This is a genomic window from Propioniciclava sp. LT432 (assembly GCF_059515965.1).
Genome location: NZ_JCAKNE010000022.1, coordinates 1 through 55,558 on the forward strand (window position 1 = coordinate 1; position 55,558 = coordinate 55,558).

Annotated in this window: 55 protein-coding genes and 1 tRNA gene (1 of these 56 cut by a window edge); 23 read left to right on the plus strand and 33 right to left on the minus strand. The window is 70.1% G+C overall.

What is annotated here, in order from left to right:
* Positions 1–87: 87 nt before the first annotated feature.
* From AC5YDV_RS13150 to AC5YDV_RS13170, 5 genes are all read right to left on the minus strand, one after another.
* Entirely contained in the window at positions 88–1,113 is a 1,026-nt protein-coding gene (locus AC5YDV_RS13150; RefSeq protein ID WP_496192504.1) for a CU044_5270 family protein, read from the minus strand.
* A gap of 8 nt (positions 1,114–1,121) precedes the next feature.
* Positions 1,122–1,676: an RNA polymerase sigma factor gene (locus AC5YDV_RS13155; RefSeq protein ID WP_496183860.1), complete on the minus strand. Its 555-nt coding sequence runs from the start codon at positions 1,674–1,676 to the stop codon at positions 1,122–1,124.
* A gap of 118 nt (positions 1,677–1,794) precedes the next feature.
* On the minus strand, positions 1,795–3,066 hold the full coding sequence (locus AC5YDV_RS13160; RefSeq protein ID WP_496183859.1) for an ATP-binding protein: 1,272 nt from the start codon (positions 3,064–3,066) through the stop codon (positions 1,795–1,797).
* A gap of 428 nt (positions 3,067–3,494) precedes the next feature.
* A complete protein-coding gene (locus AC5YDV_RS13165; protein WP_496183858.1) occupies positions 3,495–4,034 on the minus strand; it encodes a flavodoxin domain-containing protein in 540 nt (179 codons plus the stop codon).
* A 13-nt stretch (positions 4,035–4,047) separates the two neighbouring features.
* Complete coding sequence (locus AC5YDV_RS13170) at positions 4,048–4,620, minus strand: hypothetical protein (RefSeq protein ID WP_496183857.1); 573 nt, start codon at positions 4,618–4,620, stop codon at positions 4,048–4,050.
* A gap of 251 nt (positions 4,621–4,871) precedes the next feature.
* Between AC5YDV_RS13170 and AC5YDV_RS13175 the strand changes: the two genes are divergently transcribed.
* Both AC5YDV_RS13175 and AC5YDV_RS13180 read left to right on the plus strand, forming a co-directional pair.
* A complete protein-coding gene (locus tag AC5YDV_RS13175; protein ID WP_496183856.1) occupies positions 4,872–5,963 on the plus strand; it encodes a C40 family peptidase in 1,092 nt (363 codons plus the stop codon).
* A 67-nt stretch (positions 5,964–6,030) separates the two neighbouring features.
* A complete protein-coding gene (locus AC5YDV_RS13180; RefSeq protein WP_496183855.1) occupies positions 6,031–7,137 on the plus strand; it encodes an LCP family protein in 1,107 nt (368 codons plus the stop codon).
* 3 nt (positions 7,138–7,140) lie between these two features.
* Here AC5YDV_RS13180 and AC5YDV_RS13185 read toward each other — a convergent pair whose 3' ends face one another.
* From AC5YDV_RS13185 to AC5YDV_RS13195, 3 genes are all read right to left on the minus strand, one after another.
* The gene (locus tag AC5YDV_RS13185) at positions 7,141–8,571 is read right to left on the minus strand and encodes a tyrosine phenol-lyase (RefSeq protein ID WP_496183854.1); all 1,431 of its coding nucleotides are present in this window, start codon (positions 8,569–8,571) and stop codon (positions 7,141–7,143) included.
* A gap of 70 nt (positions 8,572–8,641) precedes the next feature.
* Positions 8,642–9,655: an LCP family protein gene (locus tag AC5YDV_RS13190; RefSeq protein ID WP_496183853.1), complete on the minus strand. Its 1,014-nt coding sequence runs from the start codon at positions 9,653–9,655 to the stop codon at positions 8,642–8,644.
* On the minus strand, positions 9,652–9,801 hold the full coding sequence (locus AC5YDV_RS13195; protein ID WP_496183852.1) for a hypothetical protein: 150 nt from the start codon (positions 9,799–9,801) through the stop codon (positions 9,652–9,654). Before AC5YDV_RS13195 ends, AC5YDV_RS13190 begins: the two co-directional genes overlap by 4 nt.
* Before the next feature lie 34 nt (positions 9,802–9,835).
* On the opposite strand from AC5YDV_RS13195, the gene AC5YDV_RS13200 reads away from it, so the two are divergent.
* Positions 9,836–11,059, plus strand: coding sequence for a sensor histidine kinase (locus AC5YDV_RS13200; protein ID WP_496183851.1), 1,224 nt, complete (start codon positions 9,836–9,838; stop codon positions 11,057–11,059).
* A 3-nt stretch (positions 11,060–11,062) separates the two neighbouring features.
* Complete coding sequence (locus tag AC5YDV_RS13205; RefSeq protein WP_496183850.1) at positions 11,063–11,719, plus strand: response regulator; 657 nt, start codon at positions 11,063–11,065, stop codon at positions 11,717–11,719.
* A 1-nt stretch (position 11,720) separates the two neighbouring features.
* Here AC5YDV_RS13205 and AC5YDV_RS13210 read toward each other — a convergent pair whose 3' ends face one another.
* Together AC5YDV_RS13210 and AC5YDV_RS13215 are read right to left on the minus strand one after the other, a co-directional pair.
* Positions 11,721–12,383, minus strand: coding sequence for an RNA polymerase sigma factor (locus AC5YDV_RS13210; protein ID WP_496192505.1), 663 nt, complete (start codon positions 12,381–12,383; stop codon positions 11,721–11,723).
* A 242-nt stretch (positions 12,384–12,625) separates the two neighbouring features.
* Entirely contained in the window at positions 12,626–13,045 is a 420-nt protein-coding gene (locus AC5YDV_RS13215; protein ID WP_496183848.1) for a hypothetical protein, read from the minus strand.
* Between the two features lie 61 nt (positions 13,046–13,106).
* Here AC5YDV_RS13215 and AC5YDV_RS13220 point away from each other — a divergent pair, with 61 nt between their 5' ends.
* Complete coding sequence (locus tag AC5YDV_RS13220; protein ID WP_496183847.1) at positions 13,107–14,597, plus strand: FGGY family carbohydrate kinase; 1,491 nt, start codon at positions 13,107–13,109, stop codon at positions 14,595–14,597.
* Positions 14,598–14,627: 30 nt separating this feature from the next.
* Here AC5YDV_RS13220 and AC5YDV_RS13225 read toward each other — a convergent pair whose 3' ends face one another.
* The 3 genes from AC5YDV_RS13225 to AC5YDV_RS13235 all read right to left on the minus strand — a co-directional run bounded on the left by AC5YDV_RS13225 (position 14,628) and on the right by AC5YDV_RS13235 (position 17,448).
* Complete coding sequence (locus tag AC5YDV_RS13225) at positions 14,628–15,596, minus strand: peptidoglycan-binding protein (RefSeq protein WP_496183846.1); 969 nt, start codon at positions 15,594–15,596, stop codon at positions 14,628–14,630.
* Positions 15,597–15,691: 95 nt separating this feature from the next.
* Complete coding sequence (locus AC5YDV_RS13230; RefSeq protein WP_496183845.1) at positions 15,692–16,294, minus strand: CE1759 family FMN reductase; 603 nt, start codon at positions 16,292–16,294, stop codon at positions 15,692–15,694.
* An 11-nt stretch (positions 16,295–16,305) separates the two neighbouring features.
* Entirely contained in the window at positions 16,306–17,448 is a 1,143-nt protein-coding gene (locus tag AC5YDV_RS13235) for an LLM class flavin-dependent oxidoreductase (RefSeq protein ID WP_496183844.1), read from the minus strand.
* Positions 17,449–17,683: 235 nt separating this feature from the next.
* On the opposite strand from AC5YDV_RS13235, the gene AC5YDV_RS13240 reads away from it, so the two are divergent.
* From AC5YDV_RS13240 to AC5YDV_RS13250, 3 genes are read left to right on the plus strand one after another with little or no spacing between them, the layout of a single operon-like run.
* Entirely contained in the window at positions 17,684–18,436 is a 753-nt protein-coding gene (locus AC5YDV_RS13240) for an SIR2 family NAD-dependent protein deacylase (RefSeq protein ID WP_496183843.1), read from the plus strand.
* A complete protein-coding gene (locus AC5YDV_RS13245) occupies positions 18,429–19,241 on the plus strand; it encodes an Fpg/Nei family DNA glycosylase (protein WP_496183842.1) in 813 nt (270 codons plus the stop codon). Before AC5YDV_RS13240 ends, AC5YDV_RS13245 begins: the two co-directional genes overlap by 8 nt.
* Positions 19,242–19,275: 34 nt before the next feature.
* Complete coding sequence (locus AC5YDV_RS13250) at positions 19,276–19,893, plus strand: carboxymuconolactone decarboxylase family protein (protein ID WP_496183841.1); 618 nt, start codon at positions 19,276–19,278, stop codon at positions 19,891–19,893.
* A gap of 27 nt (positions 19,894–19,920) precedes the next feature.
* Here AC5YDV_RS13250 and AC5YDV_RS13255 read toward each other — a convergent pair whose 3' ends face one another.
* Positions 19,921–20,487: a TetR/AcrR family transcriptional regulator gene (locus AC5YDV_RS13255; protein WP_496183840.1), complete on the minus strand. Its 567-nt coding sequence runs from the start codon at positions 20,485–20,487 to the stop codon at positions 19,921–19,923.
* Positions 20,488–20,562: 75 nt separating this feature from the next.
* On the opposite strand from AC5YDV_RS13255, the gene AC5YDV_RS13260 reads away from it, so the two are divergent.
* On the plus strand, positions 20,563–24,891 hold the full coding sequence (locus tag AC5YDV_RS13260) for an acyl-CoA dehydratase activase-related protein (protein WP_496183864.1): 4,329 nt from the start codon (positions 20,563–20,565) through the stop codon (positions 24,889–24,891).
* Between the two features lie 278 nt (positions 24,892–25,169).
* On the opposite strand, the gene AC5YDV_RS13265 is transcribed toward AC5YDV_RS13260, so the two are convergent.
* From AC5YDV_RS13265 to AC5YDV_RS13280, 4 genes are read right to left on the minus strand one after another with little or no spacing between them, the layout of a single operon-like run.
* Positions 25,170–26,060: a DUF4862 family protein gene (locus tag AC5YDV_RS13265; RefSeq protein WP_496183839.1), complete on the minus strand. Its 891-nt coding sequence runs from the start codon at positions 26,058–26,060 to the stop codon at positions 25,170–25,172.
* On the minus strand, positions 26,057–27,289 hold the full coding sequence (gene nagA, locus AC5YDV_RS13270) for an N-acetylglucosamine-6-phosphate deacetylase (protein WP_496183838.1): 1,233 nt from the start codon (positions 27,287–27,289) through the stop codon (positions 26,057–26,059). The genes AC5YDV_RS13265 and nagA overlap by 4 nt, the downstream gene beginning before the upstream one ends.
* On the minus strand, positions 27,289–28,083 hold the full coding sequence (gene nagB / locus AC5YDV_RS13275; RefSeq protein WP_496183837.1) for a glucosamine-6-phosphate deaminase: 795 nt from the start codon (positions 28,081–28,083) through the stop codon (positions 27,289–27,291). Before nagB ends, nagA begins: the two co-directional genes overlap by 1 nt.
* Before the next feature lie 31 nt (positions 28,084–28,114).
* Positions 28,115–28,819 carry a FadR/GntR family transcriptional regulator gene (locus AC5YDV_RS13280; protein ID WP_496183836.1) on the minus strand — a complete coding sequence of 235 codons (705 nt, stop codon included), beginning with the start codon at positions 28,817–28,819 and terminating at the stop codon, positions 28,115–28,117.
* Positions 28,820–28,897: 78 nt separating this feature from the next.
* Here AC5YDV_RS13280 and AC5YDV_RS13285 point away from each other — a divergent pair, with 78 nt between their 5' ends.
* The 8 genes from AC5YDV_RS13285 to AC5YDV_RS13320 all read left to right on the plus strand — a co-directional run bounded on the left by AC5YDV_RS13285 (position 28,898) and on the right by AC5YDV_RS13320 (position 38,336).
* Positions 28,898–30,517 carry an ABC transporter substrate-binding protein gene (locus AC5YDV_RS13285; protein WP_496183835.1) on the plus strand — a complete coding sequence of 540 codons (1,620 nt, stop codon included), beginning with the start codon at positions 28,898–28,900 and terminating at the stop codon, positions 30,515–30,517.
* Between the two features lie 56 nt (positions 30,518–30,573).
* Positions 30,574–31,539 carry an ABC transporter permease gene (locus AC5YDV_RS13290; protein WP_496183834.1) on the plus strand — a complete coding sequence of 322 codons (966 nt, stop codon included), beginning with the start codon at positions 30,574–30,576 and terminating at the stop codon, positions 31,537–31,539.
* On the plus strand, positions 31,539–33,605 hold the full coding sequence (locus AC5YDV_RS13295) for a dipeptide/oligopeptide/nickel ABC transporter permease/ATP-binding protein (protein WP_496183833.1): 2,067 nt from the start codon (positions 31,539–31,541) through the stop codon (positions 33,603–33,605). Before AC5YDV_RS13290 ends, AC5YDV_RS13295 begins: the two co-directional genes overlap by 1 nt.
* Complete coding sequence (locus AC5YDV_RS13300; RefSeq protein ID WP_496183832.1) at positions 33,602–34,552, plus strand: ATP-binding cassette domain-containing protein; 951 nt, start codon at positions 33,602–33,604, stop codon at positions 34,550–34,552. Before AC5YDV_RS13295 ends, AC5YDV_RS13300 begins: the two co-directional genes overlap by 4 nt.
* Before the next feature lie 8 nt (positions 34,553–34,560).
* Positions 34,561–35,478: a dihydrodipicolinate synthase family protein gene (locus tag AC5YDV_RS13305; protein WP_496183831.1), complete on the plus strand. Its 918-nt coding sequence runs from the start codon at positions 34,561–34,563 to the stop codon at positions 35,476–35,478.
* The gene (locus AC5YDV_RS13310) at positions 35,475–36,428 is read left to right on the plus strand and encodes an ROK family protein (protein WP_496183830.1); all 954 of its coding nucleotides are present in this window, start codon (positions 35,475–35,477) and stop codon (positions 36,426–36,428) included. The genes AC5YDV_RS13305 and AC5YDV_RS13310 overlap by 4 nt, the downstream gene beginning before the upstream one ends.
* Position 36,429: 1 nt before the next feature.
* Complete coding sequence (locus AC5YDV_RS13315; RefSeq protein ID WP_496183829.1) at positions 36,430–37,140, plus strand: N-acetylmannosamine-6-phosphate 2-epimerase; 711 nt, start codon at positions 36,430–36,432, stop codon at positions 37,138–37,140.
* Positions 37,141–37,247: 107 nt separating this feature from the next.
* Complete coding sequence (locus AC5YDV_RS13320; RefSeq protein ID WP_496183863.1) at positions 37,248–38,336, plus strand: sialidase family protein; 1,089 nt, start codon at positions 37,248–37,250, stop codon at positions 38,334–38,336.
* A 37-nt stretch (positions 38,337–38,373) separates the two neighbouring features.
* Here the strand turns inward: AC5YDV_RS13320 and AC5YDV_RS13325 are convergent, their stop codons facing one another.
* Genes AC5YDV_RS13325 through AC5YDV_RS13335 form a run of 3 tightly spaced genes read right to left on the minus strand, consistent with a single transcriptional unit; the run spans position 38,374 to position 40,672 of the window.
* Positions 38,374–39,045 (minus strand): hypothetical protein, encoded by a 672-nt coding sequence (locus AC5YDV_RS13325; protein ID WP_496183828.1) that lies wholly within the window; start codon positions 39,043–39,045, stop codon positions 38,374–38,376.
* A complete protein-coding gene (locus AC5YDV_RS13330) occupies positions 39,024–39,944 on the minus strand; it encodes a hypothetical protein (RefSeq protein WP_496183827.1) in 921 nt (306 codons plus the stop codon). The genes AC5YDV_RS13325 and AC5YDV_RS13330 overlap by 22 nt, the downstream gene beginning before the upstream one ends.
* On the minus strand, positions 39,941–40,672 hold the full coding sequence (locus tag AC5YDV_RS13335; RefSeq protein WP_496183826.1) for an ABC transporter ATP-binding protein: 732 nt from the start codon (positions 40,670–40,672) through the stop codon (positions 39,941–39,943). Before AC5YDV_RS13335 ends, AC5YDV_RS13330 begins: the two co-directional genes overlap by 4 nt.
* Before the next feature lie 140 nt (positions 40,673–40,812).
* Here AC5YDV_RS13335 and AC5YDV_RS13340 point away from each other — a divergent pair, with 140 nt between their 5' ends.
* The gene (locus tag AC5YDV_RS13340; protein ID WP_496183825.1) at positions 40,813–41,697 is read left to right on the plus strand and encodes a mechanosensitive ion channel family protein; all 885 of its coding nucleotides are present in this window, start codon (positions 40,813–40,815) and stop codon (positions 41,695–41,697) included.
* A gap of 18 nt (positions 41,698–41,715) precedes the next feature.
* Here AC5YDV_RS13340 and AC5YDV_RS13345 read toward each other — a convergent pair whose 3' ends face one another.
* Complete coding sequence (locus AC5YDV_RS13345) at positions 41,716–42,426, minus strand: hypothetical protein (protein ID WP_496183824.1); 711 nt, start codon at positions 42,424–42,426, stop codon at positions 41,716–41,718.
* A 254-nt stretch (positions 42,427–42,680) separates the two neighbouring features.
* On the opposite strand from AC5YDV_RS13345, the gene AC5YDV_RS13350 reads away from it, so the two are divergent.
* A complete protein-coding gene (locus AC5YDV_RS13350; RefSeq protein ID WP_496183823.1) occupies positions 42,681–42,899 on the plus strand; it encodes an SHOCT domain-containing protein in 219 nt (72 codons plus the stop codon).
* Positions 42,896–43,837 carry a radical SAM protein gene (locus AC5YDV_RS13355; RefSeq protein ID WP_496183822.1) on the plus strand — a complete coding sequence of 314 codons (942 nt, stop codon included), beginning with the start codon at positions 42,896–42,898 and terminating at the stop codon, positions 43,835–43,837. Before AC5YDV_RS13350 ends, AC5YDV_RS13355 begins: the two co-directional genes overlap by 4 nt.
* Position 43,838: 1 nt before the next feature.
* On the opposite strand, the gene AC5YDV_RS13360 is transcribed toward AC5YDV_RS13355, so the two are convergent.
* From AC5YDV_RS13360 to AC5YDV_RS13375, 4 genes are read right to left on the minus strand one after another with little or no spacing between them, the layout of a single operon-like run.
* Positions 43,839–45,074 carry a radical SAM protein gene (locus AC5YDV_RS13360; RefSeq protein ID WP_496183821.1) on the minus strand — a complete coding sequence of 412 codons (1,236 nt, stop codon included), beginning with the start codon at positions 45,072–45,074 and terminating at the stop codon, positions 43,839–43,841.
* 35 nt (positions 45,075–45,109) lie between these two features.
* Complete coding sequence (locus AC5YDV_RS13365; protein WP_496183820.1) at positions 45,110–45,871, minus strand: ABC transporter ATP-binding protein; 762 nt, start codon at positions 45,869–45,871, stop codon at positions 45,110–45,112.
* Positions 45,868–46,698 (minus strand): ABC transporter permease, encoded by an 831-nt coding sequence (locus AC5YDV_RS13370; RefSeq protein ID WP_496183819.1) that lies wholly within the window; start codon positions 46,696–46,698, stop codon positions 45,868–45,870. The genes AC5YDV_RS13365 and AC5YDV_RS13370 overlap by 4 nt, the downstream gene beginning before the upstream one ends.
* Entirely contained in the window at positions 46,698–47,681 is a 984-nt protein-coding gene (locus tag AC5YDV_RS13375; protein ID WP_496192506.1) for an ABC transporter substrate-binding protein, read from the minus strand. Before AC5YDV_RS13375 ends, AC5YDV_RS13370 begins: the two co-directional genes overlap by 1 nt.
* Before the next feature lie 181 nt (positions 47,682–47,862).
* Here AC5YDV_RS13375 and AC5YDV_RS13380 point away from each other — a divergent pair, with 181 nt between their 5' ends.
* Complete coding sequence (locus AC5YDV_RS13380; RefSeq protein WP_496183817.1) at positions 47,863–48,294, plus strand: tautomerase family protein; 432 nt, start codon at positions 47,863–47,865, stop codon at positions 48,292–48,294.
* Positions 48,295–48,303: 9 nt separating this feature from the next.
* On the opposite strand, the gene AC5YDV_RS13385 is transcribed toward AC5YDV_RS13380, so the two are convergent.
* Positions 48,304–49,041, minus strand: a complete 738-nt coding sequence (locus AC5YDV_RS13385) for a hypothetical protein (protein WP_496183816.1) — start codon at positions 49,039–49,041, stop codon at positions 48,304–48,306.
* A 73-nt stretch (positions 49,042–49,114) separates the two neighbouring features.
* On the opposite strand from AC5YDV_RS13385, the gene AC5YDV_RS13390 reads away from it, so the two are divergent.
* Both AC5YDV_RS13390 and AC5YDV_RS13395 read left to right on the plus strand, forming a co-directional pair.
* A tRNA-Arg gene (locus AC5YDV_RS13390) sits at positions 49,115–49,189 on the plus strand.
* A 67-nt stretch (positions 49,190–49,256) separates the two neighbouring features.
* Positions 49,257–49,652, plus strand: a complete 396-nt coding sequence (locus AC5YDV_RS13395) for an HdeA/HdeB family chaperone (RefSeq protein ID WP_496183815.1) — start codon at positions 49,257–49,259, stop codon at positions 49,650–49,652.
* A 32-nt stretch (positions 49,653–49,684) separates the two neighbouring features.
* On the opposite strand, the gene AC5YDV_RS13400 is transcribed toward AC5YDV_RS13395, so the two are convergent.
* From AC5YDV_RS13400 to AC5YDV_RS13425, 6 genes are all read right to left on the minus strand, one after another.
* Positions 49,685–50,563 carry a lytic transglycosylase domain-containing protein gene (locus tag AC5YDV_RS13400; RefSeq protein WP_496192507.1) on the minus strand — a complete coding sequence of 293 codons (879 nt, stop codon included), beginning with the start codon at positions 50,561–50,563 and terminating at the stop codon, positions 49,685–49,687.
* A 164-nt stretch (positions 50,564–50,727) separates the two neighbouring features.
* Entirely contained in the window at positions 50,728–51,714 is a 987-nt protein-coding gene (locus AC5YDV_RS13405; protein ID WP_496183813.1) for a sortase, read from the minus strand.
* A complete protein-coding gene (locus tag AC5YDV_RS13410; protein ID WP_496183812.1) occupies positions 51,711–52,322 on the minus strand; it encodes a hypothetical protein in 612 nt (203 codons plus the stop codon). The genes AC5YDV_RS13405 and AC5YDV_RS13410 overlap by 4 nt, the downstream gene beginning before the upstream one ends.
* A gap of 110 nt (positions 52,323–52,432) precedes the next feature.
* Positions 52,433–53,506, minus strand: coding sequence for a COG1361 family protein (locus AC5YDV_RS13415; protein ID WP_496192508.1), 1,074 nt, complete (start codon positions 53,504–53,506; stop codon positions 52,433–52,435).
* Between the two features lie 147 nt (positions 53,507–53,653).
* A complete protein-coding gene (locus AC5YDV_RS13420; RefSeq protein ID WP_496183810.1) occupies positions 53,654–55,480 on the minus strand; it encodes an Ig-like domain-containing protein in 1,827 nt (608 codons plus the stop codon).
* 27 nt (positions 55,481–55,507) lie between these two features.
* On the minus strand, positions 55,508–55,558 hold the 3' portion of the coding sequence (locus AC5YDV_RS13425) for a hypothetical protein (RefSeq protein ID WP_496183809.1). Its footprint extends 1,059 nt past the window's final position; only the last 51 of its 1,110 coding nucleotides appear in the window; the start codon falls outside the window, past its right edge; it ends in the stop codon at positions 55,508–55,510.

The window sequence follows — 55,558 nt, forward strand, 5'->3', positions numbered from 1 at the left end:
GCGGCAGAACCGGATGTGCGTCACTTCGTCGCTGGTGCGCTGAACTGGAACGAGCCGCCCCCTGCCGGGGCGGCTCGTGTGCTGGTCTCAGCAGGTGACTGTGTTGTTGGTGATGGTGCAGTGCTCCCGGTCCGCCTGGTCCTGGATGGGCTGGGGAATGCTGTCGACGAGCCGCCGTTTGATGGTCTGTTCGGTGCTGATGGTGGGTCCGACGACGGGGATGAAGGTGGTTTCGGTGATTTCGCCGAGGACCTGGCCGGTGTCGGGGTCGATGACGAGGGATTGGTGGCCGCCGAAGGCGTCGTGGCGGCCGATCCCGACGCCGGTGTGTCCGGTCGACAAGGTGACGGAGTCGTCGGTCAGGGTGGTGCCGGGGATGGTGCGGAGCACCTCGTAGAGGGCGGAGCGGAGATCGGCGGGCACCAGCCCGGAGTTCAGGACGTCTGCCACGGCGGTGAAGGCCTGGTCGTCGGGGTTGTTGCCGTGGCCTTGGTTGTCGGCGTAGAGCCTGTCACGCAGGGCCTGGGTGTCGCGGGGCAGTGAGGCGAGCCAGGTGGGTGAGGGCTGGTTCCAGCTGGCGGGGATCTGCTCCGGGGTGAGGTTCGTGGTCCACACGGCCGTCTTGGTGTACGGGGTGGTGCGGTCTGCGGGGGTGCCGAGGAGTTGGTGTTCCACGGTGGTGGGTTCGCGGATGAACCAGCTGGGACGTTTCCCGTCGACGGCGACGTAGTCGGTGTTGGTGGTGCGGGTCAGCCACACGCGGGTGTCGAGGCCGGCGTATTCGGTGACCAGGCTGGTCCCGCTGGAAGTGAGTTCCCAGTACTGGCCCGGCCGGCTGACGGGATCGGTGGCCCTGATCGCAGCTTGGGCCAGCAGTTCGGACGCGTGCGCGGTCGCTGCGCCGACCGCCACGGACTGGTAGCCGAGCCCGCCGACGACCAGGGCGGCGGACGCGGCCACCAAGACCCGGATGATCCTCTGCCCACTGTGTCTGGGGGTGGGGATTGCGGTGATGGCGTCGTGCAGGATCCGGTCACGTTCGGTGGCGGTGAACGCGGGCGTGTGGGCGGCGGGGTCGTGCTGACGAAGTTGATCTTCAAATTGTGTGGTCATGGCGTGTCCTAGCGGGTGGCGGAGCAGGGTTCGGTGGCAGGCGCGCGCCGCAACGGAGCGGCGGTGGTGCTGGCCTGGTAGAGCTGTTGCGCTCGTTGACGGGCCCGGAGGAGGCGAGTGCGGGCGGCTCCTGGGGTGATGTCGAGCACGAGGGCGATCTCGGCGGGGGTGAGTTGTTCCCAGACGGTGAGGCGGAGGACTTCGGCGTCGGTGTCGTCGAGGCGGTCGAGCAGGTCATCGACGAGGCTGCGCGCCTGTTCTTCAGCCGAGGGTGCCGCCGCTGGTGGCAAGGTCGTCTCGAGGGCGTGCTGCAGGGAGGCCCGACGCGCTTCGCTGCGATAGTGGTGAAGGATGACGTTCCGGGCGGTCTGGTACAGCCACGGCAGCGCGGGGTCGGGGACGTACTCGCGTCGCCGCCACGCGGTGGCGAAGACGTCGGCGACGATGTCGTCGGCGTTGCTGGCGGCCACTCTGCGCACGGCGAACGCTCGCAACTGGGTGGCGTGGCGGTCGAACAGGAGTTCCAGCCAGTCGCGCTCCCGAGCGGGCCGTTGATGTCTCATACCCAGTAGTTCCCGCCCGACGTCGAAACGTCACACGGCGGCGCGCTGGCGCACCGAGATCCCGCCGCTACGCCCACCTGCCGGGGTGCGGGCAGGCTGTCCGGTACGACCTGGGTGTTCACGGGGCGAGGAGTCCGAGGGGGACGACGCCGATCCCGTCGGGACGCCGATAGGCGTTCGGGCCGGTGTTGACGACGATGGCGTCCAACAGCTGGTCGCCCATGCGGTCGGCCAGCCAGTGGAGGTGTTTGGTGTCGGCATCGGTGACGGTGTTGGCCAGCTTGACCTCAACAGCCACAGCGCGGCCGTCGTCGCGGACGACCACCAGGTCAACCTCGTGGTCGCCGTTACGGGTCCGTAGGTGACCAATGGTGGCCTCGGCCGCCTGAGCGGGAACCCGGACGCACAGGGTCACCAATGATTCGAACAGGTGCCCCAGGATGCTGCCCGTTTGGGGTCCCACCGCCGTCCCGGCGCCATCCAACAGGGCTTCCCGGGTCAGGCCGAGAAGGCGGGCGGCGAGCGCCGGGTCGGCCAGATGGTGCTTCGGGGTCTGACCCAGCCGGGTCAACAGACTCCCCGAGGGCGCCCACGCCGGCACCGGATCCAGCAGCCACAAGCCGGTCAGCACGTCCCGGTAGGCGATCGACGTGGACCGGGCCGGCTTGTCGCCCTGACCCGGCGTGGCGGCGTCCAGGATTTGCGCGTAACTGGCCGTGGTCGACGTGGCCGCGGCGTAGGCCCGCAACCACTTCAGCATCGCCTCGGGTTTGCGCACTGCCAGCCCTTGTTCGGGCACGTCCCGATCGACCGCGTTGTGCAGGTAGGAGTCGAGCTGGAACCTTCGCGACCGCCCCGCCAGGGGTCGGATCGCGGGGAACCCCGAGGCGACGATCTCCTCCACGTAGTCACTCAAGGTCAAGGGACACGACCCGGTCAGCGACCCACGGCGTCCCGACAGCAGGTCGCGCAGGCTCACCGTCGGCTCGGACACGCCACGTTCGGACAGGGTCATGGGACGCATCCGCAACCGGCCGATCCGGCCGGCCCCGGAATGGGCGGTGGCCCCCGGCGCGGGGGTGGCGCTGCCGGCCAACAAGAACTGCCCGCCCGCCGGGTTGGCATCCACGGCACGCCTGACCACATCCCACACTTCGGGGACCTTCTGCCACTCATCGATCAACAGAGGACGCCCACGCCCCAACACCTGCTCCGGTTCGGCGGCGATCGACTCCCGGACGGCCTTGGAATCCAACCGCACCACCCCGGCGACCCGCTGCCCGGCGGTCGTGGTCTTCCCGACCCCCTTGACGCCGTCGATCGCGATCGCTGGAACCTGGCCGAATAGCTCATCCAACTCGTCGTCCAGGATGCGGCGTGCATACTCCATGAAGCAACCATACAAGAAGCAGGATTCGAATCAGTCATCTAGCAGGGCTGGAATCAGACACATCGCAGGAACGCGCACCGGCATATGCGCGTTCTCATGCACATCCCTCGACGACCGCTACTGGGCAGTTGAGTGATGACACGCCCATCCCCGTGAGGTTGCTACTCTCGAGGTTGGCGTCCGCCACTGGCTCACTCCAGGTGGACGTACGCAACTGGCCCATTGGGAGTGCGCTGACTCTGGTCAGCTTCGAGTCTGGAATGGACGCCTGTCGGCCGAGCAGTGGATTTCCGGTCAAGGTCCATCGCCGGCGGCGGTATCGATTGGCGCGGAAGTCGAGCTGCGACCGGGTCGCTCACACCCAGATCCACGTCGACCCCCACGCCAATGACAGCACCAGGCCGCAGTGACCCGAAAGGCCGCGGCCATCACTCGGTCGGGCCGGCGAGTTCCAGTGCGATCTGTGTGGCCCAGGCGTCAATGTCGTCCCAGTCGCGGAAGTCGCCCTCGGGCAACAGGTCGCGCGAGGCCGGCATGGCGCGCGTGAGCCGTTCGCCGAGCCCGACCGGCTTCTGGGCCGGATCGAAGGCGCCGAAGAACACTCGTTCCCCGCGTGGCGACAGCTCTCGGGTCAACTCATCGAACTCCTGGGGCCGGGCGTCGGCCCGCACGTCCTTGCCCTCGTCGTCCACGTCCGCCGTGCCGAGCGGGCCGCTGCTGAACAGCCACACCGGCCGCTGGGCGAGCGCCGCTTGGTGCCGGCGGGCGAACTGGAGAGCGGGCTTGAGCCAGTGGAACATGTACGCGGCCCCACCGAGCACAACCGCGTCGTAGCCCTCGACGGGACCCGCCTCCTCGACCGACACGGCGTCCGCCGTGTGGCCGTGCGCTGCGAGAGTGGCGGCGATCCGCTCGGCGATCCCCGCCGTGGAGCCGTGCCGGGTGGCGTACGCCACGAGTACCTTCATGATCTCTGTCCTTTCACTGTGGTGACGTCGTCGCCGTCCGGCACGCGTCTCGCGCCCGAGCGGCGATCGTGGCCAGAATCGACAGGGCCACGGCTGCCACGAAGACCGGAAGTATCCAGGCGTCGCTGACGCCCACGGTGACGTCGAGGAGCGGCATCCCCGGCACCAGGGCCAGCCAACCGCCCATCGCGGCGGCGAGCAGCCACCCGGACGCCCCGCCGAGTCCGCGCCACCACCCGCTGGTTCGATCCGCCGGACGCCGCCGCACCCATCCCGCCGGAATGCTCAGGGCCACGCCGATCAGGGGTGGCCCGAAACCGCCCCCCACGAGGAACAGGACACCCGACAACACCAGCAAGTCCCGCCGGGGGTGCGCGCCCCGGTCGATGTACCAGGACCGCACCGCGAAGCCGGCGGCCACCACGAGCGTGAGGACGCCCGCGGCCACCGGGTGAGGGAGCAGCGTGAATGCCGGCTCACCGTTCTCGATGCGGAAGAGGCGGCTGTCCGGCCACGACTGGATCATGGGCCCAGCCAGCGCGCGATCGCCCTGCAGGACTTCTCCCAAGCCGTGTTCAGCGCCCATCGCGGCCACCATGAGGCCGAGCACCTGCACCAGCCGCCGGGTGGCCGGCTGGGGGGAAGCCTTGTAGCGAAGGGGGGGCGCCCTCGACGGTGTGGGTGACCATGGCAGCGATCTCCTGCGGTCAATGTTACGCCGAATCACGGCGCTGGGTGGAGGAGGGGAGAGGCGTTCGTCCAAGTCAGGAGGACTCACTGGCTGACCTGACAAGATGGGGCCATCGACCCTGATCCACCCGAGAGGTACCAGTCACCGTGAAGACCCGCATGCTCGCCGTCGCCGGTGCCGCGGTGCTCACGGCGTCCGCTCTGGCAGGGATCGCGCTCGGCTCGTCCCTCCTGAACCCCGGCGCCACCACCGTGTCCGCCACCCCGGCGCCCGCGACCGCGGACGTGACGCCGATCGGCCCAGCGACGCCGGAGGCCGCTCTCGGAAGTCCCACGCCGACCACCACGCCCGAGCAGGCGCCCAGCCCGTCCCCGGCGTCCACCACGCCACAGCCGTCACCCAAGCTGAGCAGGAGCCCCACCCCCAAGGCGCGGGCGTCCGCTGCTCCGTCGGCCAAGGCCACCAGCAAGGCGACGACCAAGCCGACGCCGGCCAAGACCGCGACGTCCAAGCCGGCTCCCAGCCTGACGTACGTCACGTCGATCACCCCGGTGCAGGGTGGCGTCACGATCCGGGACGGCTGGAACGGCACCCGGGTCTACCTCGTGCGCAAGCACTTCGGGATCGACGGCCCCACGTCGAAGATGGGCACCTACGACGCCACGACCAGGGCGAAGGTGACGGCCTTCCAGCAGGAGCGGGGGCTGCCCGCCACCGGCGAGGTCGACGAGGCCACGTGGAACGCCCTCGACACCGGCTACGCGTGGACGATCGACGCCTACCAGGTCAAGCCCCGGCTCCCCCTCTCGGCGAGCGCGGCGCAGCGCACCGACACGATGATCGAGTACGCGCTCGCCCAGAAGGGGTCGCGCTACACGTGGGGCGGGGCGGGGCCGTACGAGCTGGGGTACGACTGCTCGGGCCTGGTGCTGCAGGCCATCTACGCAGCCGGGTACGACCCGCAGCCCATCAACGTGGTCAAGCACGCGGAGCCGACCTATCGAACCTCGGGGGAGTTGTACCGGCACGGGAACTTCCAGAGCATCCCCATCAAAGATCGCCAGCGGGGGGACCTGATCTTCTTCGGCAACGCGTCCGGCGTCGTGCACCACGTGGCGATCTACCTGGGCGACGGGATGATGATGGAGTCCTACGGCGCCACCGCGGGCGTCCGCCGCTACACCGCCCAATACGGCTCCAGCTACGTGCTTCCCTACGCCAAACGCGTATTTCGATGATGGCCCTTCCCTGCGCCGGGAACCCATCACCTAGACTCGGGCCAAGCTGAGCCGGAGGTCGTCCCCCATGACCGAGATGTCCGCCAAGACGAAGAACGAGACGAAGAAGCGTCCGCTGCGCCGCGTCCTGATCGGTGTGGTCGCGCTCGTCCTCGCCGCGGTGCTGGGCGTCGGAGGGTTCTACCTCTGGTCGGTGAACCAGGCGCTCACGGCGATGCCGCGCGAGGACCTCATGCCCGATGACTCCCCGCTCCAGATGGACGCCGACGTGGACCAGGCACCCAACCTGGGCACCGCCGAGGGCGAGGCGTCGTCGGGAGAGGGCGAGATCCCCATCACGAACGAGGACATCCCCAGCATCGAGGGCGGCATCGCCGACCCGGGCGGCAGCATCAACCCGGGGCGTCCGGGTCTCGGGGCGCCCGGTTCGCTCAACTACCTGCTCCTCGGCTCGGACTCCCGTGGATCCGACCGCGGCCGCAGCGACGTGATGATCCTCGCCCACGTCCCCCCGGGCCACGACAAGGTGTACCTGATCTCGTTCACCCGCGACATGTGGGTCACCATCCCCGGCCGGGGTGCGGCCAAGATCAACGCCGGCTACGCGTACGGCGGCGTCCCCCTGGCCGTCCGGACCGTCGAGAACCTCATCAACACCCGCATCGACCACGCGGTGATGATCAACTTCACCGGCTTCTCGGGGCTCACCACGGCCCTGGGCGGCGTGACCGTCACCAACAAGCACGCGACCCCCGGCTTCCCGAAGGGTCAGATCACGGTGTCGGGCGACGCGGCTCTGAAGTACGTCCGCGAGCGCTACAACGTGCCCGGAGGTGACCTCGGACGCGCGGAGCGCCAGCGCGCAGTGGTCCAGGCGATCCTGGCCAAGATGCTGTCGGCGGACGTCCTCGCCAACCCCGCCAAGTTCAACGACGTGGTCGGACGGCTCGGCCAGTTCTTCACCGTGGACTCCGGACTCACCAACGACAAGATCTACAGCACGGCCGTCAGCATGCGGATCACGGGGAGCGGCGACATCATCAGCATGCAGGCCCCCATCGCCGGCTTCGGCCGCAGCCGCGGCGGCCAGTCCATCAACCTCGTCGATTGGCCCCGGATGCGGGCGATGGCGGACGCCATCCGGACTGGACGGATGGCGTCCTACCCGCGCTGACGGTCAGGAACCCTTGGGCTCGAACCTCGCCTGGAAGAACCGCAGGTACTTCGGCTCGTGCACCATCGTGAGGCCCTTCACGGATTCGCGGTGCTCCCAGCACTCCTTCACCGACTCGGCAACGACGTCCATGTGCGCCTGCGTGTAGACCCGCCGCGGGATCGTCAGCCGGACGAGCTCGAGCTTGGGGTGGTGGTTCTCGCCGGTCACCGCGTCCCGGCCGGCCGAGACGATGCCGCGTTCCATCGAGCGGACTCCCGACTCCAGGTACAGCTGCGCGGCCAGCATCTGCGCCGGGAACTCCTCCTGGTCGAGGTGCGGGTAGAACCCCCGGGCGTCCAGGAAGATGCCGTGCCCACCGACGGGCCGCACGAACGGGATCCCCCACTGCTCCAGCAGCATGCCGAGGTAGCGGACCTGCCCCACCCGCGACTTCATGTGGTCGTCGTTGAGCGACTCCCTGATGCCGATCGCCATCGCCTCCATGTCGCGGCCGGCCATGCCACCGTAGGTGTGCAGGCCCTCGTACACGACGACCAGGTTGCGGGCCTCCTCGAACACCTCGGGGTCGTTCGTGGAGAGCCAGCCCCCGATGTTGACCAGCGGGTCCTTCTTCCCGGACATCGTCGCGCCGTCGGAGTGGGAGCAGAACTCCTTCAGGATCGCGGCGATGGGCTTGTCCGCGTAGCCCTCCTCGCGTTCCTGGATGAACAGCGCGTTCTCGACGGCGCGCGTGGCGTCCAGATAGATCGGGATGCCGTACCGCGACGTCACCTCACGGACGGCCCTCATGTTGGCCATCGAGATCGGCTGGCCGCCGGCCATGTTCACGGTGGCGGCCACGCAGACGTAGGGGATGGCGTCCGCCCCCACCTCGTCGATGAGCCGCTGCAGCTTGTCGAGGTCGACGTTCCCCTTGAACTCGAACTCCGACGAGGTGTCATGCGCCTCGTCCACGATGATGTCGTGGAAGGTCGCCCCGTTGCGCTCCTGGTGGAACCGGGTGGTCGTGAAGTACATGTTCCCGGGCACGTGGTGTCCCGGCCGGATCAGCACCGACGACAGGATGTTCTCCGCACCGCGCCCCTGGTGGGTGGGGACGAGGTGCTCGTGGCCGTAGCACTCCTTGACGGTCTGCTCGAGGTGGTAGAAGTTCTCGCTGCCCGCGTACGCCTCGTCGCCCAGCATCATCCCGGCCCACTGGCGATCGCTCATGGCGTTGGTGCCCGAGTCGGTCAGCAGGTCGATGTAGACGTCCCGGCTGTGCAGGAGGAAGGTGTTCCAGCCGGCTTCGGCCAGCGCTTGTTCGCGGTGCTCGCGGGTCGTCATGTACAGGGGCTCGACGACCTTGATCTTGTAGGGCTCGGCCCAACTGCGGCGGTCCTGCTGCTGGCCCATCGTGTGCAGCGAGGAGGGGCGACGTTGCTCATCCATGGCCCGACACTAGGCCCGCGCCCGGTCGCGCCGGGAGGGCGGCGTCCGCCTCAACAGTTCAGTTGAACCGTCACTTGCCTCCGGTGAACGGCTGGTCGCGGTACTTCGCGTAGTAGGCGTCCATGGTGCCGGTGCGGATCGCCTTGCCCATCTCCTCCAGCTGCGGCTCGTTGACGATGTCGATCGACTGGCCGTCGGCCGACGTGCCGAAGCCCGAGATCGGCGCCTGCAGGATCACGATGTCGTCGCCCGAGTTCACCCTCATGCTGGTCGCGGTGCTGAAGATCACCTCGTTGGTGAGCCCCTCGTCGACCGTGAAGTACTGGCCGAGCTGGCCCATCACGTTGTTGAAGGTCACCGGGTTGGCCAGCACGTTGCCCGTCATCATCTTCATCAGGATCGCCTTGACCGTGGCGCGTTGGCGCTCCGCCCGGTCCAGGTCACCCCCCGGCAGCCCGTGGCGCTGGCGGACGTACGTCAGCGCCTCGTCGCCCTGGATCGTGATCTCGCCCTTCGGCCACCTGTACTCCCCCACGCTCGAGGCGACCCGGTTGTTCACGGTCACGCCGCCCAACTCCTCGGTCAGGCCCATGAAGCCCTCGAAGTCGATCTTGGCCGCGTGGTCCATCCGGACGCCGACGAGCGACTCCAGCGTGCGCGTGGCCAGGGCGTCGCCGCCGTACGCGTACGCGGCGTTGATCTTCGCGTACCCCCGCCCGGGGACCTCGACCCACATGTCACGCGGGAAGGACACGACGTAGACCTTGTCGCGGCCCGGGGGCACGTGGGCCAGCATCAGCACGTCGCTGCGGCCCCGGTCACCCTCGGCGCGGGAGTCGCTGCCCATCAACACGTAGTTGAACGAGCCGGACGCGGTGGCGTCCGCCGCCGGACGGTTCGGGTCGTCGGCCGGCAGCAGCGAGTTCGTGCGGCTCATGTCGTTCGCGGTCGACCACACGCGCCAGACGTAGAAGCCTGCCACGATGAGCGCCAGCGCCGTGATGATGCCGATGACGGTGAAGGACCACGCGAGGAAGCCCCGCTTCCCGCGAGCCTCCTCGGCCACGCGGCGACCCGCGGTCATGCCCCGAGGCCCGCGGGTCGGACACCCAAGGAGTCGGTGGCCGCCGCCCACGTCCGCGCGGCCGCCTCACGCGCATCGCGCCGACGGCTGACGAGGACGACCGCACCGACGGCGAGCGCCGAGGCGATGACTGCTGCTGCTCTCACGGCGGCCATTGTAGGGGGGCCTACGCTTGTGACGATGAGCATGGTGGACGTCGTCTTCCCGCCGGGCGCCTCCCAGCGCGATTGGGTGGCGGACGGCATCCTCGCCGTGTCCTTGACTTTCGTCTCGGTCGTCCCCTACATCGTCGGGCTCTCCGAGCCCATCCAGTACGCCGGGCTGGTCGCCCTGTCGGCCTCGATGACCCTGCCCCTGGCCCTGCGACGCCATGCGCCCCTGGCGATGCTCGCCCTGTGCACGCTCGCGGGTGTCTTCCAGCTCGTGCTGGTGCCCGTGCCCACCGTGTCGCTCGTCGCCGTGCCGGTGGTCGCCTACAGCGTCGCCCGCTGGATCCCGGGACCGCTCGCCCGATCCGTCATCGTGATCGGCGCGTTCGCGTCCGTCCTGGGCCCGATGAGGTGGGTGCCGGGGTCCGACTCCAACCCGAGCGCCGACGTGCTCTTCTGGGGCGCCTGCCTCGGCGCCGTCCTGACGCCCTACGCCATCGGACGCCGCAGCCGCGAGGTGGCCGAGGCGCGCGCCCACCAGGTGCAGGCCGCCGAGGAGCGCTACCAGATGCTACTGGCCGAGCGTGAGCAACAGACCAAGCTGGCCGAGGCGTCCACGCGGGCGATGATCGCCCGCGAACTGCACGACATCGTCGCCCACTCGCTGTCCGTGATGATCGTGCAGGCCGAGGGCGGACGGGCAGCGGCCACCCGCAAGCCCGAAGTGGCGGCGGAGGCCCTCGACACGATCGCCGAGATCGGCCGCGAGGCCCTGCACGAGATGCGCCGCATCGTCGGGGTGCTCCGGTCCGATCCCCACTCCCCTGAGCCGGCCACCTACGCGCCTATGCCGACCCTCCGCGACATTCCCGAACTCGTCTCGCGCACGTCCGATCGTGCGCGGCTCGTCGTCCAAGGGACGCCCTACCCCGTCCCCCAGGCGCTCGCGCTCACGTTGTACCGGGTGGCGCAGGAGGCGCTGACGAACTTCCTGAAGCACGCCGGTCCGGACGCCCATGCCACGGTGACGCTGACCTGGGGGCGGGCCGCCATCACCGTGGACGTCGTGGACGACGGCGAGGGCATCGACCACCCGACGGACGGCGGCGGCAACGGCTTGCGCGGCATGTACGAGCGGGTCACGTCGATGGGTGGCACGCTGTCGGCAGGGCCCCGCGCCGGACGCCCCGGCTTCCGGGTCACCGCGACGATCCCGGTGCACGGCAACGGAACACCCCCTCCCCGAAGGAGTTGACCCATGACCATCCGCGTCTTCCTCGCCGATGACCAGGCGTTGGTGCGCAGCGGTTTCCGCATGCTCATCGACTCCGAGGACGACCTCAAGGTGGTCGGCGAGGCGCCCGATGGGGCGGAGGCCGTCCGCGCCCTGGTGGCCGATCCCGCGGACGTCGTGCTCATGGACATCCGCATGCCCGTCATGGACGGCGTCGAGGCGACCCGCCGCATCATCGACGCCCACCTCGGCACGAAGGTGCTCGTCCTGACCACCTTCGACCTGGACGAGTACGCGTTCGCGGCGCTGAAGGCGGGGGCGTCCGGGTTCCTGTTGAAGGACGCCCGTCCGGCCGACCTGCTGAACGCGATCCGCAACGTCGCCGCCGGGGACGCCGTGGTCGCGCCCTCGACGACCCGGCGGTTGCTGGACCACGTGGCACCAACCCTGTCCCCAACGCCCGGTGAGCACGACCCGCGACTGGCGCTGCTCACCGAGCGTGAGCGGGAGGTGTTGCTCGAGGTGGCTGCCGGAGCGACCAACGCGGAGATCGCCCGCAACCTGTTCATGGCCGAGGGCACCGTGAAGACCCACATCGGCCGACTGCTCACGAAGCTCCAGGCCCGGGACCGGGTCGGCCTGGTGCTGTTCGCCTACGAGAACGGGCTCGTCGGTCGCTGAGTCACGCGGCCAGCTGGTCGACCAGGTCACCCGCCACCGCCCGGAGCGCCCGGACGCCCTTGGAGCAGCGCCAGCGCACGGCGTCCGGTGACGTGCCGAGGACCGCGGCGGCGTCCCTGCTCGTCCGACCGGCCACGTACACCGCCTCGAGCGTGCGCTGCGTGAGGCCGTCGATGGCCCCGAGCCGGACGCCGGCGTCCAGCACCGTCGTGGCGTCGGCCAGGGGGTCCAGGACGGGAATGGGTAGCCCCCGGGCCGCCCGGGGGACGGCGCCCTTGACGGACTTGAGCGTGTCGAGGGCAAGGTTGGCGGCGATGCGACGCGGACGCCGCGCCAGCGGGTAGGTCGCGATGCGGATCCACAGGGCGGCGAGGTAGTCGTCGAACTCGGCCGTGGCGTCCCGCGCCGCCATCAGCACCATCTTCGGGAGCATGGCCTGGACGACCACGCGTCCGGCCCTGCCATCGCCTTCGTGCTGGAGCAACAACAGCGCCCCAAGCACGTGATCCGGCTCGCGGCGGATGCCGGCGAGGAGGTCGGCGAAGGAGCCCCCCGGGAGCGAGGCCGTGCGGCCCTCAGGGAAGGTGGCCGGCCATGCGGGTGGGACGGCTCGATCCGCCAGGTCGTGCCACTCGGCGTTGAGGAGGGCGAGGGTGTGGGACATGCCTGGGTGCGTCATGCCCCGAGGTTCTCGGGCCGGTGTTGTCCGGGTTGTTGTCCGCGAAGCCGTCAGTGTTGCCCGTAGTCGCCACCGAAGATGTCGACTTGGTGACGAATCGGTGGCAACTGCCTGCAACCATGGATCGGCCGGACCCACCCACTTAATCTCAGAATTGCCCGGGGGGCTGCAGGTTGGGGTGCCGCAGTCCCTCGGCGCCGTTTCTCCGTATGGGCACCCGCTTCGGGTCACTCCCCGTCGAGCACGCGCTCCAGGAAGTCCACCAAGTCGCCGCTCTCGCCGTCGCGCCCACCGCGTCCGACCACCAACTCGGGTTGCGACGCCTCGAGTTTGACGCCGGTGAAGCGGCTGAAGGCCGATGACGGGACGGTCAGGACGTACCACTCGCCGCCCTCGCCGATCGCGATGGTGCGCTTCTTGTTCACGTACCAGCCGACCTTGTCGGTCCTGACCTGACGCCCGTCCAACTGGTTCGCCCGCAGGCGTTCGGGCGCGATGCCGCGCTCGCGGACCCGGACGAGGAAGTCGTGGATGATCGCCTGCGCGGCCTGGGCCTCTCCCCGGCGCGCGGACGCCGCCAGGTCGGCCATGCGGCGGGCCGCCTCCCCTCGATCTGCGGGTTGGCCTGCGGGAACGTCCTCGGACATGGGCCCATGCTAGGTGCTGCAACCGGCACACCGGCAGGGCCTGTGGCCCTAGCGTTGAGGGGTGACCGGCTCACTGACCGTCCGCCTCGAGGAGGCCGTCGCTCCCTTCGTCCTCGCCGTCGACGTCGGGTCGACCGGCACCCGCGCGGGGATCCACGACGCGCTCGCGCGTCCGGTGAAGAGGTTCAGGTCGAAGGTTCCCCACGCGTTCACCACCATGGCGAACGGCACCTCGACGATCGACCCCGACCAGGTCACCGCCGAGGTCCGGGAGGTCATCGGGGACGCCCTGACCGGCTTCCCCCATCCCGTCGCCGCCGTCGCGATCGACACGTTCGCCTCGTCGCTGGTCGGGGTGGACGCCTCGGGCGCGGCCATCACCCCGTGCTACACGTACGCCGACTCCCGCTCGGCGCCCCAGGTCAACTACCTCAAGAGCATCCTCGACGAGGACGACACCCAGCAGCGCACCGGCACCCGGCAGCACACCGGCTACCTGCCCTCGCGCTTCCTGTGGCTGAAGCAGAACGACCGGGCCACCTTCGACCGGGTGCGCACCTGGATGAGCTTGGGCGAGTACGCCTGGCTCCGGATCATCGGGACGACCGCGGCAGGCACCTCCACGGCGGCGTGGACGGGGATGCTCAACCGTCGCGAGGGGACGTGGGACGCCGAGATCCTGGCCTTGGTCGGCGTCGGGGTCGAGCGGTTGTCCCCCATCGCCTCACCGGCGGAGCCGCTGACCCCGGTCACGTCCGTCTCCGCTGCTTGGCCCCAGCTGTCGGACGCCGTGTGGTTCGCCCCCATCTCGGACGGGCACAGCCAGTCCATCGGCGCGGGGTCGGTGGATTCGTCCCGGATGGTGCTCTCGGCGGCCACGTCGGGCGCCATGCGGGTGCTCGTCCAGGGTGATCTCGACAACCTGCCCCGCGGCCTGTGGTGCAACCGCATCGACGAACGCTCGTCGATCCTGGGCGGCGCGTTGAACGATGTCGGACGCGCGGTGACCTGGCTGGAGTCGACGCTGCGGTTGCCCGGCCAGGAGGAACTGGCCGCTCTCCTGCTGTCCGACCCGGTCCCCGGGCTGCCCGTGGTGCTGCCCTGGTTCTCCGGCGAGCGGTCCACCGGCTGGGTGGGCGAGGCCCGCGCGGTCCTCCAGCGGGTGTCGGCCGCTACCACGGCGTCCGACCTCTACCGGGCGACGGTCGAGGGCGTGGCGCTCTCGTACGTCCGGATGTTGAAGGAGCTCGTCACGGTGGCGGGGCCGCCGTCCGAGATCGTCGCGACCGGACGCGTCACCAACGACCTGCCGGGCCTCATGCAACTCGTCGCGGACGCCTCCGGGCTCCCCGTGACGCCGTTGACCCTGAGGCGTTCGACCCTGCGCGGGACGGCGCTGCACACGCTGCCCGTCGTCGCGCCGGGTGTGGCACCGGCCCCAGTACCCTCGGGCGAGTCCTTCCAGCCACACCCCGAACGCCTCGGGTACTACCACCGCCGCAGCGAGCGGTTCCAGGTGCTCTACGACAAGGTCATCGCGCACGCGAACTGACGTGCGGCGTCGCTCGGCAGCTCAGCGTCGCTAGCAGCTCATCGTCGGCCGGACCGCCGTGGCCCCCTTGTTCCGGCAGACCCCCAGCCCACGGTTGCCGAGGCCGCTCTTCATCTGGCCGATCGCCGTGCCGTTGAAGGCGTTCCACTGCATGTGCATCAACACCGTGTCGCCCGCACGGGTGTTGGCGACGACGTACGACACGACGGACGACTGCGACTTGCCCTCCCAGTCACGGGTGTCGACGTTCCACGTCCAGATGCGCATGCCGCGGTCGGCGTAGGCCTTCTTCACCGTGTAGGTGTTGTAGGCGCCGTAGGGCGGGCGTCCGTAGTTGGCCTGCACCCCAGGGGCGCCGAGCTGGTAGTACACCGATGCGTAGCTGAGGGTCGTGAGCTTGGGGTGCGAGATCGTGTGGTTGAACACGTAGTGGCCGTGCGCCCGCGCGAACGCGGCGTCGAACCGCCCGGCGGTGATGCAGTTGCCGGTGGGGAAGAGCGACAGCGCGATGCCCTGGCGTTCCGCCGCGAGGACGGTCTCCTTGAACGCGGCGAGGCTCTTCGGGCAGTCGTCGAAGGCGAGCACCACGTAGGAGGACGTGTTCGCGCCGCGCTGGACGTTGTAGGTGGAGCCGCCGCTGGTCGAACCCGTGGAGCCGGTGACCAGCGCCGTCCAGGTCTTGGGACCGACGAGGCCGTCGACCACCAGGGAGGCGCCCTGCTGGAAGCGCCTCACGGCGCCGTCCGTGGCGGGGCCGAAGATGCCGTCGGCGCCATACGAACCGACGGAGTAGCCCTTGGCGATGAGGGCGTTCTGGAGAGTGCGCACGCACGACCCCGTGTCGCCCTTCCGCAGGAGCGGTCGGCTGGCGACCGGCGTGGAGGCCGAACAGTACTTGACGGCTGCGGAAGCCTCGGGGACGGGCCCCACCACCATGAATGCTGAGGTGATCAGCGCGAGGGAAACGACTCCCCGGAGCAGCCGGGCGAGGGCGGACATGCCTGCTCCTTCGAGGAGGGCCGGGCAAGTTTTGCTCGGTATCCCATTCTACGTCTGACTAGCGCCGAAAGCGCCCCCCGCTGGCGTCCAGAGGGTCAGCCGTTCAGCAACGTCGCGAAGTCGGGGACGTTCGCGAACTCGTCGGCGTAGTCATCAGCCGGATGGCTGGCGACCAGCTCGGCGAACTCAGCACCCGCACGGGTGACCCGGCGCATGAGGCCCGAGTCGCTGGTCCCCCAGTCCTCCGTGGCCGCGAAGACGCCCGTGGGGGCGACGGCCGCCTTCAGGTAGAAGAACATCGGCAGCATGGCCTGGTCGATCGCCAGGCTGTGCCGCGCCGTGCCACCGGTGGCGGCCATCAGGACCGGACGCCCCTTGAGCACCCCCTCGTCGAGCAGGTCGAAGAACAGCTTGAACAGGCCGTTGACCCCGGCGTTCAGCACGGGGCTGACCGCGATGACGCCCGCGGCGGTCCCGACCAGGTCGAAGGCGGCCTTCAGCTTCTTCGACGGCACGTGGGACGTGTAGTAGGTGGCGAGTTCGACCGCCAGGTCGCGGAGTTCCAGGACCTTGACCTCGGGCGCGGGCGTCCCGTTCGGGGCCAGGGCCTGGACTGTGGCGTCCGCAAGGCGGTCGCCGAGCATGCGCGAGCTGGACGGCGAACCCATGCCCGCCGTGACGACGAGGAGGTGGCTCATGAGGTGCTCCTTCAGTTCTCGTAGGGGGACTTGCCGGTGACGTCGTCGACGCCCACGGTGTGGTGCTCGTGCAGGGTGCCGGCCTCGCGTGCCTTGGCGACCAGGGACGCGTGGGTCGGCGCCTCCGGGATGTCGGCCGGACGACCCTCCGCGTAGCCCTTGCGCATCTGGGGCAGGATCTCGCCGAGCAGGTCGAGCTGCTCGAGGACCGTCTTGAGCGGCAGGCCCGCGTGGTCGATCAGGAAGCCCTGGCGCTGGTAGTGACCCACATGTTCGGTCATGTCGAGGTAGCGCTCGAGCACCTGCTGCGGCGAACCGACGGTCAGCGGCGTCATCTCGGTGAAGTCCTCCATCGAGGGACCGTGTCCGTAGACCGGCGCGACGTCGAAGTACGGGCGGAACTCGTTGATCGCGTCCTGGCTGTTCTTGCGCATGAAGAACTGGCCGCCGAGGCCCACGATCGCTTGGTCGGCGCGGCCGTGGCCGTAGTGCTCGAAGCGCCGGCGGTACAGGTCGACCATCTGGGCGGTGTGCTCGATGTTCCAGAAGATGTTGTTGTGGAAGAAGCCGTCACCGTAGTAGGCGGCCTGTTCGGCGATCTCGGGAGTGCGGATCGAGCCGTGCCACACGAAGGGGGCGACGCCGTCCAGCGGACGCGGGGTCGAGGTGAAGCCCTGCAGCGGCGTCCGGAACTTGCCCTGCCAGTTGACGACGTCCTCGGTCCAGAGCCGGCGCAGCAGCGCGTAGTTCTCGACGGCCAGCGCGACGCCCTGGCGGATGTCCTTGCCGAACCAGGGGTAGACCGGGCCCGTGTTGCCACGGCCGAGCATGAGGTCCACGCGACCGTCGGCCAGGTGCTGCAGCATCGCGAAGTCCTCGGCGATCTTGACCGGGTCGTTGGTCGTGATCAGCGTGGTCGCGGTCGAGAGCAGGATCGTGTCGGTCTGCGCTGCGATGTAGGCCAGCGTGGTCGTGGGCGAGCTGCTGAAGAAGGGCTCGTTGTGGTGCTCGCCCAGCGCGTAGAAGTCGAGACCGACCTCTTCGGCGTGCTTGGCGATGGCGACGGAGGCCTTGATGCGGTCGTTCTCCGTCGGGGTGATCCCCGTCGTCGGGTCGGTGGTGATGTCACTCACCGAGAAGATGCCGATCTGCATGCCACGTCCTCCTGCTTTGTTGATGTTTCAAGTATCTCAACGCAGGAGAGGGCTCGTCCATTCCCGCAGCCCCCCGAGCGCATTTCCGGGAGCACACAACCCCAAGGATCCCTGGGGTTGTGTGCTCCCGGAAATGCACATGAGGGCACCGGCCGACCCCCTCCCCACCGCGCGACCCATCGCTCGCGGAACAGCTGGACGCCTCGGGGGCCCACCCGGCGCCTAGGGTTGGACCATGACCGACTTCGACCGTGCGCGTGACCTCATCGCCCGCTCGTCCCGGATCCTCGCTCTCACCGGCGCGGGGCTGTCGACGGCGTCGGGGATCCCCGACTTCCGTGGGCCCGACGGACGCTGGACGCGGGATCCCGACGCGGAGAAGATCTCGACCCTGTCGTACTACCTCCACGACGAGGACGTCCGCCGCAAGGCCTGGCAGGCGCGGGCCAACTCGGCACAGTGGGCGGCCATGCCGAACCCCGGACACCTGGCGCTGCTCGACCTCGAGCGCGCGGGAAAGCTCGCCGGCATCGTCACCCAGAACACCGATGGCCTGCACCTGCTGGCGGGGTCCTCGCCGGACGTCGTCCACGAGGTGCACGGCAGCGCGCGCACGTGGCGCTGCGAGGAGTGCGGCACCGAGGGGCCGATGGCGGACATGGTCGCGCGCGTGCACGCCGGCGACGACGACCCGCGTTGCCCCGAGTGCGACGGCATCACCCGGGCGACGGTGATCCTGTTCGAGGAGGCACTGGACCCCACCATGCTCAACGCGTCGGTGGCGCTCGCCGAGCAGGCCGACCTGGTCCTCGCGATCGGCACGACCCTGACCGTGCACCCGGTCGCGGGTCTCGTGCCCTACGCCTTCGGCCACTCCGCGCGGGTGGTCATCATCAACAACCAGGAGACCCCCTACGACTACCTGGCGGACGCCGTCCTGCGCGACCCCATCGAGGAGGTCCTGCCCCGCCTCGTCGCCGATGCCTGAGGGCGACGCGGTCTGGCGCGCGGCGCGCCGACTGCGCCAGGCCTTCGCCGGCGAGGTGCTGACGCGCACCGACTTCCGGTGGCCGTCCCTGGCCACCACGTCGCTGGTGGGTGCCCGGACGGTCGAGGTCGTGCCCCGCGGCAAGCACCTTCTCCACCGGGTGGAGGTGACCGGACGCGGCCCGGACGACGGCGCGTGGACCCTCCACTCCCACTTCCGGATGGACGGGACCTGGCGGGTCTGGCCCACCACGACACCGGAGCAGCGGTTCGGACGCCACACCGTCCGGGCCGTGCTGGCCACCGCACAGTGGACGGCCGTGGGTGACTCCCTCGGCATGCTCGACCTCGTCCGCACCCGCGACGAGCACACCCTGGTCGGCCACCTCGGGCCGGACGCGCTGGGCGACGACTGGGACGCCGACCGCGCCGCGACCAACCTCGCGGCGGCTCCTGGATCGATCGGCGAGGCACTCCTCGACCAGCGCAACCTGGCCGGACTGGGCACGATCTGGACCGCCGAGTCGCTGTTCGCGGAGCGCCTCGACCCGTGGACGCCGGCGGCGTCGCTGGCACCGGAGAGGCTCCGCGCCCTCGCGGAGCGCGCCCACCGCCTGACGACGGCGACGCTCCGGCATCCCGTGTCCACGAGCACCGGGGACAGCCGGCGCGGCCGCGAGTTCGCCGTCTACCGGCGCCTGCACCAGCCGTGCCGGCGCTGCGGCACTCCCATCGCGGCCGGCACGGTCGGGACGCCACCCCAAGAACGCACGCTGTTCTTCTGTCCGACCTGCCAGACGGGGTGAGGACCCTCCCCGCAGACCCGATACCCTCGGGGGTATGAAGTCACCGCACGCGGCTCCAACAGCGACGCAGATCCGGCCCAAGAAGCGCTACTCCCCGTCCGAGGGCTACCGGACGGCGGTGCTGGCCGCGCGCAGCCTGCCGGACTTCCGCCGCGGCAAGGAGGAGCTGGGGCTGCCCTTCATCGAGCGGATCATGCTGGCGGTCACCGAGGTCAACGGCTGCCCCGTCTGCTCGTACGGGCACACGAAGATGGCGCTGGACGCCGGGCTGCCCGCCGACGAGATCCGCCTGATGCTGGCCGGGGACATCGCCGAGGCACCGGCCGACGAGCTCACGGCGATCATGTTCGCCCAGCACTACGCCGACACCAAGGGATACCCGGCCGCCGACGCCTGGCGGGCCGTGGCCGACGCCTATGGCGAGGAACGGGCACGGGGCATCCTCGGGGCGATCCGGATGATCATGCTCGGGAACGCGTACGGCATCGCCCTGTCGGGCCTCCAGGCACGCAAGCGCGGCGAGAAGCTGGCCGGCAGTTCCACGTCCGCCGACCTCACCATGGTCGCGATGTTCGTCCTGCAACTCCCGGCGGTCGCCCTGCACGCGCTGGTCGCGAACCTGACGAACCGCCCCCTCCTGCCGCGGGACTGATACCGGCCCGAGCGTCAGGTCCGGGCATCAGGTCCGGGCAAGCCCGTCCAGCAGCGCCACGGCCTCGGCGACGTAGAGGTCGTGGTCGAAGTCGGGGTCGAGGGTGCGCTGGGTGAGCAACCCCATGGCCTGGCCGACGGTCACGCGGGCGATGGTCTCGGCGCGTCCGGTGTCGAGCCCCTGCTCGGCGAGCCACGTCCGGACCATGCCGAACAGGCCGCGCCGCAGGTCCAGCACCTGTTCCCGCAGCAGGGACCGCAGCTCGTCGTCCGTGGTGGAGGCGGCCCACAGCTGGACGATGAGCGCCGGCTGGAACTCGCCGGACGCGACGGTGCCCACGATCAGGCGGAAGACCTCCCCCGGCGACAGGGTCTGGCCGGCGTGGGCGGCGGTCAGCTCACGCAGCGGCGTCACCAGCGCCTGGGTGGCGACGGCGAGGACGATGTCGTCCTTGCTGTCGAAATGGTGGTAGATGCTGCCCGCCGAGGCACCTGAGGAGTCACGGATCTTGGCCATCGACGCGGCATGGACGCCCTGGGTCCGGAACAGCTCGGCAGCTGCGGCCAGGATCGCGTCACGTTTGTTGGCAGGCACGGTGGTCACCCTCTCACATCATCAACTACACTATGTCGTACTAGAACGATCGTTCGGTTTGATTGTGGGGGCGTGATGGGTGCAGTGGCGCTGGGTCTCGACATCGGCTCCACGACGGTGAAGGCCGTCGTCCTGGACGGCGAGGAGGTCGTCTTCTCCGACTACCGTCGCCACAACGCCGACGTCCGACGCGAGGTCCGCAACCTGCTCGCCGACATCGACCGGGCCTTCCCGTCCCGCCCGGTGGTGACCGCCGTCACCGGCTCCGGCGGCCTCCAGGTCGCCGAGATGCTCAAGGTGTCGTTCGTCCAGGAGGTCGTCGCGGCCACCGAGGCCATCGAGCGCCGCCACCCCGAGGCGGACGTCGTCATCGAGCTCGGCGGCGAGGACGCCAAGATCACCTACCTCAAGCCGACCCCCGAGCAACGGATGAACGGTACCTGCGCCGGCGGCACGGGCGCCTTCATCGACCAGATGGCCTCGCTGCTCCACACGGACGCCACGGGCCTCAACGAGCTGGCGGCGCAGTACGAGACCCTCCACCCCATCGCGTCCCGCTGTGGGGTCTTCGCCAAGACGGACGTCCAGCCGCTGCTCAACCAGGGCGCCAACCACGCCGACATCGCGGCGTCCGTCTTCCAGGCGGTGGCGACGCAGACCATCGCCGGTCTGGCGTGCGGCCGCCCGATCAAGGGCAACGTCGTGTTCCTCGGCGGGCCGCTGCACTTCCTGCCCGAGCTGCGCCAGGCGTACCGGCGCGCGCTGGAGCACCAGGTGACCTCGTTCACCACCCCCGAGAACGCCCAGCTGTACGTGGCGCTCGGTGCGGCCATGCTCGCGAGCGGACGCGACGTGTTCGCCTCCCAGCTCGTGGACGCGCTCGACAGCCGCGCGGACGCCGGTGGCCAGGTCAGCAAGGCGATGCGTCCCCTCTTCGCCGACGACGCGGAGCGGGCGATCTTCGACTCCCGGCATGCCCGCGCGACGATTCCCCAGGGCGACCTCAACCAGGCGACGGGCCCCCTGTTCCTCGGCATCGACGCCGGGTCCACGACCATCAAGGCGGTCGTCCTCACCGAGGACGGCCGAATCGTCTTCTCCCACTACGCCTCCAACCAGGGCGACCCCATGCCGGCCGCCGTCAGCATCCTGCGACGCGTCCGGGAGGCCCTGCCCCCGGGCTCCCACCTCGCACGCTCCTGCGTGACCGGCTACGGCGAGGGCCTGATCCAGGCCGCGTTGCGCGTGGACGACGGTGAGATCGAGACCATGGCCCACTACCGCGCGGCCGAGCACATCGCCCCCGGCGTGACCAGCGTCATCGACATCGGCGGCCAGGACATGAAGTACCTCAAGATCAAGAACGGCGTCGTCGACTCGATCTCCGTCAACGAGGCGTGCTCGTCCGGCTGCGGCAGCTTCCTGCAGACGTTCGCCGAGACCATGGGCACCGACGTCCGCTCGTTCGCGCGGGCCGCGCTGCAGTCGGACGCCCCGGTCGACCTCGGCTCGCGCTGCACGGTCTTCATGAACTCCTCGGTGAAGCAGGCCCAGAAGGAGGGCTCGGGAGTCGGGGACATCTCCGCCGGGCTGTCCTACTCCGTCGTCCGCAACGCCCTCTACAAGGTGATCAAGCTCCGTTCGGCGGACCAGCTCGGCGACAAGGTGGTCGTCCAGGGCGGGACGTTCCTGAACGACGCGGTCCTGCGCGCGTTCGAGCTGCTGACCGGACGCGAGGTCGTCCGCCCCGACATCGCCGGGCTGATGGGCGCGTACGGCGCCGCCCTGACCGCACAGCGCAACTGGACGCCGGGCGAGTCGTCGTCGCTGCTGGAACTCGACGAGCTCGAGGGCTTCACCGTCACCACCGACCGCCGCACCTGTCAGTTCTGCCAGAACCACTGCGGCCTGACCATCTCGACGTTCCCGGACGGCACCCGCCACGTCAGCGGCAACCGCTGCGACCGGGGCGCGTCGGAGGAGGCCAAGCCCCAGAAGTCCGAGGTCCCCAACCTGTACGACTTCAAGTACAAGAGGATGTTCAGCTACCGCCGGCTCACCGACGCCAAGGCGCACCGCGGCGCGATCGGCATCCCGCGCGTGCTGAACATGTACGAGAACTACCCGCTGTGGTTCACGATCCTGACCTCCCTGGGGTTCAAGGTCATGCTGTCCGGGCGCTCCAACCACGACCTGTTCGAGGCCGGGATGGAGTCCATCGCGTCCGAGAACGTCTGCTACCCCGCCAAGCTGGCCCACGGCCACATTGAATGGCTCCTCGACAAGGGCGTCACCACGATCTTCTACCCCTGCGTCAGCTACGAGCAGCGGCTCGTCGAGGGCTCCGACAACCACTTCAACTGCCCGGTCGTGGCGTTCTACCCGCAGGTCGTGGAGAAGAACATGGACCGCCTCCGTGAGCCCGGCGTCCGCTACCTCGACCCGTTCATCAACCTGGCCAACCCCGAGAAGCTGGCCGAGCGCCTGGTCGAGATCTTCGAGTGGGCGGGTGTCGGACTCGAGGAGGCACAGGAGGCCGTCCGTCTCGGCTACGCCGAGCAGGACCAGGTGCGCGCGGACATCGCCGCGGAGGGCGAGCGGGCGCTGGCGTACATGGCCGAGCACGACATGAAGGGCATCGTGCTCGCGGGGCGTCCGTACCACGTGGATCCCGAGGTCAACCATGGCATCCCCGAGATGATCACGACGCTCGGCATGGTCGTGCTGAGCGAGGACGCCGTCCCCCAGGGCGCGCTGCGCCCCCGCGGCGACGAGAAGCTGCGCGTCATGGACCAGTGGAGCTACCACTCGCGGCTCTACGAGGCCGCCGCCCACGTCCGCACCCAGCCCGACCTGCAGCTGGTGCAGCTCAACTCGTTCGGGTGCGGCCTGGACGCCGTGACCACCGACCAGGTCCAGGAGATCCTGGAGGCGGCCGACGACGTCTACACGGTGCTCAAGATCGACGAGGTCTCCAACCTCGGCGCGGCACGCATCCGGCTGCGGTCCCTCAGGGCCGCGACCGCCGAGCGGCGGCGGTCGGCGACCGTCGTCACCTACGACCGGGACGCCGTGGGCGACCGCTTCCCCGTGTTCGGCAAGCAGGAACGCAAGACCCACACGATGTACGGCCCGCAGATGGCGCCGATCCACTTCCGGCTGATCATCCCGGTGCTGCGGCGAGCCGGCTACGACGTGAAACTGCTCGAGCACGCCTCGCGCCAGGACGTCGAGGTGGGCCTGCAGTACGTGAACAACGACGTCTGCTACCCGGCGATCATGGTCATCGGCCAGCTCATCAACGCCTTCATCGACGGAGGCGCCGACCCGGACTCCTCCTCGGTGGTGATCACCCAGACCGGCGGCATGTGCCGGGCAACCAACTACGCGGGCATGCTCCGCAAGGGGCTCAGGGACGCCGGGTTCGCCCAGGTGCCCGTGCTCGCGATCTCCGCGCAGGGGTTGGAGGAGTCGCCGGGGTTCAAGCTCACGCCGGGGCTGATCCACCGCGCCGCCCAGGCCATCGTGATCGGCGACGTGTTGCAGACCGTGCTGTTGCGGACGCGTCCCTACGAAGCCGTGCCCGGTTCTGCCGAGGCGCTGTACCGACGCTGGGACGCCATCGCGTCGGAGTACTTCGCGTCGGGTTGGTCGAGCACCCTGGGCCGCCGCGTCGGGTACGGCTGGCTGATCGACCACATCGTCGCCGAGTTCGACGCCCTGGAACTGCGGGACGAGCCGCGGCGCCCGCGGGTGGGCCTGGTCGGCGAGATCCTGGTGAAGTTCCAGCCGGACGCCAACAACGACGCCGTCCGGGTCATCGAGTCCGAGGGCTGCGAGGCCGCCCTGCCCGGGCTGCTCGAGTTCTTCATGATGAACATGAACTCCGCGCAGTGGCGCCTCGACAACCTCGGCATGGGTTCCAAGCGGAGCGTGCGCCTGCAGCAGGGCATCGTCTGGGTCATCGAGCAGTACCAGCGTCCGGCCGTGAAGGCACTGGCCCGCTCCGGGAAGTTCTCGGTGCCGCACCCCATCGGAGAGTTGGCCAAGCGTGCCGAATCGATCATCTCCCTCGGCACCACCGCCGGCGAGGGCTGGCTCCTGGTCGCGGAGATGATGGAACTCATCGAGGACGGCTGCCCGAACATCATCGTCGCCCAGCCGTTCGCGTGCTTGCCGAACCACGTGGTTGGCAAGGGAGTCTTCCGCGAACTGCGGCGGTTCTACCCGCAGGCGAATGTCGTGTCCATCGACTACGACCCGGGCGCCTCCGAGGTGAACCAGCTCAACCGCATCAAGCTGATGGTCGCGACGGCCCACAAGAACGCCGGCAAGATCAAGCCCGAGGTCGTGGGTCCGAGGGCGCTGTCCATCACGCCCGTTCGGGCATCGGCGAGTGCGTGATCGCTGGGCTGCTCTGACGTACCGCCATCTGGACCACATGACGCCCCGGGCCACCGGAGGCGAATCGCCCTGACAAGGTGTGATGCCGCGGGTAGGCATCGTGATGAGGACCTGATGTGGTCCAGATGGCGCTACGCCCCGAGGTCATGGAGGGCTGCCCTCAGCGAATGCTCCGCTTTGCCCGTGCGCAACCTCCGGCGACCTTCAAGGAGGGGGTCGGGATGGCCCAGGTCGGTAAGCCGGAGCAACCGGCCGGCCGACCGCCCGAAGCCCGACCCTCAGGGCACCATCGCGGCCCGGATGCGGCCGATCATCGCGATCCGCTCCGGTACGGACGCCGTGGGCGGCACCTGGATCTTCACCCCGTGGTAGGCCTCGCGGCCCCCGGCCGCGGCGATGCACTCCGCCACCCGGGCCGGGGTCATCAGGGACGCCGGCTCGTCGGTCGAGAGCGGCAGGTGGACGTCGGCCCACGCAGCGCCGTACGCCGTGGGCTCCGGACCCGCGCCGGAGAACATCACACCAGCCAGGAGCCCTGCCTCCGCCGCAGCAGCCACCTGCTCGCGGGCGCTGGCCGCGTCGTGCGTCTCCAGGACCGACCGCCCCCAATTGATGGTGACCCGGCCCCCCGTCTCGGCGACGACCCGAAGCTCGTCCTCCAGTGCCAGGAACCGCTTCTCGCCAGGGCCCACGCCGCCGGCGGCGTCACAGTGCTCGACGACCATCCCGACCCCGGCGGCCTCGAAGGTCGGCGCGAGCTCGGTCAGCGACCGAGCGAACGCCGTGGCGTCCGCCCCGTCTGTCGGCGCCGAGTGGAGTTCCACCCACCGCACGACCCGCGCGTCGGCGTCCGCGTGCAAGCGCTCGATCGCGTCCAGGGCCTCGCGCACGTACGCCAGCGCCGCGGCCCGTCCGGACTCATCACCCGAAGCCAGGCCGAAGGTCGGGTCGGCGGCAAGGCGGCCCATCGTCCCGGGGATCAGGGTCACGACCGAGTCACCGAACCGGGCGACCTGCCGCGCGAACCACGCCGGGTCGGGATCCAGGGACCCGCGGAACGGGATCTCCAGGCCCGTCACCCACGACGGCAGAAAAGCGTAGAACCGCTCCTGCCCCGGCCGGTCGGCGGGAATCCCCGCGTAGGCCCCCACCACGAACGGAATCGTCACAGCCACTCCCCCTCGACCATCACACGCTCGACCGACCAGTCATGCCCGAACACGACCGCGTCCGCCCGCGCTCCGGGGACGAACTCGCCGACCCCGTCCAGCCCCAGGTAGCGGGCCGGGTTGCGCGTGGCGGCCTGCAGGGCCACCGCGGGGGCGACACCGGCCTCGATCGCCAGCCGGACACCCCGCGAGAGCACCAGGGTCGACCCCGCGATCGTTTCGGTTCCGGCGATGCGGGCCACGCCGTCGACCACGTCGACGTCGAGGTCGCCCAGCACGTAGGCGCCGTCGGCGCAGCCGGTCGCGGCCATGGCGTCCGTCACGAGGACGACGCGGTCGGACGCCCGCATGACCCACGCGGCCAGCTCGGGCCGCAGGTGGACGCCGTCGACGATGAGCTCGCACCAGACTCGGTCGTCCTCCAAAAGGGCCAGGACCGGCCCGGGGGTTCGGTGGTGGAGGCCGGGCATGGCGTTGAAGAGGTGGGTCGCCCCGGAGACGCCCGCGTCGATGGCCTCGCGCGCCTGCTCGTAGGTGCAGTCGGAATGGCCCAGCGCCGCCACGACGCCACGCTCGGCCAGGAGGCGGACGGCGTCCAGCGCGCCCGGCTTCTCGACGGCGAGCGTGACCATGCGGACGGTGCCGCCTCCGGCGTCCAGGAGCCGCTCGACGTCGGACGCCAACGGGTCGCGCAGCTTGTCGGCGGGGTGTGCCCCCTTGTAGCGCTCGGCCAGCCAGGGACCCTCGAGGTGGATCCCGGCCAGCGAGCCGTCCCGCACGCGCTCGGCCAGGTATCGCACCTGGCGCTCGAGCTCGTCGAGTGACTGGGTCACCGTCGAGGCCACCATCGTCGTCGTGCCGTGGACGCGGTGGGTCGCGAGCACGGCGTCCGGGTCGTCGGTGAAAGCGAAGCCGCCGCCCCCGTGGCAGTGCACGTCGACGAGTCCGGGCGCGAGGGTGACGTCGCCGAGGTCGACGACGTCGGTGTCACGAGCCCTCGGCGCTCGGAACCCGAGCCCTCGGCGCTCGGAACCGGAGCCCTCGGCAGCCGGAACCGGAGCCCTCGGCGCATCCTGGGGCCCCGCCTGTCCGACCGACCCGACCGACCCGACCGACCCGACCGGCCCGACCTCCCGGACCTCGACCACGCGGTCGCCGTCGAGGACCAGCTCGCCGGGGGTGAGCATCTCGGTCCCGGTGAAGACCCGGGCTGCGCGAAGGGTGAGCATCAGTCCTGCCCGAACCCTTGCCAGCTGGGCTTGTTGGCGTACGCCCAGCGGTAGTACTCGTGGTTGACCAGCTTGGACGCCGCGGCCTCGTCCACGACGATGGTCGCGTACTGGTGCGCCTGCAGGATCGATCCGGGACAACTCGCCGTGATGGGGCCCTCGACCATCGCGGCGATGGCGTCCGCCTTGCCCTCGCCCTGCGCGACGAGGACGACCTCGTCGGCGTCCATGATCGTGCCGAGCCCCTGGGTGAGGCAGTGCAGGGGCACCTGGTCGGGGGAGTCGAAGAAGCGGGCGTTGTCCTCGCGGGTCTCCGGGGTCAGGGTTTTGATGCGCGTGCGCGAGGCCAGCGACGACGACGGCTCGTTGAAGCCGATGTGCCCGTTGCTCCCGATCCCCAGGATCTGGATGTCGATGCCACCCGCCTCGGCGATCGCCAACTCGTAGTCGACGCAGGCCTCCTCGATGTCCTCGGCGCCGCCGTCCGGCACGCGGACGAGGGCGGGGTCGAGCCCGAGCGGCTCGGTCACCGTCCGTCGGATCACCTCGGCGTACGACTCGGGGTGGCCCGCGGGCAGCCCGACGTACTCGTCGAGGGCGAAGGCGCGCGCCTCGGACAGGTCGACCTTGCCCTCACGCACGAGGACGCCCAGGTCGCGGTACAGCGCCAACGGCGACGAACCGGTCGCGACGCCGAGCACGACGGACGGCCCGACCCGCGAGCACACCTGCGCGACGGTCTCGGCTGCGATGCGGGCGACTTCGTCACCGTCGGGGCAGATGATGATCTCCATGGACTTCCTCCTTGTGGGATGGGGTCAGGGGTCAGGACGCCCACGCCGTGAGCAGGCGCACGATGGGCTCGTAGTGGGCACGCACGGCGTCCTGGTACTCGGCGAGGTCGCCGGCGAGGGCCGCGTCGAGCATCCGCTCGTGCGCTTTGGCAGTGGCGTCCAACTCGCTCTGGGGGGCCGCGCCCAGCGAGGGACCGACCGTCATGTGGATGTCCCAGAACGCCGCCACGAGCTGACCGTACAGCCGGTTGCCGAGGCGCTCGGCCAGCCGCAGGTGGAAGAGACGGTCCTCCTCGGGGAACTCCTCGTGCCGCGCGGCCTTCGCCTTCATCTGGTCCACGCACTCGCGGAGGTCGTCCGCGTCACCCTGGGCGAGCCGCTCCACGACCTGCCGGGCGAGGCTCATGTCCAGTCCGGTCCGGACCTCGACGATCTCCCTGAGGACGGCGTTGCCGTCGCCGGGCATCAGGACTCCGCGGAAGACCATGCCCTCCACGAGCGGCCGGAGGGAGAGATTGCCCACGAACGTGCCCGTCCCATGGCGCACCTCGAGGATGTCGAGGGCGACCAGGGTGCGGACGGCCTCGCGGACGTTGGAGCGCGAGACTCCCAGCTCCTCGACGAGCTCCGCCTCGGTCGGCATCGGGTCACCCGGGTGGAGCCCCCTGGCCAGGATCAGGTCTTTGATGCCCTGCGCCGTGGCGCTCGTTCCGTCACGATAACGATCCGGCTTCATGGTTGCTCCCTTGCGTTGGTCCATGCCTATAATGACACAACGTCAGACATCCGACGTCTGACATCTTAGGAGACTTCAATGGAGAACCTTCCGGCCACCACGCGTCGTGGATTCCTGCGACTGGTCGGCGCCATGGGCGCCGCGGCGACCCTGAGCGGCACGCTCGCCGCGTGCTCCTCCAGCCCCGCGCAGACCGCTGCCCCGAGTGCGGCCGCGACGACCGCCGCGGGTGGCGGCGCCGCCACCGGCAAGATCGTCGCCGCCATCAGCTACCAGCTGGGCACCAACGGGTACGACCCGATGACCACGACCTCCGCCCTCACCCAGGCCGCCAACTGGCACACCATGGAGGGCCTGACCGAACTCCACCCGGCCACGCGCGAGGTCTACGCCGCCCTCGGCGCCGACCTGCCCAAGAAGGTCGACGACACCACCTACGAGGTCACGCTGCGCAGCGGCGCCGTGTTCCACGACGGCACCCCGGTCACCACCGACGACGTGGTGTTCTCCTTCACCCGCGTGCAGGACCCCGCCAACAAGAGCCTCTTCAACTCCTTCATCCCCTTCCTCGACAAGGTGGAGAAGAAGGACGACAAGACCGTGACCGTGAAGCTGAAGTACCCCTTCTCGCTGGTCGCCGAGCGCCTGTCCGTCGTGAAGATCGTCCCGAAGGCCGCGGTCGAGAAGGACGCCAAGGCCTTCGACCTCAACCCGGTCGGCACCGGCCCCTACAAGATGACCGACAACGGCGCGGCGTCGCAGAAGCTCGTCTTCGAGGCCTTCGACGGCTACACCGGCAAGTACCCCGCCCGTGCGAAGACCATGGAGTGGCAGGTCATCCCCGACGACTCCACCCGCACCAACGCGCTGTCGTCCGGTTCAGTCCAGGCGATCGACTCGGTGCCGGCGGCCAACCTGGCGGCCCTGGCGTCCACGAAGTCGGTCGCGGCCCAGCAGGGCTTCGGCCTGCTGTTCGCCATGTTCAACTGCGGCACGGGCCCGATGGCTGACGTGAGGAACCGCCAGGGTGTCATGGCCGCGCTCGACTACGACAAGATCTGCAAGGTGGGCATGTCCGACCTGGCCACCCCGGCGACGTCCTTCCTGCAGAAGGAACACCCCTCCTACAAGGCGGCGAAGACCCAGTACGTCGGCCAGGCCGCCCGCGCCAAGGAGCTGTTCGCCCAGACCGGCCTCAAGGAGGTCCGCCTGCTCGCGTCCAACCACGGCTGGTTCGCCGCCGTGCGCCCGATGATCAAGGAATCCCTCGAAGCGGCCGGCCTGACCGTCAACTACGAGGAGAAGCAGTCCTCCGACGTCTACGGCACGATCGACGGCAAGCCCGAGGCGTACGACATCGTCATCGCCCCCGGCGACCCCTCGGTGTTCGGTGACGACGCCGACCTCCTGCTGCGCTGGTGGTACGCGGGTGACACCTGGACCGAGTCGCGCATGCACTGGAAGGGCCAGGAGTCCTACACGAAGGTCCAGGAGCTGCTGAAGACGGCGTCCACCTCGACCGGTGACGCCCAGAAGTCGGCGTGGAACGAAGTCTTCGACTTGGTCGCGGAGAACGTGCCGCTGTACCCGATCTTCCACCGCAAGTCGCCGACCGCGTTCGACGCCAAGACCCTGGTCGACTTCAAGCCGATCGCGGTCACCGGCCTGTCGTTCGTGGGCGTCGGTACCACGAAGTGACCCGACGGGGGCGCCGCCCAACCGGGCGGCGCCCCCTCCGCTAGGAGCGTTCCGTAGTGTCCAACCTGTTCCGCCTCCTGGGGAGGCGCCTCCTCACGCTGCCCATCATGGTGTTGGGCGTGACGATTCTCGTGTTCTTCGTCATGTCGCTGTCCACCGCCGACCCGGCCCGCCTCGCCCTGGGTGAGTCCGCGTCCGCCGACGCGCTCGACGCCTACCGCGAGGCCAACGGCCTCAACGACCCCGTCTGGACCCGTTTCGGCCGTTACCTCGCGAGCCTGGCCCAGCTGGACCTCGGGCGCTCCTTCACCGGCGTCAAGATCAGCGACATGGTCGCGGAGAGCTTCCCGATCACGCTGCAGCTCACCTTCATCGGCCTGCTGCTCGCGGTCGTGGTGTCGCTGGTCCTCGGCGTCGTGGCCGCCCTCTACCGCGACGAGTGGCCCGACCAGGCCATCCGCCTCCTGTCGATCGCCGGCCTCGCCACCCCGTCCTTCTGGTTGGCGCTGCTGCTCATCCAGGGGTTCGGCAACGTCCCCGGCGGTACCGGCACCTTCCCCGCCCTCGTCAACGACTGGGTCCACTTCACCCAGGACCCCGGGGCCTACCTGAACCAGATCGCGCTGCCCGCCATCTCGCTGGCCGTCCCGGTCGCGGGTTCGCTCACGCGCGTCGTCCGCACCGCCATGGTCGAGGAGCTGGACAGGGACTACGTCCGCACCGCCATCGGCGCCGGCATCCCCAAGAGCGTCGTCGTGGGCCGCAACGTGCTGCGCAACGCCCTCATCACGCCGCTCACCGTCCTCGGCCTGCGCGTCGGCTACCTCATGGGTGGCGCCGTGGTCATCGAGATGATCTTCAACATCAAGGGCATGGGCCAGCTGATCTTCCAGGGCATCACCCGCAACGACGTCAACATCGTGATGGGCGTGACGATCACCGTCGCGATCGCCTTCATCGTCATCAACCTCGTGGTCGACCTGCTCTACGTCCTGGTCAACCCCCGGATCAGGAGCATCTGATGCTGTCGTCCGAATCGCGCAAGAAGCTGCAGCAGCCCGGCCTGAGGTTCCAGGGCCTGCGCTCCCTTCCCGTGAGCTCGAAGATCGCCGTCTCCGTGCTCACACTCATGGCCCTGGTCGCGATCCTCGCGCCCCTGGTCGCGCCCTACTCCCCCCACGCGACGAGCCTCGTCCCGGCTGACATGGTCGTGATGAAGGAGGTCGAGATCGCCGGCGTCGGCAAGACGATGATCCCCGACAACTCCGTGCCCCCGAACTCGATGTTCTGGTTCGGCACCGACGACGGCGGGCGAGACATCTTCTCCCGCGTCGTGTTCGGCGCACGCATCTCCCTCATCGTCGGCCTCGCCGCCACCGGGCTCGCCCTCGCGCTCGCCGCCGTCCTCGGTTCCATCGCCGCCACCGCCCGTCGGTGGGTGTCCGAGCTGCTCATGCGCGTGCTCGACATCATCATGAGCTTCCCCGGCATTGCGCTGGCGGCGGTGCTGGTCCTCGCGCTGTCGTCCTACCTGCCGATCCTGCCCGTGGTGATCATCGCCATCGCGCTGCTGTACGTGCCGCAGCTGACACGCGTCGTCCGCGCCAACGTGCTCAGCCAGTTCGGCGAGGACTACGTGGCGGCCTCCCAGGTCATGGGCGCGCGCACGTGGTGGATCCTGCTGAAGCACGTCGCCCGCAACTGCATCGCGCCGATCCTCGTGTTCGCGACGGTCCTGGTCGCCGATGCGATCGTGTTCGAGGCGTCCCTGTCGTTCATCGGCACGGGCATCACGTCGGTCAACACGGCCACGTGGGGCAACATGCTGAGCGAGGGCAAGACGCTCCTGCTGTCGGGCCACTGGTGGACGACCTTCTTCCCCGGCCTGTTCATCCTCATCACCACCCTCAGCCTCAACGTGCTGTCCGAAGGCCTGACCGACTCGCTGGCGTCCCCGAAGATCAAGCGGCGCGTCAACGTGGAGGCCGACGAGGCGTCGCTGACCGGCGCGGGCACCGCCGCCGGCATCGCCGCCGCGCACACCGCCCAGGCCGCGAGCCTCGAACAGCGCCTGACCGCGCTCCGTGCGGCCGAGCTGGCCCGCAACGACCGCCTCATCCTGTCGGACGCCGGCGCCGCGGCCGAGCCGCTGCTCGAGGTCAAGGACCTGTCGATCCGGTTCCCCAACGCCCACGGCGACGTCGAGATCGTCGACCACGTGTCGTTCTCGGTGCGTCCCGGCGAGACGATGGGCCTGGTCGGCGAATCCGGCTGCGGCAAGTCGATCACCTCCATGGCGATCATGGGCCTGCTGCCCGACACCGCTGTCCTGAGTGGCCAGATCCTGTTCAACGGGGTCGACCTGCTGAAGCTCAGCGCCAAGGAGCACAACGCGCTCCGCGGCCACGAGATCGCGATGATCTACCAGGACGCCCTGAGCTCGCTCAACCCGTCCATGCTGATCAAGGCGCAGTTCAAGCAGCTGACGTCCCGCGGCGGACAGCGCTCGGCCGAGGAGCTCCTGGAGCTCGTGGGCCTCGACCCCGTCCGCACCCTGGCGTCCTACCCGCACGAGTTGTCGGGTGGCCAGCGCCAGCGCGTCCTGATCGCCATGGCGCTGACCCGCAACCCGAAGTTGGTCATCGCCGACGAGCCGACCACGGCCCTGGACGTGACCGTGCAGAAGCAGGTCGTCGACCTGCTGAACGAACTGCGCACGAAGCTCGGCTTCGCCATGGTGTTCGTCTCACACGACCTCGCGCTGGTGGCGTCCGTCGCCCACCGGATCACCGTGATGTACGCGGGCCAGGTCGTCGAGAGCGGCCCGACCCTGGACATCCTCACCGACCCCCGCCACGAGTACACGCGCGGCCTGCTGGGCGCGGTGCTGTCGATCGAGTCGGGCTCCGGACGCCTGCACCAGGTGCCGGGAGTCGTGCCCAGCCCGCGGGAGTTCGTGGCCGGCGACCGGTTCGCCCCCCGCTCGTCGCACCCGACCATCGGCCTGGACGTCCGGCCCGCCCTGGTCACCGTGCCCGACACGCAGCACAGCTACGCCGCCCATCCCGAACTGGAGGCCGCCTCGTGAGCGACAACATCCCCCTGCCCCAGGACCGCCTGCCCGGCGAACGCGAGCTCGAGGAGCGCGCGGACGCCGTCGCGGAGGTCGAGGAGATCCGCCGGGAGGCCGCCGGCCCGGAGCCGACCCCGGTTGCCCCGGCTGCCCCGACACCTCCGCCCCCACCCGGCGCCGCCACCCCGACGCTCGAGCTGCGCGGCGTCCACGTGATCCACAAGACACGCACGGGCGGGCTCTTCAAGCCCGGCACCGTGCACGCCGTCAACGACGTGGACTTCCAGGTCTCCCGGGGTGAGACCGTCGGCATCGTCGGCGAGTCGGGCTGCGGCAAGTCGACCCTGGCCCGCGTCCTCGTCGGGCTCCAGCGGCCGACCCGGGGCGAGGTGCTCTTCCGCGGACGCCCGATCGGCTACGACGCGGACTCCCGGCGCCAGTTGGGCCGGGCCGTGTCGGTGGTCTTCCAGGACCCCGCTACGGCGCTGAACCCGCGCATGATCGTGCGCGAGCAGCTCCTCGACCCGCTGAAGGTGCACGGCATCGGGACCGAGGCCGAGCGCGAGGAGCGCGTCGAACGCCTGCTCGGCCTGGTCGGGCTCCCCCAGTCGGCGCTCGACGTGCTGCCCCGCCAGATCTCGGGCGGCCAGCGCCAACGCGTCGCCATCGCCCGCGCGCTCGCCCTGGAGCCCGACATCATCGTCGCCGACGAACCCACCTCCGCCCTCGACGTCTCGGTCCGTGCCCAGGTGCTCAACCTGCTCACGGACCTCAAGGACGAGCTGGGCCTCGGCATGGTCTTCATCAGCCACGACATCTCCACCGTGCGCTACGTCTCCGACCGGATGGCCGTCATGTTCGCCGGCCAGATCGTCGAGACCGGACCCGCCGACCAGCTCTTCAACCACCCGTCCCACCCGTACACGCGCACCCTGCTGGGTGCCGTCCCGTCCCTTCTGTGAGGCCCACCATGTCCATCCTCCGCGGCATCATCCCCCCCGTCCTGACCCCCTTCCACCCGGACGGCTCCCTCGACCTGGAGTCCCTGGACCACCTCGTCGAGCACCTCGTGGGCGCCGGCGTCCACGGCCTGTTCGTCCTGGGCAGCTCGGGCCAGGTCGCCTACCTGACGGACGCCCAACGCGACACCGTCGTCGAGCGCGTCATCGCCACCGCCGCCGGACGGGTGCCCGTGCTCGTCGGGACGCCGGACCTCACCGCGCACCGCGTCCTCGACCAGGCCCGCCGGGCGCAGGCGCTCGGGGCGTCCGCCGTCGTGGTCACTGCGCCCCTGTACGCCCTGAACAACGCCGCCGAGATCGCCGACCACTTCCGGATCGTCGCCACCGGCCTGGACATCCCCGTCATCGCCTACGACGTGCCCGTGCGCGGCCCGGCCAAGCTCGGCCGCGACATGCTCGTGCAGCTCGGGCGCGAGGGCGTCATCGCCGGCGTCAAGGACTCCTCCGGCGACGACGTCGGCTTCCGCCGCCTCGTGGACGCCAACCGCGCGGCCGGGTCGCCCCTGTCGGTCTCCACCGGCCACGAGGTCATGGTGGACGGCATGTTCCTGCTGGGCGCCGAAGGGGCCGTCCCGGGCCTGGCCAACGTCGACCCCGCCGGCTACGTGCGCCTGTTCGACGCCGCCCAGCGCGGCGACTGGGAGGCCGCCCGCACCGAGCAGGACCGCATCAACCGCCTGTTCGAGATCGCGTTCGTGCCTCGGGGCCGCTCCGGGGACGCCGGGGGCATCGGGGCCTTCAAGGTCGCGGCCGCTGCCCTGGGCATCATCGCGTCGCCCACGATGCCGGCCCCGATCGAAGCCCTGGACGACGAGGAGGTCGCCGGCATCACCGCGATCGTGCGCGAGGTCGGCCTGCTGCGATGACGCCCCTCGCGCTCGCCGTCGACCTCGGCGGCACCAAGATCGCGGCGACCGCCGTCGACACCACCGGGGCGCTCGTGCTGCCCAAGGTGAAGGTGCCGACGCCCGCCCACGAGGGAGCCGACGCGATCCTCGACGGGATCGCGCTGGCGATCGACTCGTGCCGCGAGCAGGTCGACCACGCCCCGGTGTCCGCCATCGGGATCGGTGCCGCAGGGGCGATCGACGTCGGGCGCGGGGTCGTCGTCTCGGCGACCGACACGATCTCCGACTGGCGCGGGACCGACGTCGTCGCGGGCCTGCGGGCCCGGCTGCCATGGGCGTCCGACCTGCCGATCCACGTGCAGAACGACGTGGACGCCCACGCCGTCGGCGAGAGCTGGCGGGGTGCGGGGGCCGGCGCGTCCTCGATGCTGATGCTGGCGGTCGGCACCGGCATCGGTGCCGCGTTCTGCCGCGATGGAGAAGTGATGCGTGGGGCGCATCACATGGCCGGCGAAGTCGGCAACCTCATGGTCGACGTGGTCGACGGGGTGGCGGACGCCGGCCGGCACCCGTTCGAGCACGTGGCCGCCGGACCCGCGATCCTGCGCACCTACCGCGCCCTCGGCGGCACCGCCGGGGCGGCGCGCGGCCAGGACGTGATGAAGCTGGCCCTCACGGGGGACGAACTCGCGGAGCGAGTGGTCAGCACCCTCGGTCGCCGCGTGGGTCGCGTGCTGGCGTGGCTGACCCTGGTCCTCGACCCCGCCGTGATCGTGCTCGGCGGCGGCGTCCCGACCTCGGGGTCGCCGTGGTGGTCGAGCATGGAGGATGAACTGCGCGCCGGCCTCCCCGAGACCCTGAGGCACGTCCCGGTGCGGCGCGCCACCCAACGCAACAACGCCGCGCTCCTGGGCGCGGCACGCGACGCCTTCCGCCTGGCGGGCGTTCCGACGGCGGACAAGGAGTGACATGGACCTGCTGGAGTCGATGAAGGGCGGACTGGTCGTCTCGTGCCAGGCCTACCCGGGTGAGCCGATGCTGGACCCGAACACCATGGCCCAAGTCGCGCAGGCCGCGGTGGCCGGCGGGGCCGTTGCGATCCGCGGCAAGGGCCTCGACGACCTCCGCGCGATGCGCCCAGTCGTGGACGTGCCGATCATCGGGCTCGTGAAGGTCGGGGATGCCGGGGTCTACATCACCCCGACCCTCGCCGATTGCCTCGCGGTCGCCGAGACGGGCGTCGAGGTCGTGGCCCTGGACGGCACCCGTCGCCCCCGCCCGGACGGGTTGACGCTCGCCGAGACGGTCGCCGGACTGCGCGAGCAGTACCCGGACGTCCTTGTCATGGCCGACTGCGGCTCGCTGGGGGACGCCGAGGCCGCCTTGGAGGCCGGGGTGGACATCCTCGGGACGACCCTGGCCGGCTACTCGGGCGAACGCCCCAAGACCGAGGGTCCGGACTGGGAGGTCGTCGACAAGGTGGTCGAACTGGCCCGCCGGGCCGAGGCCCACTCCGAGGCCCACAGGCCGGTGCCCGTGATCGTCGAGGGCCGCGTGCACTCCCCCGCCCAGGCCGCCGAGGCGATCCGCCGCGGCGCGTGGGCGGTCTGCGTCGGCACGGCCATCACGCACCCCACCACCATCACGCGCTGGTTCGCGGACGCCGTCGCGGGCGCCTGAGCCAGCACTGACCCAGCACCCATCCAACACAGAGTGAACTTGTGCCCCGACTGTGGGGCACTGGTTCACCCTGTCCCAACCGGACCCTTGGAGGCCTCGACGTGGAGATGACGACCCTGGCCCGATCGGGCGACCCGTTCGCCGGTTCGGCCTTCGCCGCGCCCGTCTACCGGATCCCCGCGCTGGCCGTGACGAGGACCGGCCGAGTGCTCGCCGCGTTCGACGTCCGTCTGGACTGGCGCGACCTGCCCGGCGACTTCGACATCGCGCTGCGGCACTCGGACGACGACGGCCGCACCTGGTCGGACGCCCGCGTCCTGCGTCGGCACACCCCCGGCCACGGCTTCGGGGACGCCGCGTTCGTCGTCGACCCCGCCTCCGGACGGGTCTTCTGCTGGTACGTCGGATCGACCGGACGGTCCTTCTTCTCGGCCGAGGCCGGCCCCGGCGGGGAGGGACTTGAACTCTGGCTGTCCACCTCCGACGACGACGGCCTGACGTGGACCCACCGCGAAATGACCCACCTCAAGCCGGATGACGTGACGGGCATGTTCGCCTCCTCGGGCAACGGCTCGGTGACCGCCGAGGGCCGCCTGCTGCAGCCCTTCGTCCTGCGGACGCCGGCCGGGGAGCACTTCGCCGCGGTCGCCCACTCCGACGACGGCGGCGCCGCCTGGACGCTCGGCGAGCGCGTCGGCCCCGACTGCGACGAGAACAAGGTGCTCGGACTCCCCGACGGCTCGGTGCTGCTGCACGCGCGGTCCACCCCGCGGCGTCGGGCCGCCCGGTCGACCGACGGCGGAGCCACGTTCACCGTCCCCACCCCGGACGCCGCCCTCGTCGACCCCGCGTGCAACGGCGGCCTCGCATTGCTGGACGCCGACGGCGGACCCGTCGTCGTGGCGTCGACGTGCGACGATCCGCGCCAGCGGACGCGCTTGGTGGTGCGCACCTCGGCCGACCTGGGGCACACCTGGTCGCAGGCACTCCTCGTCGACCCGGGGGCCTCGGCCTACTCGGTGTGCGTGCCGCTGCTCGACGGGTGCCTCGGTCTGGCCTGGGAGGCCGGCGACTACGACGAGATCGTGTTTGCTCGGCTCACCCCGGCCGAGCTCGGGCTCGCCGGGACATCGCCCTCCCTCACCCCGCGCGCCGGACGCCCGGGTGCGGCGAAGCCGCCCGAGGTGGCCGGCTGACGCGGAGGGCTCAGAGGGCCGCGAAGGCCCGGACCCCTCAGAGGGCCGCGAAGGCCCGGACGCCCCACGTGCGCAGGACACCCGCCAGGACCACGGCCAGGAGGGCGAAGGCGATGGTGGGCACCGCCATGGCGACGAGGACCCCGGCCACGGGCGCGAGGACCACGGTTCCGAGCGCGAGGACCGCAACCACCCCCATGCTCCCGAATGTCGACACGAGGGCGGCAGGTCCCTGCTTGATGACCGCCGTCTCACTGGGGGCGTCCAGACGCGCCCAGCGCAGACCGGCGAGGAGCCCCACCTCGGCCATCACGACCGCGGCGGCCGCCGGGAGGGCCCCCACGAGCAGGGTGAACAGCGGGTCGAGCCCGAGGCGGGCGCCCACGACGAGCGTCGCCATCGCCAGCGGCACCAGGGTGAGGGCGAGAGCGAAGACCAGCTTGGCCGCGAGGATCGTGGCGACCGGCACGGGCGCGGACCGGAGGATCCAGAGCCGGTTGCCCTCCAAGGACACGCTGGCGGGCGTCGTCGATCCGACGGTGCCCATGAAGGTCAGCACCAGGGCGACGAGCAGGGCCAGCGGCAGGCCCGCCGCCTTCGCGCCTTCGAGCCACGACGCCGGGAGTCCGACGGCCGCCACCCAACCGGCCGCGAGGAGCATCAGCGCCGGGCCGATGCCGCAGTTGATCAGGTAGACCGAGGAGGCCACGAAGCGTTGCCCCTCCCGGCGCAGAAGTGCCACGAACGGCGTCCGGACGGCCTGCCGGCCCAGGTCGACCTGTCGCGCCACCCCGCGGCGCACCGCCAGCGCGCTGGTGATCGGGACGAAGTTGCGGCCACCACCCACGTGACCAGCACGAACGGCACGACACTCACGGCGGCGAGCAGGGCCAGCGAGGTCGGCGAGCCATCGACGGCGGCGTCCCTCAGCCAGGTGAAGGGTGCGCCCCACGTGGCCAGCAGGTGCCGGATGCCGGCGGCGTCCGTCGTCAGGCGTTGGGCGAGCGCGGACTGCCCGACCAGCGCCACCACCATGACGGCGAGGACCAGGACCAGCCCGCCGAGGTTGGCCGCGACGCGGCGGCGCCCGGTGCGGAGCAGCACCACGGCGGTCCCGATCAGGAGCGCCAGCGTCGTGGCGAGCAGCGAGAGCAGCACCGCGCCCACCAGGAGCACCGGCCAGAACCAGGGCGCGACCGGCACACGCCAGGCGTACGCCGCACCCGCCGACACCACCATGACCAGCATGACCAGCGCGTTCTCCACGAACACCGCCGCCTGCTTGGCCAACGCGAGGGTGAGCCGCGGGACGGGCAGGCTCAGCAGGAACTCCGTGTCGCGGCCGCCGTAGATGAACCCGGCCACCCCCTGCCCGCCGAGCGCCATCGCGGCCAGCACGGCCAGGGCGGGCATCATCACCAGCACGAGGTCGGCATGCTCCCCGAGCATGGAGACCAGCGCGAACGAGTAGCTGAGCCCGATGTAGGCCGCGAGCAGGGCGATGAGGGCGAGCAGCGGAGCGATCCGGCGGACCTTCCGGTTCGAGCCCGACATCGTGGCCAGGATCCCGCGCAGTTGCACGCGCGCGATCGCATTGAACTGGGTCATCGCGTCGCCCCGGCCACGGGTGAGTCGGCGGCCAGTTCGAGGAAGACGTCCTCGAGCGAGGAGTCGCCGATGACGGACGCCGTGGGTCCGGCCACCACGAGGCGGCCGCGCTTGATGATGACCACGTCGTCGCAGAGCGCCTGGGCGACCTCGAGGACGTGAGTTGAGAACAGGACCGCGCCGCCGCCGTCGCAGAGCGCGCGGAGGTGGCCCTTGAGCGTGTGCGCAGCGAGGGGGTCGAGCCCCACGAACGGCTCGTCGAGCATGAGGAGCTTCGGTTCGCGGATCAGCGCGCTGATGAGGGCCAGCTTCTGCTTCATCCCGTGGCTGTAGGACCCGACGGCGCCGCCGAGGTCGGCCGTCAGGCCGTAGGCGTCGGCGTACCGCGTGATGAGGTCGCCGCGCCGCGACCCCGGGATGCCGTGGATGTCGGCGATGAACCCGAGGAACTCGATGCCGGACATGAACTCGTACAGGTCGGGGTTGTCGGGCAGGAAGGCCGCTGCCCTCTTGGCGGCCACGGCGTCCGTGCGGATGTCGTGGCCCGCCACCGTGATGCTCCCGTCGGTGAAGTCGAGGATGCCCGCGGCCGCGCGCAGCGTCGTGGTCTTGCCGGCGCCGTTGTGGCCGATGAACCCGACGATGCGACCGGGCCGGACGCCGAACGACAGGTCGTCGACGGCGACCTTGTCGCCGAAGCGGCGCGTGAAGTGCTGGATCTCGAGCATGGAGCCCTCCCTGAGACGATGGGTTCAGTGTACGACCATGTACCTTGCGGCGCAAGCATCTAGGTTGGGCCAGTTCCACCTGTCACCAGAGCCCCTGCTCGGCTCGCTAGGCTCGTCTCGTCCCCGGCAGGAAGGCGTCCATGACCCCGCTCATCACGTTCACGTGGCCCGAGACCGCGATCTCGATCGGCGTGCTGCTGCTGGTCTCCGGCGTGGCGCGCATCGTCCTGCGCAGGGCGATCCGGGGCGGCGTCTCGGCGTCCATCGCCGTCGGCGAGCGCCACAGCGAAGCCGAGACACGCACCGAGAAGGTGCTGGGCCGCATCACCGGCGGGGCGGACGCGCGGCACCAAGCCCGCGTGAAGACCCTCGGCTCGGTGATGACGAACGCCGTCGACGTCATCATCGTCCTGCTGGTGGTGCTGACGGTCCTGCGCATCCTCGGCATCCCGCTCGAGCCGCTGCTCGCGGCGTCCGGCATCGGCGGCGTCGCCCTCGCGTTCGGCGCCCAGTCGCTCGTCAAGGACTACATCTCGGGCATGCTGATGATCTTCGAGGACCAGTTCGGCGTCGGCGACCTCATCGACACCGGCGAGGTCGTCGGCACCGTCGAGGAGGTGGGCCTGCGCGTGACCCGGCTGCGGGACGCCAACGGCCAGGTCTGGTACGTCCGCAACGGGGAGATCCTGCGCATCGGGAACCAGAGCCAGGGCTGGTCCACGGGCCTGGTGGACGTACCGATCGCGAACGGAGAGGACACCGCCCGTGCCATCGAGGTGCTCAAGGGCGTGGTCGCCGCGCTGTTCGCGGACGAGAAGTACGCCGACGTCCTGCTCGAGGAACCCAGCGTGGCCGGGGTCGACAAGGTGACGGCGGGCATGACGACGATCCGCATCTTCGCCAAGACGGCCCCCAACCAGCACTGGGGCGTCCAGCGAGACCTTCTCGAGCGCTCCGTGGTCGCCCTGCGTCGCGCCGGGATCAAGGCCCCGGTCGTGCCTCCGTTCGGGAGCGCCCAGGCCTGATCGCTCCTCAGAGCCTGGTCAGGCGACCGGGACCGGCTGCGTCCGCCGCGTTCCCCTCAGCAGCAACGCGAGTCGGACGAGGGCCACCGCGAGGAGCACGCTGATCCCGACCGTCGCCAGCAGGATCGCGGCGACGGCGGCGAAGGCCGGCATGTCGGGGGCGAAGCCGGTGAAGGGCGCGATCACCACCAGCAGGCCACCCACGATGGCGGACGCCGTCCCGAGGCGCCGCGCGACCCTGAACGCGCTCTGGCGCAGCGCCAGGGCGAGCGCCATCAGGCTGGCGCCGACGAGCAGCCCGAACAAGGGCAGCATCCACAGGTTCGCCGCCAGCCAGGTCGCGAACTGCCCCGCTGCGGCGGGCAGTTCCGCCTCGGGCGAGGAGGCGGTGTACCCCCAGATCAGGTGGATGGTGGCCGACGCCGTGGTGGCGAGGGTCGCGACGGCGGTGGTCACGGTCAACCCGAAGGAGCGACCCTCGGTGAACGCGTGCGCCAGAGCCACGACGAACACCAGCAGGCTCACGTCGACGACGAGGAACAGGCCCGCGAGCATCGTGAGGCCGAAGGGGCTGGCGGCCCCGCCGCTCACCAGCGCTTCGATGGGACCCATCCCCACGGTGAACACGAGCGCGGTGCCGACGACGACGAGGACGCCCGAGACGAGCGCGACGGTCGCGGCGAGGCGGTGATCCGCGTCCCACTGGAACGCGAGTTCGTGGTCGGTCATCAGTGACCTCCTGCGGGCGGTGTCGGGGCGGTCGGAGTTGGCCGCCGCGCCGGGCCCTGCAAGGACGATTCTACGCTCGACCCCCTTCCCACTGAGGGTTTTGCACCACTTTCCCCCACGGGGCCGGGACGCCCCGTCCCCGTTCTACGCTGGAGGTGCGTCGTCACGTGGGGGTGGTCGGTGTGCATCCGTTCTACGGTCCCAGCGCTCGATTGGTGTCGGGTCGTGCCGCCGGGAGGGAAGGCTTCGTGTCGATGGCCGCCTACCTGGCCTTCTGGGCTGCCGCCCTCGTCGTCGCCAAGCGAGAGCTCGACCTGCGCTGGCCCCGGCGACCGAGCGCGGGTGGGGGTTCAGGCGGGGACGCCGACCCGGCCCTGGCGGTGCTCCGGGAGCGCTTCGCGCGCGGCGAGTTGGACGAGGCGCAGTTCCGGGCGATGGCCGCGGTGCTCCATGAATCCCGGGGCGAGCCGTGACGACCGTGGCTCCGGTCGCCAAGCGACTCCGCTTCTGGGCCGGGCTGGCGTGGTTCGGTCTCAGCACCGTGCTGTTCCGTCGGCGGGACCCGATCGTCGGCTCGCTGATCGTCACCGACCGCTGCAACCTGCACTGCCGGCACTGTGCCGTCGCCAACCTGCGCAAGGTCGACTACCCGTTCGAGACCCTGCAGCGCGACCTGCGCCGCCTGTACGCGTCGGGGGTGCGCATCCTGCTGCTCTACGGCGGTGAACCACTGCTCTGGCACGACGGGAGCCGCAGCCTGCGCGACGTCATCGCCGAGGCCCGTGCCGTCGGGTTCGGCTGGGTCGGGGTCGTGACGAACGGAACCCGCGGCGTCGACCTCCCCGAGGCCGACCTCGTCCTGGTCAGCCTCGACGGCACCCGGGAGCACCACGATGCGATCAGGGGACGCACCTGGGATGGGGTGCTGGCCGGCATCGCGCAAGCGTCATCGGCCAACCTGTGCCTCTACATGGCGGTGAACGCGATCAACGTGGACGACGTCGAATACGTGGCCCGGTTGGCGACCTCGCTGCCCGCGGTGCGGGGCGTCTCGTACAACCTGCACACGCCCTACCCGGGGACGGAGGCGCTGAACCTCGACCCCGACCAGCGCAGGGACGTCTGCGCGCGGATCGGGGCCCTCATCGACGCCGGTGCGCCCGTGGTCAACCTCGCCTCCGCGCTGCCGCGGATCGCGGACGGTTCCGCGCCGCGGCCGTGCCCCCAGTGCGTGATCGTCGAGGACGGCGAGCAGTGGACGTGCGGGCGGTGCATCGAGATCCCGGGACTGTGCGAACAATGCGGCTTCCTCTTCGCCGCCGAGTTGTCGCTCCTCTTCCGGGGGGTCCCCGCCGTGGTGATGGAGGTCGTCCGGCGGTACCCGGCCCTCCTGCGCGGGGCGCGCCGCTGAGTCAGAGGGGCCGTCGCGTGACGGCCTCGACCACGCCCCACAGGCGTCGCCGGCGGGCCGACCCCGGTGCCGCCCACCCAGCGCGTCCGCCCTCGTCGGCGTGCTCGGCGAGCATCGTCGACCACAGGGGCTCGATCAGGTGGTAGGTCACCCAGCGCTCGAGGTCGTGGTAGCGGTCGAACTCCCGGGGCGTGAGCGCACGCGAGCCAAGGCCGGGGACCCAGAGGCGTCCGGAGTAGGCCTGCCAGAACGCGTCGTACAGCTGTCCGCCGAGCCGGCCCAGGTGCAACCGGCGTGCGACCGGTGGACGCCCGGCGTCCACGGCGTCGATGTAGGTCTCGACGCCGAAGTGGTTCACGAGGAAGTCCCGGCCGAGGAACGACGACGCCCCCGCGCCCATCCCGAGGAAGCGGCGCCGGGTGATGGACGTGTAGCTCGGGGAGGCCGGCCGGTTGAACGTCCACACCGAGCGCCGCGCGTACCCGTGCTCCTCGGCCAGCCGGGTCGCCTCCGCCAGCACCTCGTGCTCGCGGCGACGGTCGTGGGGTGCGGGGCCGAACGCGGTGTAGCCGAACCGCATCAAGGGATAGGTGGAGACCTGGTCGACGCCGAGTTCGAAGCAGGAGACGAGATCCCGGAGGAATGAGCCGGCGTGGGCGTCGTCGTACTCGACGTCGAGGATCAGGTCAGCGTCCACCAGGTCGAAGCGGCCGACCGCGTTCTCCAACGCCGCCCTCGCCTGTGCGGCGTCGTGCGGACGCCGCAGGTGCCGCAGCACCTCGTCCGAGAAGGACTGGACGCCGATGCTGACCGCGGTGAAGCCCAGCCGGCGCAGGGCGTCCAGACGGTCGGGGGTGGCGTGGGACGGCAGCACCTCGATGGCGCGCTCCCCGAACACCGGGAGCGCGGCGAGCACGGGGCGCAGCAGGTCGGGGAAGAGTGTCGGCGTGCCACCGCCGACGTAGAGGGACGTGAACCCGTCCGGCCCTGCCGCGCCCGCCTCAACGTAGCGGCGAGCCTCGGTGAGCAGCGCGGCGAAGTAGCGTTCCGGCTGGCCCACGCGGGGGACGACCTTGTTGTACGGGCAGAACGGGCACATGCGCTCGCAGAACGGCACGTGGACATACGCGCCGAGGGGAGTCCCGTCGGTGAGCCCGACCACCCGCGCGAACGACCCGCGCGCGGTTCCGCCAGCCCCCGCACGCCGCCCGACAGCCTTCCGGCTGAGCTCATGCACCCATCATCGCAGAGCGCGGCCTCGAACCGGCGGACTCACCCCCGCGCGTGCACCGCGCTGAGGATGTCGTGGAAGAGCCTGCGGATCTCGGGCTGGTCCAGCATGGTGGACGTCCGCGGCCGCTCGAGGGGAACGTTGAACTCGGCGGCGATGTGGCCCGGCCGGGGCGACATCACCAGCACGCGATCGGATGTGATGATCGCCTCATCGATGTCGTGGGTCACCATGAGCACCGTGAGCTTGTGGGCCTCCCAGATGCCGGTCAGGAGCGTGTGCATGTCGCGGCGGGTCAGGGCGTCAAGTGCTCCGAACGGCTCATCCATCAACAGAATGCGCGGACGGTAGGACAGGGATCGCGCGATGGCCACCCGTTGTTGCATGCCACCCGACAGTTCGGCCGGATAGGCACCCTCGAACCCGGACAGCCCCACGAGGTCGAGGTGCTCCACCGCGACTCGCCGACGTTGCGCGGAGTTCATCGGCTCGTCCCGCAGCGCGAACTCCACGTTCCCCAACGCCGTCAGCCACGGCATCAGGCTGAAGCCCTGGAACACCACACCCCGGTCCCGGCCCGGCCCCAGCACGGGAGATCCCGTCACATCGACCTCGCCGCTGGAGGGTGCGACGAGTCCTGCGATGATCGACAACATCGTCGACTTGCCGCAGCCGGACGCCCCGACCAGGCTCACGAACTCGTTCTCGGCCAGTTCGAACGAACAGTCCTCCAGGGCGGCCAGCGTCGCGAAGCGCTTGCCCACCGAGCGCACGGACACCGCCGCGGCAGCTTCGGCCTTCACCGTCGGATCCTTTCGTAACGGAACAACCGTCGCCCGATGGCTCGCATCACCTGGTCGCTCACCAACCCCAGGAATCCCAGGACAAGGACGTAGCCGATGATGGTGTCGGTGGACAGGTACCGCTGTGCCAATGTGATGCGGTACCCCAGGCCCGTCGTGGCGGCCACCAGCTCGGCGACCACGAGCCACGTCCAAGCCCAGCCCAGCGTGATCCGCAACATGTCCCACAGGCGAGGAGCCGAACTGGGAAGCACGATCCGCTTCAGGATCTGGCCATTGCGGAGCCCCAGGGTCTCGCCCAACTCGATCAACGGACGTGGGGTTTGCCGCACGGCGTCCGACACCATGAGCACCTGCTGGAAGAAGGTGCCCATCCAGATGATGAGGAACTTCTGCGAGTCGTCGATGCCGACCCACAGGATCGTCAGCGGCACGAACGCGACTACGGGCACGTACCGGACGAAGTCGATCACCGGCTGCACCGCGGCCTCCACCCGGGTGGACATGCCCACGAGGATCCCCAGGGGGATCGACATCACCGACGCCAGCAGGAACCCGACCATGATCCGGTACACGGACACGCTGGTGTCGGCCCACAACTGCCCGTTCTGGGCCTGGGTGACCAGCCGAGCCCCAACCTTGGCGGGGGACGGGAGGAACAGGGGGTTCACCAGTCCTGACGCGGCGATCGCCCACCACACGAGGAACAGCCCGGCGAAGGACGCGGCTGCGATCCCCAGGTAGGTCTTCCGTGAGATCGGCGCTCCCAAGGAGCGGTGACGGCGCGCGCGGACGCGCACGGACGGCGCGCCGGCGCTCCTCGCCATCACTTCAGGAACTGGTCGGTGGAGACAGATGCCGGATCGACCTCAGCCGTGATGATGCCGGCGTCCTTGGCCGACTGCAGCACCATCGGCAGCGTGGTGGACGCGTACTCCGCGAACTGACCCTGGTTCTCCGTCTTGCCCCAGTACTGGACGCCGGCGAACGCGGAATCCAGGTCCTCAGCCGACTCCCCCACCGCCTCGGCGATGATCGCCCGGCTGGCCGGAGTGTTGGTGTTGTACTCGGCCACCGCGTCGTACCAGACCTGCACCATGGTCTTCACGACCTGGGGGTTCGCCTTGGCGAAGGCGTCCGAGGCCACCAGCACGTCCGAGATCAGGCCGGGGTGCTCGGCCGCGTCGTAGATCTTCGCGATCTTGTCGGACTCCTTCAGGGCCGTGGTGACGTAGGGCTCATAGGTGACCGCGGCGTCCACCTGGCCCGCGATCAGCGCCGCGCCGGCGTCCGCGGCCGGCATCGGCACGGCCTGAATGTCGGACAGGGTCATGTTGTTGGCCTTCAGCGCGGCGTGCAACAACAGGTCGCTGGTCGCACCCTGTTCATAGGCCACCTTCTTGCCCTTGAGGTCCGCGATCGAGGTGACGCCGTTGGCCGCCAGCAGGGCGTCGGCCGTCGTCGAGTTGTCCTCGACCATCACGACCTTGAGCCCGATGTCCTGCGCCTTCAGCAGCAGGGCCGTGTGCGAGGCGATGTTGTCCATGTCGATCCGGCCGGACGCGAACGCCGCGCTCTGCTCGGAGTCCGACTTCAGCTCGACCAACTCCAGCTTGATGCCCTTCGCGGCCAGCATCCCCTTGGCCTCGGCCACGTGCCACTGGCCGTACCCGATCCACGGCTGGATCCCCATGCGCACCGTGACCTCCTGCTGGCCACCCGCCGACGGGGTGGCCGTGGGCGTGGGTGCAGCGCAACCAGCCAGAACCAGCGCGGCGGCGACGGCACCAACGATCCGGACACGAGACATCTTCAGCATTCCAACCTCCGGGCGCGATCAACCGCACAAGTATCCACCGCTCACACCGCACGATCCGGGACGGTCTGACAGGTGGAAGCCGCGGACCGTGCTCCACGTTGGACCTGTGGTGGGGATCCGCTGGCCGCGGGAGGCGATGACCGCCAGCGGCTCAGACTGCCAAGATGGAGCCATGCCGACCTACACCGTGCGCACGGCGTACGGACGTCTGGACCCCGCCGCACGCGCGCGCCTCGCCCACGAGATCACTGCGGCCCACACCGCTGCCACCGGGGCGCCGGGCTTCTTCGCCCAGGTGGTGTTTGACGAGGTTGATCCGGATCGGCACTTCGTCGGTGGAGTGCCCGTCGCCCACGAGGTGGTCTTCGTGCAGGGGCAGATCCGCCATGGTCGGACGCCCGAGCAGAAGCGCACGCTCCTCGAAGGCGTGGTTCAGGCCGTCACGGACGTGCTGGGGGTGAGACGCCGGGCCGTGTGGGTGTACCTGCTCGAACTGCCACCGACAAACATGGTTGAGTACGGGTACGTGCTGCCGGCTGCGGGCGACGAGGCGCGGTGGATCGCGTCGCTCGACCCCGAGGACCGGGACCACCTGGGAGCTTGACAGCCCGCGTCAGCGGTTGCCACTGGTCCGATCCGGTAGGGCGAGGTTGCGTAGGCGCCAACCGACGAGGGCGAACCAAGTGGGCAGGAGCAGGCCGTAGATCAGGTACGTGGGCCCGATGAGGGGCCTGAACGCCTCGCTCACGATCCCGAGGAAGCCGGTCACGACACCCAAGACCGCCACGTACCGCGGGAAGACGCCTCCACGCATGCACCACGACATCACCAGAATCGCGGCCGCCGTGAGGACTCCCGCCCAGGAAACCGCATTCGTGGTCGCGATCAGCGCCTCGGCGGCACCGATGAGGCCGGGCCGCTGGGACTCAGGTGCCACCGCGTACGCGTCACTCAACACGACCAAACCGCCATGGAGGGACTGGGGGCTGCTCCCCAACGCCAACGCGATGGCCTCAGACGAGACACCCAGAAGGCCTCCCACGAGCGTGAGGTTCTTGTTCACGTCCTTCAAGGCGATCCCCACGGCGGCGAACACCAGCATGGCCGGAACGGCCAACCCGACGAAGCTCACCAATTCGACGAGGTACACCACCTTGTTGAGGGCGATGTACTCCAACAACGGTTGACCCTGCACCGGAGGCAAGGGGGCGATGAACACCAACGCCACGGGCACCAGCACGAGAATCACGAACAACAAGGCCGAGGCCGCGCCGATCGAATACAGCGACCGCCACGACACATCCACCTTGGGCACCGAACCGTCCACGACGGCCACTCCGCGCCGCTTCATGGGCCCATCATCGCCCTCATGGGCGGTCCCGGTGTCTCCCGTGGTAAAGTCGTCGTCGGCCTTCGGGCCATGGGCCCCCTTAGCTCAGGGGATAGAGCACCGCCCTCCGGAGGCGGGAGCGCAGGTTCGAATCCTGCAGGGGGCGCCAAGAATTCCTGCTCGTGCGTCGCCCAGCGGCCACCAAGCGTTCACCTCGCTTCTCCACACTGAGCCGCATGCAGCTCAACACCCCCCTGGCGCGCGTGTGCGCGGCCCTCACCGTGTCGGTGCTCCTGGCTTCGTGCAGCGCCTCCCCCACCCCGGACGGCGGGTCAGCCGGCAGCGCCAACGCGGACGCCGCGGCCAAGGCGACGACGTGGGGCAAGACGTACGACCAGTCCACCTGCACCGACTGGGCCACGAAGATGAACGACCAGGAGCGCACGGACGCCGCCCAGGCCATGCTGCAGGACCGGCGCAAGGACGACGGGGACCAGGCTGCCCCTCAGGACGACCTGGTCACCCAGTTCACCGGCAGCGTGTCGACCCTGTGCACCGATGGTCCGACCATGCGCCTCACCGAGGCCGGTCGGATGGTCTACATCTCCGAGAACGACGTCTACGCCCCCTGACTGCTGAGGTGGCCGGGTCGCTGGGGTGAACCTCAGCCGACCCGGGCCGCGTACCAGTTGGCGACGCCCGCCACCTGGCTGATGTAGGTCTCCGACCGGTTGTAGGCCATGACGCCGGCTCGCCACTGGGCGGTCCCCCGCATGCTGCTGGCTGCACAGAGGTATCGGCCTGCCGCGAGCGCGGCGTCGTCGATGTTGTGCGGGTCCTTCACGCCATCGCCGTTGCCGTCCGCCCCATGCCTCGCCCACGTGGAGGGGATGAACTGCATCGGACCAACAGCACGATCCCACCGCGTGTCCCGGTCGAGTCGTCCGCCGTCGGTGTCACGGATCGCCGCGACGCCCTCACCGTTCAGGGGAATGCCGATGATTTCGGGGACGGAACGTCCGTCCGCCCCCACCGTGGCACCGAGGTAGGTGCCGTGCTGACTCTCGATGTAGCCGATGCCGGCGAGGGTGTTCCAGCCGATGGCGCAGCTGGGTTGTTCGGACGCCAGCGTCAGGTCGGCCTGGGCGTACGCCCGCAGGACGCGGGGCGCGACCCCGGTACTGGCGGAGGCCCGCTGCAGCCAGTCGGGATCCACCCGGTTCACGGCGGTCCCCGAGGTGGGGCCAGCCGACCGCGTGGACACGGCCAGCGGCTGCCTCGCGACCGGCTCCTGCTCAACGGGGGTCGTGGCGGACGCCGCCAACACGCCCTGCAGGTCGGCGGCGGTGTAGTCATCGTCGACCTGGGCCCCCCGGGCCAGCAGCGGCCCGCCGAGCACGACGCCGAGCACTGTCAGCGCCACCGCGCCGATCACGAGGTCGCGCACCCAGCGCCGTCCGCCCGGCGGTTCAAGCCATGTGTCGTGGCTGGAACCGAGGACGGAGTCACCGGTGGGGGCTGGGGCAGCACCGACGGGCACCATCCCGGATGGTGCCGCCCCAGCTGGTGGATCTGCGGGACCCACCGCGTCGTCCACCGGGTGCCGGCCATCGACGGCGCTCGCATACCGTCGGGCCGGACTCTCTGGTAAGGCCTCTTCGCCGGCGGCGAAGAGGTAGGAGGGGCGAGGTGGCAGCACGGCGTCCTCTACAGAAGGTTCGGGAGCATCTTGGTCACCTGGTCGGCGACCAACAATCCCGCGAGCAACAGGGTCGGCACGGCGACCACCCAGGTCTTGGCCCCACCCACGCGTCGCCACATGTAGGCCAGCCCGACTTCGGCCATCAGCAGGAACTGCAGCGCGAAGACGAGCGCCCACACGGTGCTCGTGTCTCCTTGCAGCGCTTGGTGCGCCTTCGGAAGGGCGAGGGGACCCGTCTGGCGGAGCCCCGGATCCTGGACGTCGGTGATGAGGTCGGCGTCCACCCGGACGATGCCGCTCGGCATGTAGGGGAAGCCGCGCCCGGTGACCAACTGGAGCCGGCTCGACTCGGGATTGAAGGCCGGCGCGAGGTCGCCCTCGTAGCGCACACCGAGCACCTTGAAGAGGTGTTCGCCCTGCCCGGTGATCACGCGGACGGACTCACCTGGGGCCAGCTCCTGGATGCGGCTGAACGGCGCACCGTAGGCCGACATGCGCCCCATCACGATGCTGACGCCGCGCTGACCGGGCAGGACGGTGTCCCGCCGGTGGCCGGGCCCGTTCATCAGGACGCCCGAGGACGTCCCCTCCACGATGATCTCGTCCACCCCGATGGCAGGGATCTGGATGCGGGCCACCGGCACACCGTCGGCCAACAGGACGTCGTCGAAGGTTCCCTCGCTGACCGGGGCGACCCCCTCGGCCAGCTGGTGGCGGAAGTCGTCGAACAGGCGCGTCTGCTGGACGACGTGGTGCAACGGGCTGTAGGCGACCAGGTTGAGCAGGAAACCGATGCTCACCACGAGCAGCACCACGAGGACGCCGCGGGCCACGAGTTGGGCGCGGCTCAGCGGCGCGTACTGGACGGGCTTCCTGAGCGCGCTCAGGGGCGGAGGCTTGGGCTGGCCCTTAAGCGGCTTCGGCGGCTGCCGGGTGGGCAGAGGTGCCGGGGGTGCGGGTACCGTGCCGCCCCCGTTGTCAGCCCTGCTCATGCCACGGCCCCCTCGAGGTGGGCGCTCTGCTGCGACGGACGGTGGAGCTGGTACCAGCGACCCGCCGCGGCACCGGCCGCCACCAGGATGACGAGCCACGGCACGAAGAACGTCCACCCCTCGCGGGTGGCGGAGCCGAGCTGCTCACCCTTGGCCGTCCTGTCAGGCGTGAACGTGGCGCCCGCCTTGACGAGAGCCCATTGGCCCATGCCGTCCAGGTGTGCGGACACGACGCGCAGCTCACCCGCGGGGATGGGGTCGACCTGCACCTCGACGGGCGATCCGATCGCCCCGCCCAGCCACTGGGTGGCCCACACCGTGGCCTTGCCTCCGATGGGCTCCGCGTAGGCGTTGCGGACCGTGAACTGCACCCGCAGGACCCCGCGGGAGGGATCGGCGGAGGCCACGTAGTCCGTGTCCAAGCTGCTCACGTGCAGGATGCCCCGACCGTTGGCACCCAGAACACCGGTGGGATTGGTGTTGGCGTTGCCGGAAGCGTCCGCAGACACCGAACTCGGGTCGGTGGTCCCACTGCCGGGGGCATTGACCGAACCCCCATTGGAATCCGACGCGCGATCCGCGGGATCGTCCGCCACCACCACGCTCATGCTCTTCGAGACTTGGGGCTCTTCGGCGTGCGCGGGCCCCCCGCTCAGTGCAGTCAGCGCGCACACCACACCCAACAGGGTGGTGACCGCCCCTCTGGCCGTACGGTGACTCACAGGGCCTCTTCGCGTACCGAGGAGGCCATGGCTGCCCGCTCGGCTTCAGCCTGGGTCTGGGCCAACCATTCCTCCGCCAACTGGGCGTCGCGCTGGCGCTTGTGGCGCAGGTACAGCCAGATGCCCACCCCGAGGGCAGCGGCGGCGAGGACCACCCACGGCATGGCCAGCAGGAACGCGCTGCGCTGCACGGAGGGCAGGACGGGCGGGACGGGGGCATCGGGATCGATGGACGTGGTGAGCAGCCAATTGGCCTGGACGAAGCCGACGGCGGGGACGCCCGGCAACTCGAACGTGAGGGTGCGGGTCGAGCCCGGCAGCATCTCGTTGACGCTTTCGAAGGTCTCGTGGCCCACCGGAATGCCGAACCAGGTCGTGCCGGTGAGCGTCACGCGGCCGCGCATGGCGACGTTGCCGGTGTTGGTCACCGTCGCGGTCGAACGCACCGATCCATCGAACGGGTTGAGCCCGCCCGTGTAGGTGCTCGCGATGCTGCTGATGGACAGGTTCGGCTGGAGGTCACCGGAGACCCGGGCGTAGAGCCGGATGGCGACGCGACGGTCGAGCGTGACCTCGCCCTCGCGGACGGAGGACGCCACGATGCCGGCGGCGTGGTCCCCCGGGGTGGCGTCGGTGGGCACGGCCATGGTGAACGGCAGGACGCGCGACTTGCCCGGGGCGAGGTCGAGCTCGACCTTCTCCTTGCCGTCGAACTTCACCCAGGAGCCGGCCCCCTTCGGAGCCTCGTTGGTGTCGAGCAGGGTGAACTCCCCCGCGTCGTCGTTGAACGCGTCTGTGGCGAAGACGGTGACCTTCAGCGGCGTGGTGCCGGCGTTGGCGACCAGGACGTGGTCGGTGACCTTCTGGCCAGGATCCGCCTTGAGGCTGTAGCGACTCTTGTCCGTGGCCCTGCCGTTGGCGTCCACGACGGCGATCGCAAGACCGGCGGACTGCTCGGGGCGTGGGTCCTCTGCGTGGGCAGCCGGGGCGGACACGATGCCCAGGGGGAGCAGCACGGTCAGAAGTGTGAGGAGTGTGCGTGCGACGCGTCGTCGGGAGCTGGTGTTCATGGTGGCGAGCCTTTGGGTCGAGGTGTGCTGGGGCCGTGGGGCCGGGACGAGGGCGTCCCGGCCCCACGGGTGTCAGAGGTGGTCAGAGGTGACTGCCGGGCCCACTCCCGCCCGTGGGCGTTGGTGCGAGAGGGCCCGGCAGTGGGCTCACTTGGAAACCAGGGTCAGGGTGAGCTGGCCGGTGTACTTGCCGTTCTGGGCGCCGGCGGGCGCGAGGAACGTCAGGTCGGCGTTGAAGTCGGCGAAGCCGGAGAACTGGCCCTTGTCCTGCGAGGCGAAGACAGAGCCGTACGTCGCGGCACCGGCGGTCTGCTCGGCGCCCAGCTTCACGCCAGCCGGCGTGTGGACGTTGCCATCCTCATCCGTGATCGCCTGCTTCTCCTGGCTGACCAGGACCGGCTTGAGGCCGAGGGCCGACGGGGCGATCGTGTTGGTGCCGTTGGCGTGGGTGAAGGGGCTCACGTTGGTGTTGAGCGACCAGCCCTCGGTGGTGAACCAGCGGGTGTCCTCGACCTGGAACTGGCCCAGCGTGCCCTGGGACTTGGACTGACGGTTGCCGTTGTCGTCCTTGACGCTCGGGAGGCGGGTGAGTTCGGTGTCCGCGTTCACGTTGACGTTCTTGAGGATGAGGCTGCCGTTGGGCACCCCGGCCACGTTCGCCGAGACGTTGGAGGTGACCGAGCCGATGGTGGTGTCGGCGGCGATCGGGGCGTCCGCACCCTCGGTGTAGGAGCGAGTACCGGTCAGGGTGATGACCTCAGCGGCCGTGGAGGCGGCGAAGAGGGCCGAGTCAGCCGGGACGAACTTGGCGGTGAAGGCGTTCACGCCACCGTTGAGGGTGGTGGTGAGGCCGGCGGCCGGCGCGGAGGAGGAACCCACCAGGGAGCCGTTGTTGAAGAACTGGACGACGCCCGTGGCCTCGGCCGGAGCGACCGTGGCGGTCAGGTTGACCGTCGTGCCGGCCGGGTGCTCGGAGCCCGAAACGAGGTCGGAGACCAGCGTGGTGGTGGTGGCGGTCGCAGGCTTGGCAGTGGCCGAAACGGTCACAGCGGCCGTGGTGACGGGCACGATTGCGCTGTTGGTGGCCGTGTAGGTGGCCGTGTAGGAGTGGTCATCCACGGTGGCCGGGGTCACATCGAAGGTGTAAGGAGCCGAGAGGTCCTCGCCCAGCTTCGTGGCGCCCTCGAAGAACTCCACCTTGCCGTCGACCGTGCTGCTGTCGGAGTGCGTAACGGCGGCGGTGAGGGTGGAGGAGGTGTTGACCTCGACCGAGGTCGGGTTGGCGGTCAGGACGACGGACGCAGTCGGGGCAGCCGGCGGGGTCACGAGGGCCCACGGCGACACCGTGTAGTTGCCGGTGCCGGCCTCGATGGTGATCTCACGGTAAGTCGCGGCGATCGGCTGGACGCCGGGGAAGTCGGCAGCGAAGGCCACGCCGTACCAGAACGAACCACCGGAGGCGATGTCGTCCGCGATACCGCCGGGGCCATCAGTGAGGTTGTTGAGCGTCATCTCAGGAACCATGGTGCCGCCGTTGGGGCCGGCCGCCGCATCAACCGCGTAGGCGCTCCACGTGTTGATACCGCCCATGAGGTCGGTGGGGTTCTTCTTGGACAAGAAGCGCCACACCGAGTTGAAAGGGGTGGCACCGGTCACGGCACGCTCGGGCGCCGCGTTGATCTCGGCCAAGACGTCGGTGGGGCTGGCGGACGCGATGACGCTCTCGTCACGAGCGTAAGACCGGGTGGGGTCTCCATCGGCGTACTCGCCGGTGTTCGCGTCGTACAGGTAGAAGGCGCCCTTTGAACCGGGCTGAGCAAACCCGGTACCCGGGGCGCCGGGCGCGTTGATGTCACCGGGCTGCGGGTTGAGTGCAACGCCAGGAGCGGCGAATGCCGGGGAGACGAGCCCGCCGGTCAGGAGTGCGGCGGAGAGCGCCCCCGCAACGGCGGCACGCTTGAGGTTGATGGTCATGTCAGATTTTCCTTTCGAGGTCCAAGATCACTTGAGGTTGGCGCGCGTGGGCGTGGTGGTGGAGGGGGCGAGGAAGCC

Bases quoted from the DNA above. Each gene is read 5' to 3' on its own strand.
- AC5YDV_RS13395 (WP_496183815.1), top strand. From the start codon at position 49,257: ATGCAGCTCAACACCCCCCTGGCGCGCGTGTGCGCGGCCCTCACCGTG.
- AC5YDV_RS13155 (WP_496183860.1), bottom strand. From the start codon at position 1,676: ATGAGACATCAACGGCCCGCTCGGGAGCGCGACTGGCTGGAACTCCTG.
- AC5YDV_RS13210 (WP_496192505.1), bottom strand. From the start codon at position 12,383: ATGTCCCACACCCTCGCCCTCCTCAACGCCGAGTGGCACGACCTGGCG.
- AC5YDV_RS13400 (WP_496192507.1), bottom strand. From the start codon at position 50,563: ATGGTGCCCGTCGGTGCTGCCCCAGCCCCCACCGGTGACTCCGTCCTC.
- AC5YDV_RS13370 (WP_496183819.1), bottom strand. From the start codon at position 46,698: ATGGCGAGGAGCGCCGGCGCGCCGTCCGTGCGCGTCCGCGCGCGCCGT.
- AC5YDV_RS13335 (WP_496183826.1), bottom strand. From the start codon at position 40,672: ATGCTCGAGATCCAGCACTTCACGCGCCGCTTCGGCGACAAGGTCGCC.
- AC5YDV_RS13385 (WP_496183816.1), bottom strand. From the start codon at position 49,041: ATGAAGCGGCGCGGAGTGGCCGTCGTGGACGGTTCGGTGCCCAAGGTG.
- nagA (WP_496183838.1), bottom strand. From the start codon at position 27,289: ATGCTCACCCTTCGCGCAGCCCGGGTCTTCACCGGGACCGAGATGCTC.
- AC5YDV_RS13180 (WP_496183855.1), top strand. From the start codon at position 6,031: ATGACCGAGATGTCCGCCAAGACGAAGAACGAGACGAAGAAGCGTCCG.
- AC5YDV_RS13310 (WP_496183830.1), top strand. From the start codon at position 35,475: ATGACGCCCCTCGCGCTCGCCGTCGACCTCGGCGGCACCAAGATCGCG.
- AC5YDV_RS13305 (WP_496183831.1), top strand. From the start codon at position 34,561: ATGTCCATCCTCCGCGGCATCATCCCCCCCGTCCTGACCCCCTTCCAC.
- AC5YDV_RS13215 (WP_496183848.1), bottom strand. From the start codon at position 13,045: ATGTCCGAGGACGTTCCCGCAGGCCAACCCGCAGATCGAGGGGAGGCG.
- AC5YDV_RS13295 (WP_496183833.1), top strand. From the start codon at position 31,539: ATGCTGTCGTCCGAATCGCGCAAGAAGCTGCAGCAGCCCGGCCTGAGG.
- AC5YDV_RS13260 (WP_496183864.1), top strand. From the start codon at position 20,563: ATGGGTGCAGTGGCGCTGGGTCTCGACATCGGCTCCACGACGGTGAAG.
- AC5YDV_RS13190 (WP_496183853.1), bottom strand. From the start codon at position 9,655: ATGACCGCGGGTCGCCGCGTGGCCGAGGAGGCTCGCGGGAAGCGGGGC.
- AC5YDV_RS13285 (WP_496183835.1), top strand. From the start codon at position 28,898: ATGGAGAACCTTCCGGCCACCACGCGTCGTGGATTCCTGCGACTGGTC.
- AC5YDV_RS13410 (WP_496183812.1), bottom strand. From the start codon at position 52,322: ATGAGCGTGGTGGTGGCGGACGATCCCGCGGATCGCGCGTCGGATTCC.
- AC5YDV_RS13170 (WP_496183857.1), bottom strand. From the start codon at position 4,620: ATGGGCGCTGAACACGGCTTGGGAGAAGTCCTGCAGGGCGATCGCGCG.
- AC5YDV_RS13380 (WP_496183817.1), top strand. From the start codon at position 47,863: ATGCCGACCTACACCGTGCGCACGGCGTACGGACGTCTGGACCCCGCC.
- AC5YDV_RS13205 (WP_496183850.1), top strand. From the start codon at position 11,063: ATGACCATCCGCGTCTTCCTCGCCGATGACCAGGCGTTGGTGCGCAGC.
- AC5YDV_RS13165 (WP_496183858.1), bottom strand. From the start codon at position 4,034: ATGAAGGTACTCGTGGCGTACGCCACCCGGCACGGCTCCACGGCGGGG.
- nagB (WP_496183837.1), bottom strand. From the start codon at position 28,083: ATGGAGATCATCATCTGCCCCGACGGTGACGAAGTCGCCCGCATCGCA.
- AC5YDV_RS13235 (WP_496183844.1), bottom strand. From the start codon at position 17,448: ATGCAGATCGGCATCTTCTCGGTGAGTGACATCACCACCGACCCGACG.
- AC5YDV_RS13315 (WP_496183829.1), top strand. From the start codon at position 36,430: ATGGACCTGCTGGAGTCGATGAAGGGCGGACTGGTCGTCTCGTGCCAG.
- AC5YDV_RS13405 (WP_496183813.1), bottom strand. From the start codon at position 51,714: ATGAGCAGGGCTGACAACGGGGGCGGCACGGTACCCGCACCCCCGGCA.
- AC5YDV_RS13160 (WP_496183859.1), bottom strand. From the start codon at position 3,066: ATGGAGTATGCACGCCGCATCCTGGACGACGAGTTGGATGAGCTATTC.
- AC5YDV_RS13345 (WP_496183824.1), bottom strand. From the start codon at position 42,426: ATGACCGACCACGAACTCGCGTTCCAGTGGGACGCGGATCACCGCCTC.
- AC5YDV_RS13200 (WP_496183851.1), top strand. From the start codon at position 9,836: ATGAGCATGGTGGACGTCGTCTTCCCGCCGGGCGCCTCCCAGCGCGAT.
- AC5YDV_RS13250 (WP_496183841.1), top strand. From the start codon at position 19,276: ATGAAGTCACCGCACGCGGCTCCAACAGCGACGCAGATCCGGCCCAAG.
- AC5YDV_RS13240 (WP_496183843.1), top strand. From the start codon at position 17,684: ATGACCGACTTCGACCGTGCGCGTGACCTCATCGCCCGCTCGTCCCGG.
- AC5YDV_RS13375 (WP_496192506.1), bottom strand. From the start codon at position 47,681: ATGTCTCGTGTCCGGATCGTTGGTGCCGTCGCCGCCGCGCTGGTTCTG.
- AC5YDV_RS13150 (WP_496192504.1), bottom strand. From the start codon at position 1,113: ATGACCACACAATTTGAAGATCAACTTCGTCAGCACGACCCCGCCGCC.
- AC5YDV_RS13420 (WP_496183810.1), bottom strand. From the start codon at position 55,480: ATGACCATCAACCTCAAGCGTGCCGCCGTTGCGGGGGCGCTCTCCGCC.
- AC5YDV_RS13415 (WP_496192508.1), bottom strand. From the start codon at position 53,506: ATGAACACCAGCTCCCGACGACGCGTCGCACGCACACTCCTCACACTT.
- AC5YDV_RS13330 (WP_496183827.1), bottom strand. From the start codon at position 39,944: ATGACCCAGTTCAATGCGATCGCGCGCGTGCAACTGCGCGGGATCCTG.
- AC5YDV_RS13245 (WP_496183842.1), top strand. From the start codon at position 18,429: ATGCCTGAGGGCGACGCGGTCTGGCGCGCGGCGCGCCGACTGCGCCAG.
- AC5YDV_RS13320 (WP_496183863.1), top strand. From the start codon at position 37,248: ATGACGACCCTGGCCCGATCGGGCGACCCGTTCGCCGGTTCGGCCTTC.
- AC5YDV_RS13185 (WP_496183854.1), bottom strand. From the start codon at position 8,571: ATGGATGAGCAACGTCGCCCCTCCTCGCTGCACACGATGGGCCAGCAG.
- AC5YDV_RS13350 (WP_496183823.1), top strand. From the start codon at position 42,681: ATGGCCGCCTACCTGGCCTTCTGGGCTGCCGCCCTCGTCGTCGCCAAG.
- AC5YDV_RS13225 (WP_496183846.1), bottom strand. From the start codon at position 15,596: ATGTCCGCCCTCGCCCGGCTGCTCCGGGGAGTCGTTTCCCTCGCGCTG.
- AC5YDV_RS13230 (WP_496183845.1), bottom strand. From the start codon at position 16,294: ATGAGCCACCTCCTCGTCGTCACGGCGGGCATGGGTTCGCCGTCCAGC.
- AC5YDV_RS13340 (WP_496183825.1), top strand. From the start codon at position 40,813: ATGACCCCGCTCATCACGTTCACGTGGCCCGAGACCGCGATCTCGATC.
- AC5YDV_RS13280 (WP_496183836.1), bottom strand. From the start codon at position 28,819: ATGAAGCCGGATCGTTATCGTGACGGAACGAGCGCCACGGCGCAGGGC.